Origin of the sequence: Neochlamydia sp. AcF95, from assembly GCF_018342455.1 — a bacterium.
Classification (GTDB): Bacteria; Chlamydiota; Chlamydiia; order Chlamydiales; family Parachlamydiaceae; genus Neochlamydia.
The window spans coordinates 1-57,671 of the sequence record NZ_JAEMUC010000048.1; the positions used below are offsets into that span (position 1 = coordinate 1).

Here is a 57,671-nt window from a genome sequence, read left to right on the forward strand (position 1 = left end):
AGCAGCTATCACAGCTACAAGAGCTTGGCTTAAGCAACAACCAGCTTAACACTCTTCCTGCAGAGATAGGGCATTTATCCCAGCTCAATAAAATTTACTTAGACAGCAACCAGCTTACCTCTCTTCCGGTAGAGATATGGCAGCTATTGCAACTACAAGAGCTTTACTTATGTAACAACCGGCTCGCCACTCTTCCTACCGAGATAGGGCAGCTATTGCAACTACAAGAGCTTTACTTAAGTAACAACCAGCTCACCACTCTTCCTACCGAGATAGGGCAGCTATTTCAGTTGAAAGAGCTTAACTTAAACAACAACAAACTTATCTTACTTCCGGCTGAGATAGGACAGCTATATCAGCTACAATTGTTTGGCTTAAGCAACAACCAACTTACCTTCCTTCCTGTGGAGATATGGCTGCTATCGCAGCTGCAATTGCTTGAATTAGACCGCAACCAGCTCACCGCCCTTCCGGCAGAGATAGGGCAGCTATTGCATTTGCAAAAGCTTGGCTTAAACAACAACCAGCTTACCGCCCTTCCTGCAGAGATAGGGCAATTATCAAAACTACAAGATCTTGACTTGAATAACAACCAAATCACCTCTCTTCCTATAGAAATGAAGGAGCTAACTGCTTTAAAGAAGCTTCAGGTGAATGAGAATCCGCTGCAAAGCATTCCAGATGAAATAAGGGAGCGTTTTTGCCTTTAGCTGAAAAAGTCTGTTCCCTTATCACCTAATGTACTAAAGTCATAAATCGATATGCTGAGTTGATATTGAGAATATAGATAATTTTCCACTAGCATCCGAAGCAGAGAGGGCTTATTCTGCTAAAAGTTTTGATTCTCCATAAAAAAGAAAAAAGTTGACATAAAGCACAACTAGGGAACTCAGGTTAGCAAGCTAAAAGCTTAGAAAGAAAGAGCTTTATCTGTAAGCAACGAATAAGCTTTTAAAACATAGACGGTCCCTCTAGGCCCAAAAGGATAAATATAGGAAACCGTCAACAAATTAACATCCTTAGGAAAATTTTGTGCGTATACTCGACGTGCATAGTCAATGCTCAACAAGCCATTGTAAGCAAATTCATAACAATAGCGTATACCTAGATCAATGGAACGATGATCGATATGGCCATACCCACCAAAGCTCTCGACTGCTAATTTCTGCTTGCCTAAACCCCACAAGCTATTAATATACACGCATACTCGATGAAGATAGGATCGATTCCATTCGTAGGCGGCATTGGCTACCACCCAAGGCGTCCAGCCATCGGCAGTTCCTATTCCTAAAGTCCCCCACCATCTAGAATACCAAGCAAAACCTTCAATATTTTGCTTACCTATAGCAGCATGTAAAAAAGCCTCATTTCTTCCATGGTAAAAGAGACTCATATCATTTACTGCTTTTTTCCAAGCTCTCCTAACGCTCAATCCCATGGATAGGCTAACAGGATCACCAAGGTTATCATCCAGGAAAAGATAACGGGCAGTTAATGCGATATGAGTGCAGTTAAAAGAACGTTTTTTTGTATCAGCAAACGCAGTTTCTAGCTGAAGGCAATAAGGATCATAGGCCACTAGTAGGCTAGCGTTAATCAATTGATCCTTGGAAGAATAATGTCCGCTTCCTTTAAGAGCATCCACAGAAGCGTAGGATTGAAAATGATAGGCAAACTCTCCATGGACTTGTAAAGGATTAGGATACCAGGGCTTAAACTCAACTCCTGGCAGGAGGCTAGGCAAGACAAGCAATAAATAAGCGAGGCAATTTTTCATTAAGCGCCCAAGCCCCTCGCAGAAAGTTCCCGCTCAGCTTCGATAGCTGCCATGCAGCCGGTCCCGGCAGCTGTAATGGCTTGCCTGTAAACATGATCTTGCGCATCGCCTGCCGCAAAAACAAGCTCATGACTTGTTTGGGTAGTTCCAGGCTTAACTGCAATATATCCATTATCATGCAATTCAATTTGTCCTTGCAAAAATTTTGTATTAGGTGTGTGACCTACAGCAAAAAAAACTCCGCCTGCTTCCTGAGTCGTAAACTCAAGAGTTTTTAGATTTTTAAGCCTGACGTTTTGCACTACATTTTCTCCAGTGACTTCTACAATTTCACTATCCCATAGAATTTCAATTTTTGAATGATTTAAAGCCCGTTCTTGCATGATTTTGGAGGCTCTAAGTTTATCACGTCGGTGAACGAGATAAACTTTACTTGCAAACTTTGTTAAGAAGGTAGCTTCTTCGACAGCGGAGTCCCCCCCTCCAATCACATAAAGTTTTTTATCTCGAAAGATGGGCATAGCTCCATCACAGACAGCGCAGGCTGTCACCCCTTTTTGCCAAAATTCTCCATCTCTTGTCCCTGGAATGTCTAAACGATTAGCTGTTGCTCCTGTAGCTAAGATAACCGCATCTGCATAGTAAGCATGCTCCTTTCCATTAATAATTAAAGGTGCCTTACTAAAATCCACAGATTCCACGTCGTCCCTTAAAATATGTGTACCGAAACGCAAGGCTTGCTTACGAAAGGCCTCCATCAGTGCAGGTCCGGTTATTCCCTCTGGAAAACCAGGAAAATTTTCTACCTCTGTGGTGGTCATTAGCTGACCCCCAGAAGGCCCAGAAAAAAAACCCTCATAAAGTACAGGTTCTAAATTAGCACGTGCTGCATAGATAGCTGCTGTATAACCCGCTGGTCCTGATCCAATGATCACTAATTTCGCTTTTTTCATAGGGATAATCCTGGGAATAATTGATGAATAGACAAAAATCATACTGGATAAAAAATAAAGGATAAAGAAAAAATCTACCTTCTAAGTTTTATTCCTAGTCGCTTACTTTTTGTTTGAAGATCAAGAAAAAAAAGTATTAGAGACAAAAGAAAAATAGTAATGCCTGATTGCCAAATAATCAGCGATTAATTTAGGATATAAATATTATAAAGTTAATTTATTTGTTTCTTGTAAAGCATACCTAAGAAAGGAGCCCTTATGGGTTTTATTAGCCAGATTCAAGAATTTGATATACCGGAAAGAGAGCAAGCCTCTCAGATACAATACTCAAAATTTTCTTTAATTAATTTAAATCCAGAAAGTAAAAGCACCGCACTGAAAGTGGCTAAATTTGTTGGCGCTGCAGGTGCCTTGGTTATTGTTGCTTATTTGGCTCTTAGTCCTTCTTTAGAGTTTGAAGGTAAATCCCTTGATTTTCCTTCTACCCTTTCTTTTTTAAATGATATCAAAGGATTATTGGAATAATTTTTTTATTCTTTAAGGATAATTAACGATGGGAGCAGGCATCTATGAAAGTAATTTCTTCATAAAACAAGGCATTCCTTTTTATTTATCCATTTTATTATCCAAAAGTATTAGTCTCTTTTAGCCATCAATCCTACTTGTTGACATACAGAATAAACAATCGATGTAGCTACACTCATCAATGAAGCTTTTTTAATTAGCTCGTAAGTAGGATCCTGATCTTCTACCCATTCACAAGAAGCGGCAATTGCATATAAGCTGCCTACCAAGCTAATACACGATAAAGAAATCTTTAAAGTTTTATCCGCGGTATCTTTCCATGTTGAAATTGAAGGATTACGACGTAATATAGGTTTTTCAATATTTGCTTCACTATAGATAGAAAGCACATGTGTTCCTGCGTCCATAGCGCTTTGAGCACTATTCTTTATTAAAGGGTGAGAGATTAAAAGAGTGCTGGCTTTTAAGATTCTAAGAGAAAGCACCCCCGCTTTCAAGTAGGCCTTCAACAGTTGGTCGTCGATATCATCTTTCAATTCTTGGCTAGCTGCATTAGCGGGTGCCAAACTAACCAGTTGCTTATTTTCAAAATAGTTGTTTTTTTTAATTTCCATTAAAAGCTTGATAAGTTGATAGGCATTCCATGCTGAGCTCCCTCCGGTAACTACTCCTATATCTTTTGCTTGCTTACCATAGCTAAGTATTTCTTTACTTAAAATCGTAACCATAGCTTTTAAATTTAGAGGAGCAGATTGACTAGTTTTAGCCGCCTGTTCAAATAATTTAAGAGCAGATTCAATTTCGGTTCCGCCGCGCGGTAGAGAAATAGATTCTAAGCTAGCTAGCTCATTAATTTTATCTGAAAGCTCTATTTTACTACCTTCATTAATAGATGACATTTTACTCTCCTTTTGAGGTCATGGATAAACTTAGATCTCAAGGTTTTCATATCGTGTGAAAACCTGTTCCATTGTAAGACGATCTTGAGTGCTAGTAAGGGTCATACTTTTCAGAAGATCTCCAAGAGCAGTAAGCTTTTTCTCATCCGCCAGCTCTTTTTCTTTCATCTTTGCAAGCAGAGCATCGATATAGCCATGAACCTCATGTTGGGCTGCAGCAGATACACTCTTTGAAGGCTTTACAAGCAGGCGCCCTAAAAGCTTTACTTTGGCTTTTAAACCTACCGCTTTGACTTGAGGACAGGCAGCATTTTCAACAAGAAATTTTTCAATACCTCGCAAATTTAAAGAGGAATTATCGGAAGGTTTTCTTGTAGTGGGTGGATAGATCATTAAATCACTTTGCAAAAGCCCTTCTTCAAGCATGCGTATTAAAACTAAGGCAGAGCTATAGACCTCAGCTTTTTTGCTTATTTTTCCTTCTACCGCAGCAAAACGCTGATTACCCGTATGAATTTTTTCTTCGTTATCTTTTATCTTTTGGGTTTTACCAAAATCGGAGAGTTTTACTTTTTTAACTACCCCCTCCTCGTAGGACTGAGTATAGACTAAAATATTCTCCGGCTTTAGATCGCCATGCACGTAACCTGCCGCATGTAGGTCTTTTACTCCTCTCAAAAATCCTTTAGCTAGTAGAGCTCTGTTTTTAAAGTCATTCTGAAACTGCTCAGGGGTAGGCGTTTCTATTATCTGATCCAAAGAATCTCTAGCTCTGCTAATTTCCTTTTCTACATCCCGCGTAGCTTTAAGGGTTTTTACCGTATAAGCGCCGTTAATACGTTTAGAATTCCCTACTTCTTCCATTTCAACCGCAAGATTAGCTCCTACATTACCCCATTGCTCAATTGATAATTTGTCTAGCAAGATAGTTGCTTGCTCCTGCGACATTTTCATCTGTTCTATAAAGAATTTTTTTACCTCCGGTGGATTGGATAAAGCCTCGGCAAATGCCGCCAAATTAGTATATTTTTTTAGTACGCCTTCCACAATTTTAGCAGCGTCCCCCGAAGCAAAGCTTTGAACCACTAGTGGGCGTAGAGTAGCCTTAAAAAGGCTATTACTTATATTCTTGGCAATTTTAATTTCTTCAGCTATCTCAGCTTTCTTAAAATAGCCTTTAAGCGAAAAACCTCTTTCACTTCCCACAGGCGTGAAAAAAGCGTGGGGAGATGGATCTAAAGAATTGGCGATCCATACACGTTTGGCTTTACCTAGCCCTACCTCTTTATATTCATTAATTTCTCCATCAAAATATTTTATGGCCCAAGTGGAGATTTTTAAAGGTTTCATTAAGAAGATAAGCTCATTACGTTGTCGAAAAATTTTTAAATAAATCTCCTCTAGCTTTTTGTTTGCTTTGCTGTTCTTAGCCTCAATTTCTTGCGACTCAAATTGCTTACATTGGGCATACGAAAGCTTTAACTTATCAATCTTTTTAGAAGCCTCTCCTACCAATTTAAGATTTTGCCCACCAAGATTTAAGCTTAAGAGTTCTTTTTTAAGGTTATCCAATTGCTCAAGCTCTTCCCTAATAGCTGTTAAAGGGCTTTTAGCAGAAGCTATAGGCTTTAATTTTGGCGCTGGCAAAGTGGCGGAGGGCGAGTAAAAAAACCTTGCGATGTTTTTCTGTTTTATCTTTGTAGATTGAGTAATCTTATTTTTAACCCTTTCTAGGTGAGTTTTAATAGATTGAATAAAGTTTTCACTTGGAGCTTGGTGAGGGGTAGATACTTTTTTTATAAGCGCGATTCTTACCCCCCAACTAGGATGTTTAACAGCTTTAACCCATTCAGAATGAACAAGTATGTTGTTTTTTCTGCGGTTGCCAATTTGCCGTGAGGCCTTCTCCAATTTTTGCTCGGCAAAAGATATTCTTCGAACTTCTGCGAAATAGCTCGATGATGGACTAATCATGCTCATATAAATTCTTCTTATTCCCTTGAGTAAAAACCAAGCTCTTCTCTCTATAATTAAATTATAACCCCCAATTATTAATAAATTATTAATTAAACTATCATTTAACTAACAAAATAATAACAGAAAAACTCAACACCTTTAATTAAAGAGGAATTACAAAGGCTTTTCTAGTGAAAAAAAGAAAAATTTAAATAAATTAATAAATATCAAATTGACATAAAATCAACATTACTATTTAATCAGAGAGTCTGAGCCGACCTGTAATCTCAAAAACCTATTAAAAGTCCAGCGATCGCTGCCTTAGATAGTGATAATCAAATTTACATTTATTTAAGAATCCACCACTAAAATGGAACAATAATGACTTTCTTATCTACTGTTCGCGATACTCTATTCTCCCGAGAAAAGGTTGAAGAAAAAGAAAAAGGCTTTGGTACTTTTATTGGAGTGTTCGTTCCTAGTATACTCATGCTTTTTGGGGTCATTATTTTCTTAAGGCTCGGTTGGATTGTAGGTCAAGTAGGGCTGTCTACCACTCTAATGATTGTAACGTCAGCAGCCTTTATCGCTCTTGTAACCACCCTTTCTATGACCTCGATAGCCACTAATATTGAAATAGGAAAAGGTGGTGTTTATTATATACTCTCTCGTTCGCTAGGAATAGAGATAGGAGCTGCCATTGGACTTCCTCTCTATGTAAAGCAATCGCTATCGATTGCTTTTTGTGTGATTGGATTTGCAGAGTCGTTACATGATTTAATCCCTCAATGGTCGATAGTCTCTATTAGCATAGCAACGCTTATCGTCCTTACCGCTTTAGCCTATTTTTCATTAAGTGGAGCACTCAAAATCCAAGTCTTCATTTTTGTGAGCCTGATAGCTTCTTTAATCTCTCTCTTCATGGGAGGTGGTGAATTTATTTCTCCCAGTCCCGAAAGTTTTACTCCTGAGCCTGCCACATCCCTAGGCTTTTGGACTATTTTTGCTATCTTTTTTCCAGCTATGACAGGCGTAGAAGCCACAGTTTCTTTATCGGGAGATCTACGCAAGCCTGAACGTTCTCTGCCCTTAGGTACTTTAAGTGCTTTGCTTGTGGCTTACGTTATCTATATGCTTATTCCTGTCTTTTTAGTTAAAAATGTATCCCTCGAGCTATTATCTGCTGATCCCTTGATCATGCAGAATATAGCAAGGATTCCTTCTCTAATTATTTTAGGCATATGGGGAGCGACTATATCAAGTGCTCTAGGAGGCCTTTTAGGGGCTCCAAGAATGCTACAAGCACTAGCAGAAGATGGAGTAGTTCCTCAAATATTTGCACGCACTTTTGGAAAAGATAAGCAACCTCGTATAGCCACCTTAACCACTTTTTGTATTTCCTTTTGTGGCGTCTATTTTGGAAGTGTTAACGTACTCGCTCCGCTTCTTGCCATGATCTGCCTGATCTGCTATGGCGTTTTAAACTTTTCCGCAGGCTTTGAAACTTTAATGGCCAATCCAAGCTGGCGCCCTCGCTTTCGCATCCACTGGAGTATATCTATGCTGGGAGCGCTCCTGTGTGTCTTAACGATGCTAATGATTGATGCCGGAGCTGCTATTATGGCAGTAGCGCTCATCATCTTATTTTATTTAATCGCCAAGCGCCGCGCTTTAAGTGGGGCCTGGGATGATATGCGCTATGGCATCCTTGTATTCTTTTCACGCTTTGCCATTTATCGATTAGCCTACAGCAAAAGCGTAGCTAAATCTTGGCGGCCTCATTTTCTTGTTTTTTCAAAGAATACAGAAGGCTATTCTAACAACTTACTTGAGTTCACCCAAGCCATTAGCCAGAGTAAAGGCTTTTTGACAATGGCCTCTTTTGTTCCTCAAGAGCTTGATAATGAAAAAGAAAAACAAGAATTAAAAAGAACGATTGCAGAAGATCTTCAAAAGCAAAACATTCAAGCCCTTGTTCATATCATGCATACGCCTAAAATAACGGCAGGTATGACACAAATGATCAAAAGCTATGGCCTAGGCCCCCTTCAACCTAATACGCTTGTCTTTGGAGGAGTTGCCGACAACGAGGCGCAAGAATTTGCTCAAGTCATGAAGGAAGCTTATCTAAAGTATTTCAATGTGGTAATCTTGAATGAAAATAGATCGAAAGATTTACTCCCTTTACAAGATAGAAAATTAGCGGGAGATATTCACATCTGGTGGGATGAAAAGAATATAGAAAATTCTGAGCTCATGTTGATTCTCTCCTATATGTTGCAAACAAGCCCTCTATGGAAAAAAACAAGGATTTGCTTAAAAGGAATTGTGGATAATGAAACTCTTCGTAAGCAAGAAGTGGAAAAGTTTAAGCAAATTGGTGTAAGCAAAAGACTTCCTTTAGATGTGGAAATTTTAGTTTCCGATGAAAGTAGAGCTTGCTTTTATCCCTTAGTAGAAGAATTTTCTAAAAACGCAGGTATCGTTTTTATAAGCATGCGTGCACCGAAAATTGATGAGTCGATGGAAGATTACACGGCTTATTTAAATGAAATAACCCTATTTTCTACCAATCTTCCCCCCACCGCCTTAGTGCTAGGCTCAAAAAGCACGCCCCTTGATAACATTTTGAAATAAAGATGAAATACCAGAAAATAAGCCTCTAACAACTTAACAGTTTTTTTCAAACATTTTAAGAAGTGCTTCTTAAAAGCTAGATCTCTTATTGACTAATGCTACTTCTTTTTTTATAATGCCTTCCTTTCAAATAGGCAAAAAGAAAAATTACCTTCAAAGACCTCCTTTTTTCTTCTCTTATCTTAAAGAAGCCCTCTTTATGATAAAGGCTTAACGTTTGCTTTTTTGCCTATATTAAAAGCTGAATCGATTATTTTAAAACCTACAGTAGAACGCATGCATTATTTTCTAGTGATATCCTTTTTCGCCTACTTTTTTATGCTACTTTGCATGGGGCTATATTTCCATAAAAAGCAGACATCCGCCGCCGATTTTATTATAGGCAATCGCTCACTCAACTTTTGGCTAACAGCTCTTTCTGCCCACGCCAGCGATATGAGCGCCTGGCTTTTTATGGCATTTCCGGCTGCCATCTTTAGTAGTGGCTTACCTAAGATCTGGATTGCATGGGGATTAATTGGGGGAATGTTTGTTAATTGGCAATTTATTGCTGCACGTTTAAGAAGAGCTACCGAAAAATATAATGCTCATACTCTCTCTACCTTTTTCGAACGCCGTTTTAATGATACTTCAGGCATGATAAGACTTTTAACAGCTGCCATCGCTCTTTTTTTCCTCGCTTCCTATATAGCAGCGGGATTAATAGCCATGGGACTTCTCTTTGAATCTGTTTTTGGCATTAACTACTATGTAGGGTTATCTGTTGCCATGCTTGTCGTCGTCATTTATACCTTGATAGGCGGATTTGTTACCGTAGCTTGGACAGATCTGTTCCAATCTCTTTTTCTTATGGCCATGATTATCTTTGTTCCGGCTTATGCTTTCATGCACTTAACGCATGGATGGCAATCTATTATAGAAGCGGCTAAAAACCAAAACGCCTCCCTATTTTTCTTTAAAGATCTCTCCTCCTCTTCCATTCTCGAGGCTATATTTATGGCCACCTGGGGATTAGGTTATTTTGGGCAACCTCATATTGTGACTAAATTCATGGGGATTAAAAATGTGGAAGAGATGCATAAATCCAAATATGTAGGGATGTCTTGGTTAATTCTTACCTTGCTAGGAGCAACAGCCGTAGGACTTATAGGTCTGCCTTTTTTTGATGGTCAGCTCCGTGATCCTCAACTGGTCTTTATTGATATGGTCCCCCTCCTCTTTCATCCCCTTGTCACCGGCTTTATCTTATGTGCTATCCTTGCTGCCAACATGTCCACCATGGATTCCCAACTTTTAGTCTGTGCTTCCATCATCAGCGAGGATTTTTACAAAGGTATTTTTAGAAAAGAAGCCTCTCCCCAAAAACTACTTTTAATTTCACGCCTAGGTTTAGTCTTTACCGCTCTATCCTCATTAATTTTAGCCTATAACAAAAGTACAACCGTTTTAGAAGCGGTAAGGTATGCTTGGGCGGGCTTAGGATGCTCCTTTGGTCCTTTAATGCTCATGTCTCTTTACTCTCAATCAGTAAATAAATATGGTGCGGTAGCAGGCATACTTACTGGAGGAATGATTGCAGGCACCTGGGAGGCTTATGGCAAGCAATTATTAGGACATAGCGTTCCTGCAGAAATTCCTGCCTTTGCGGTCAGCTTAATCAGCATCTATCTGGTATCTAAATGGACAGCGAAAATTACTATTGAGTGTGGCAGCAAGGATTTGTAAGCAGAAAGGTTTGTCAAAAGTTTCTTAACGATTCGATCAGCCAGGCAAGGGTAAGTTAGCTATCAATGGGTGCCTTTTCGGACGAGTAGCTGCTTTGGCATTTGGACAATCCTTGCTGTGCTAGCTGCTACTCTAGTCGTACTTCTCTTCAATTGGGCGGCTAAAGTTGAAGCCTTCGCCGCTCTCTTATTCATTTCCTTTTATATCTACCAGTGTAAATGTTAGACAGAGCTTTAGTTTTTATAATAAACATTTTCCTTATGATGAATTCGCTAGCTTTTTATCTCTTAAGACGTGCCCATGCTTTCCTGCTTTAGATTTCCGTATTTTCATTAGAGGTATTTAAATTGCAATCATCTAGTGTCTCAGTAGAAGAACTTTCACTAGAAAGCTTACGGTTAATAGCTCGAGCTTTATCAGTACATTCAGCTGCCTTCTTCGGATTGCCTTGTGCTTGGTAAATTAATCCCAGGTTATTGTAACAATTTGCTACGGCGGGATGATTTTCATCAAAGAAGTTGACGCCAATGGCAAGAGCTTTATCAATACATTCAGCTGCGTTCTTTAGATTACCTTGTTTTTGGTAAATTAATCCCAGAGTATTGTAGCAAGCTGCCAAGGCTGGATGATTTTCACCAAAAAATTTAAGATCAATGGCAAGCTTTTTGCTGACGTGCTGAGCTGCATGTAGTAGATTCCCTTGTTTCTGGCAAATCATTCCTAACATATAGTGATATCCGGCCACATTGATATGATCCTCACCAAAAATCTTAAGATCAATGGCAAGAGCTTTTTTGAAACATTTTGCTGCCTGGTTCAAATTTCCTTGGTTATAGTAGATTGTTCCCCTTTTGATATAATCTATTGCTACGATACGATGTTTTTCGTTCAAAACTGTAGGATCGATAGACAGGGTTATTTTATAATACTTAGCCGCTTTTTCTAAATTTCCTTGCTCATGGTAAATTTGTCCTAGGTTGTTATAATCAGTTGCCACTTGGGGATGATTTTCACCAAAAACTTTAAGATTAATGGCAAGAGCTTTCTTAAAGCATTCAGCCGCCCCTTCTAATTTGCCTTGTTTCAGGTAGATGCCTCCTAAGCTGCTGTAGCATATTGCTACTTCTGAATGATTTTCACCAAAAAACTTAAGGTCAATAGAGAGGGCTTTTTCAATATACTCAATAGCTTGTTTCAAAGAGCCTTGTTGTTGATAAATTTTTCCTCGGTTGTAATAGTCACTAGCCACATTGGGATGATTTTCCCCAAAAACTTTGCGGTCAATACTAAGGGCTTTGGTGTGCAACTGCGCTGCCTCCTCTAATTTGCCTTGTTTCAGGTAGATGTCTCCTAAGCTGCTGTAGCATATTGCTACTTCTGAATGATTTTCACCAAAATGCTCACGGCCAATGTCAATCGCTTTCATACTATACTCAACAGCTTTATCTGAGTCTCCTTTAGTTTCGTGGATGCTCCCTAACGTTTGGTAAAAACGTACCATATATAAATTATTTTTACCTAAAATCTCTTCTGAAATTTTGAGTGCTTTATCAACACACTCTATCGCCATTTCTAAATTATTAACTTTTTTGTAAATAACACCCAGATTGTAATACGTTATTATCATCGTTTGATGGCTTTTTCCTGTAATTCCACAACAAATTTCAAGCGCTTTATTGGCATATTCTTTGGCCTCCTCTAAATTACCCTTTTCAACGCAAACACTTCCCAAGCTATTGTAGCCCCTGCACACATATGGATGGTTTTTTCCAAAAAATCGAATATCGATATTAAGGGCTTTTTTCATATGTTGAATGGCTTTTTCTAAATCTTTTTTTCGTAGGTATATATATCCTAAATCGTTACAAAATGTGGCTACCTTTGGATGATTTTCACCATAAATTCCTTGGGCCATCTCGAGGGCTTTCTTGGCATATTTAACAGCTTCTTTTAAGTCTATTTTTTTGTAAATTTTTGCCAGATCATTGTAACACTCTGCTATCTGAGGATGACTTTCGCCAAAATACTTAAGGTTAATTTCAAGCGCTTTATTGATATACTTAACGGCTTTATTTAAATTTTTATTTTTTCTAGAAATCTCTCCTAAATAGCTATAAGATTGTGCAACTGCAGGATGATGTTCACCAAAAAGCTGAACATTAATGTCTCGCGCGCGTCTGGTATTCTTATCTGCCTGTTCCAAGTTTCCTTTTGTTTGATAAATCATTGCCAGATTGTTATAACGGGTAGGAACGTCTAGATAATTTTCAGACCCACGAGTGCGGTCTATCTCTAGTACATTATTGATAACTTTAATAGCCCCCTCAAAATTTCCTTGAGCGGAATAGATTAACCCTAAATTGTTGTAAAGAGATTTTACAATTGGATGTGTTTCATCATAAAACTTGAGATCAATTTTGATAGCTTTCTTAGTATTATTAACCGCTTCCTCTAAATTCATTTTTTTCTGATAAATTTGGCCTAACGAGTTGTAACGAGAAGCCACCATAGGATGAGCTTTTCCATAGAATTTGTAATCAATTTTGATAGCTTTCTTAATATACTTCACTGCTTTATCTAATTCTATTTCCTCGTAAATCATTCCTAGGAGAGTATAATCTATTGCAACTTGAGGATTATTTTTACCAAAAAGCTTACGGTCTAATTTAAGAGCTCGCATAGCACAGTTGATCGCCTGCTTCAATTTTCCTAACCTTAGATAGATACCTCCAAGAGCAATTAGTGGTCCTGAATCTTCTGAATTATTTATTAAAGCTTTAATGTACCATTCTTTTGCTTCTTCATATTGAAAAAGTCTCATAGCTATATGGCCTTGAGTCTTAGGAGATTCATCATATAAAATTGAAGAGTTAAGGCTATCTTCATCGCCTGCAAAAAAGCCTTGCATAGCTTTATAAAAGGGAATAAAGATATGATAAATGTGCTTTATATTTTCTAAAGATCTTTGATCTAAAGCAAATTGCTTTTGAATAATGCCGGGTTCATCAAACCCAAAAGATTTAAGCAGAGGATTCATCATCTCTCGTTGTGCTTGATAATGGAAGTAGGTTTTAAGGCGCATAAATAACGCTATACTCATCCACTCTTTTAATTTTATAGCAGCTCTATTCGTTATAATCCTTAGCTCATTTAGTTGATCAATCCTAGTGAATGTATCCGATGCATTTAAACCTTTAAGAAGAGCTAGCCTATCTAAGGCTAGATGAGGAAAGCGATAAAGATCATTTTTAACTTTAAAAAGCATGCCCTCATTTCCTAAATAACCTATGCCCGGTTCAAAAGTTGCCATATCTGATTGAACCAGGTGTTCCTTGGCCAAATGCTGGCGAAGATTAAGACCTTTTTGATAAGGAGTATTAAGCTTTTCTTGAATGTTTTCAGTATATTGTCTAGTTAGCTCCTCATTGCCTAGCAAATGTGTAAAAGTCAAAAGTTCCATAGGAAGATGAGGCTCTTTCTGATGCCACCATTTACCATTTTCATCTTGAGCGATATATTGAGCCATCTTTTCAGGAGTTTGGATAAGCTCAAAAGTCTGATGATTACCAAAGGGGGTTTTACACCCTTTTCCTTCTGCACCTTCCCCATCAAATGCAAAACCCCTTGGCGTAACACTATCGAAAAAATCAACCTCTTTTATGCAGGCTTTTATGGAGGAAATATTTAAAGCAGGTAGGATTGTCTCGCCTAGGTTAATCACTTTTAAGTGAAGAAGAGTTGTTAGACGTCTGAAATAATCTCTGTTCACAAAAGTGTCTTCTTGGATAAGAATGCCAAACTCTAAATCTGAGTAAGGTGTCATCTCTTCCCTAGCTAGAGAGCCAAAGCCTATCATAGAGTATTCACAAGGGGGAAGCTCTAAAATCTTTTGGGCTTGATTTACTAAAGTCTTAAAAAAAGCTTTTATCCAGTGTGCAATTTCTGTGTAAAGCTTTCTTAATTCCTCAGATGAGGGATTCGGTCCTAGAACTTTGATTTTCTCCTCTATTTCCTTTCTAAATTCTTTTAATGTCTTACGGTTACTTTCAAATTGGTTTTCTATTGTAACTAAGCCTGCATTTCTGCCTTTACACTCTTTAACAAGCAGATCTTGAACTTTTGATAGCTTTTTTTTAAGAGCTTTCTGTTCCCCTTCTAAGGAGTGAGATAGGAAATGCCTTCGCAAAGCATAATTATAAAGTCCTGCCGCTTGTAAGAGTGCCTCAGAAGTTCCTTTGCCCACATAAACATCGCCCAGTTTTTCTATGAAAAAGCTTTCTTGGTTAACATCTTTCTTTTGCAGAGCAGTTTGTAAAGCTAATGTATAGGCTTGCTCTAATTCTTTTATCCCTTCGTCTGATAAAAGCTCCTGGCTCTCCCCTATCTCTAGAGTGTTTTTCAATGCATTCATCGATAGAGAATTAGAAAAAAGAATATCAGAAGAGGTTTTCGACTTTGAAAGAAAAGATTTATCTTGCTTTAAAGGCTTTTGAGCATAGATAAAATGTCCGCCTAAATCTGCGATAAGGATGTATTCTTGAGGTCTTTCCTCTTGAGGAATAGTTTCCCATTCCTGGGATCTATCACCTCCAGCTAAACCTGCTTGTGAAAAAATTAACCTATCATGAATACCGCAAAGAAATCCTTCTTCATTAACCGTTACTAGCCTTACAGGAATAGATAAAGCCGATGCTAATAACTCTCCTTCACCCAAGCCGCTTACCCAAGCTCCTTTTCCTATTATTTCTTCCGCTCTTTTACTGTCCGTGCGTTTAACGGTGCTTGCGAGTACTTGCCTTAAATAAGAAATCTTATCTTTTTGGTCGTCTAGCAAAGGTATCTTTCTAGAAAGTCCTTTATAGCTTCCTAAAAAAGAACTAAAAAAGCAGTCGCCGTCACCAGGGACACCTTTTAGTTCATAGCCTTCTTTATGTAGATACGCAGCTACAACATTTACTTTTGCCAGCAGTGAATCACTAATAACGGTGGTAGAGTCTTGCCACAATAACCTAGCTATGCAAGATTGAGTCCATGGGCAAGAAGAAAGGCCTAAAGAATTTTTCTTATTATTATCGAGCTGTTTTTCTTCTTGAGAGTCAAATCTAACACTTCCAGAATGGCACTTTTTCCATAAGCTGGTTTGTTTAACCAATAGCTTCCATTCTTTGCAGACTAAGCTTGCTTGGTATAAGTCTTGGCATCCTAGTTTTTCAAAGATCTCTAAGCTAATCTCTGCATAAGAGCCTAGTTTTAGATAAGCCAGCTTTCTTTTTTCTATTTCTTTAAATTCAGTAAATACATAAGAGTTAACAAATGCACTCTCTAGATTCATGGGTTTACCAGCCTTTTAGGATTATATACATTTTAACACGTATAAAGAGTTACTTATAATTCTACTAATCTCCCGCTTGCATCTTTACTCGCAAAAGATAAAAAGCAAACTTGAAAACATGCTCTTTTTAGTTTCTTAGGTGTAGCTTTCATGATGATTTGTTATCATAAATTTTTCTTACTCCTAATAAATTCTTCTTACATTGCTGCCTTCGCAAATTGATTTTTATCTACAAGCTTAAGATTGATGGCACGAGCTTTATGAGTACACTCAGCTGCTTGCTCTACATTTCCTTGATCGTGATAAATTTGGCTTAAATTATCATAAAACCGTGCCATATGACGACAATTTTCACCGCCAATCTTTGAGCCAAGAGTCACTGCTCTTTTAACGTCTTCAACTGCCTTTTCTAAAAGATCTTGTCTTTTATAAATCATCCCCCTGGTATTATAATAAATTGCTAGATGGGGATGATGTTCACCCCAAAGCTTCAAAGCAATGTTCAGTGCTTTCTCAGCATACTCAGCTGCCTGCTTTAAATTGCCTTGTTTTTGGTAGATTTGCCCTAGATTATTATAATTTATTGCCACAATAGAATGATCTTCCCCCAAAAGCTTAAGGTTTATGGCAAGTGCTTTCTCAGTATACTCAGCTGCCTGCTTTAAATTGCCTTGTTTTTGGTAGATTTGTCCTAGATTATTATAATTTATTGCCATCGTGGGATGAATTTCACTGAAAAGGCCGAAGTTAATGGTGCAAGCTTTGCTAATGTGTTTAAATGCTTCATCTAAATTGCCGTCATTAAGGTAAATTATTCCTAAGCTATTGTAATCTCTTACAACCGTAGGATGATTTTCACCAAAAAGCTTAAGATCAATCGCTAGAGCTTTTTTGCCATACTCTAATGCCTGTTGTAACTGGCTCGGTTCTTCATAGCTTTGGGACAAATTGTTGTAATCTATAGCTATGCTAGGATGATTTTCACCAAAAAGTTTATGGTCAATTGCGAGTGCTTTTTTAAAGCAATCAACAGCCTTTTCTAAGTTTCCTTGTTCTTGATAGATTACTCCTAAATTAGTGTAACAGTCTGCTACACTAGCATGATTTTCACCAAAAAGCTTAAGATTGATGTCGAGCGCTGTGTTGATTTGCTCAGCGGCCTTGTCTAATTTTCCCTGCCCTTGATAGACTCCTGCTAAGTTATTATAATCTCTTGCTATAGTAGGATGACTTTCACCAAAAACCTTAAGGTCAATTGCAAACGCCTTCTGGATAAACTCAGCAGCCTTGTCTAAATTTCCCTGTTCTTGATAGACTCCTGCTAAGTTATTCCAACCGGTTGCAATTCTGGGATGATATTCACCGAAAATTTCCTGGTTAATGTTGAGCGCTTTGTTGATATGTTCAGCAGCTTTTTTCAAATTTCCTTGCTCTTGGTAGATTTGCCCTAGATTGTTGTAATCCCTTGCTATAGTAGGATGATTTCCACCAAAAAGCTTAGTATTAATGGTAAGGGCTTTTTCAACATATTCAGCCGCCTGGCCTAACCTTCCTCGCTCTTGATAAATTGTTCCCAAATTATTGTAAGTTCTTGCTACATGGGGATGATTTTTACCCCAAAATTGAAGGTCAGCCTTGAGCGCTTTCTCGCCAATTGCAGCCGCCTTGCCTAATTTTCCATGAGCTTGATAAATTGTTGCTAAGTTATTGTAATAAGTAGCTATGTTAGAGTAATTTTCCAAAAAAATCTTAGATTTAATAAAGCGAGCTTTCCTGCTAGGTTCGGCTGCATTTCCTAGCTTTGCTTGTTCTTGATAAAGTGCTGCAAAGTTCTTATTATAAACTTTCTCTAGGGAATAATTTTTGCAAAGAAACTTGGAACGGATTTTAAGCGCTTCTTCAACTTTCTTAGCTGCTTTATCTAATTTTCCCTGATCTTTATAAATATATCCAAGAACAGCTAATATGTCAGCGTCTTCTGGATTTTTTGCCAGTGCTAATTTGTAAAACTTTTTTGGCTTTTTCTGCTGAAAAAGCCTCAAGGCTATGTCCCCTTGAGTCTTTGTAGAAATATTTTTCACATCCAATGATTTAAGGGCATCTTCATTTCCTGCTAAAAATTCCTTAACAGCTTGATAAAAAGGAATAAAGACGCAGTAAATTTTCTTTATCTTTTTCAAAGCTACCGAATCTAAAGCAAACTGCTTTTCAACAAGTTTTGGATCCTCAAATCCAAAGGGCTTAAGCAGAGGATTCATCATTTCCTTTTGAGCTTTGTAATGAGAATAAGTTTTAAGGCGCATGAATAAAGCTATGCTCATCCATTCACTTAACTTTTCAGCTGCATTATCTGTTAAAATACCTCTATCTTTTAATTGAGTGATCCTAGTAAACGTATCGGAAGCGGCTACTTCTTTAAGAAGAGCTAAGCGGTCCAAAGCTAGGTGAGGAAAACGATATAAATCATTTTTAACTTTAAAAAGCAGTCCTTGCTTGTCTGGATCCTGCAGGCTTGGATTGAAAGTTATCCTATCTTCTCGAACCAAATGATATTTGGCTAAATATTGGCGAAGAGCAAAGCCTGCTTGATAGGGAATTTCAAGGGCTTGCTGGATACATTGTCTATATTGCTCAGTTAGCTCCTCATTACCTAACAAATGGGTAAAGGTTAAAAGCTCCATAGGAAGATGAGACTCTTTCTGATGCCACCATTTACCATTTTCATCTTGAGCGACATATTGAGCCATCTTTTCAGGAGTTTGTATAAGCTCAAAAGTATGGCGATTGCCGAAGGGAGTTTTACATCCTTTTCCTTCTACTCCTTCGCCATCGAAGGCAAGGCCACGTGGCGTTATGTCATCAAAAAAATTTATGGCTTTTAAGCAAGGAATATTTAAAGCAGGGAGAAGGGTTTCTCCTAAATTGATTACTTTCAAATGAATCAAAGTCGTAAGGCGCTTAAAGTACTTTTTATTATCTTTACTATCTTCCTGGATAAGAATGCCAAATTCTAGATCGGAATAAGGAGTCATTTCCTCTCTAGCTAGGGAACCAAAGCCTATCATCGCATATTCACAAGGTGCCGGGCCTAAAGCATCAATCGCCTGATTTACTAGAGTCTTAAAGAAATCTTTCATACCCAGTGAAATTTCCTTGTAAAGCATTCTTACTTCCTCAGATGAAGGATCTGAACCGAGATCTTCAATTTTCTCTTTTATTCCCTCCCTAAGTTTTTTTAACTCTTCGCGATTGGCCTCAAATTGCTTTTTGGCTATAGAAATATTTACAGGTTTTCCTTTGCAAAGCTTATTGAGCAGAATTTCGGCTTTTAATAGCTTTTCTTTAATAATTTCTTGCTCGCCTACAGTGGAATTATGTAAAGCATAATTGTAAAGTCCTACCGCTTGAAGAAGAATCTTAGGTATTTCTTTACTCGAATAGACGTCGCCTAGCTTTTCAATATATAACCTTTCTTGGATAAATTCTTTAGCATGTACAGCAATTTGCAAAGATAGTTTATAGGCATCTTTTACATCCTTTATCTCTTCCTCTAATAAAATTTTCTCGTGTTCTAAGCTCTCTAAAAGGGCCTTTAATTCATCTTTAGGGATTAGAGAATCTACTTTCTGATCATCAACTTGCGTCTCTTCCTGAAATTTAATATTAAGCTTTTCTACATTAAACATTTTCCATAAACTAGTTTGTTCAGTTAGCTGCTTCCATTCTTTACAGACTAGGCTTGCTTGGTATAAGTCTTGGCATCCTAGTTTTTCGAAGATCTCTAAGCTAATTTCTACATAAAGATGTGGCTTCACACTAGGCTGTTTTCTTTTTTCTATTTCCTTAAATTCAGGAAATCCATAAGAGCTAATAGGTGAACTCTCTACATTCATTCGCTTATCCTTTTTTTAGCTGTCGTTGCACTTCAGTGGGTTTGTAACGCTGTGGGCGATTTTTTATCTTTTTAGAGCCATCCTCTTAAAAGCAAGATAAAAAAAATAATGTTTTACTTTTCATACTAAAAACCTTGCTTAAAAGCTACTTCTTTATTTTTTTAGCTCTCCAAGCAAGCAGTGACACTTGCCTCTTTTCCTATCTATTTTGTCAATTTTTCAATCTGAAGCTCAGACTTTTAAGCTTGAAAGAAGCAAATCATTTTTCAAGCCTCAAAAAAAAAGTGGCTATATCTTTCGTAACGAAGCTTGTATAAAAAGTGATATAATGGATACAGCATTTTCGGAAGACAATCAGAGAAGGAGTTTTAGTCTAATTAATAAAAAATAAGATTATACGCTTTTGAGCTGCTTCTTATGCAATCCCATACTTTATAAAACCCCTCTCGTTAAGTAGAGAGAAGGCTCTCAGTGTGCTGGGTATGTAGACTTAGTTTATTTGAAGCCTACTATATATTTTTTAAATAGGTTAAGATTGCTCGACATAAAGAAAAACATCGAACGATTTCTATATAGAGCCTATTAAAATTCTCGATAGGCCCTTTTAAGCTAGAGGACATGAAGAAACTAAGCATATAAAAAATTCAAATTTTATGAATACCAAACTACCTAGACATATAGCGGACACGAAATAACAGTAGAATATGCTTTTAAGCAGTTTTCTAGTTATCCTATGCTTAAAAAACATCCATTGGAATAAAAGAGAGGGGTTAATGAAGGCTTAAATTACATTTTTAAAATGCAGGCAGGGCTTTTTATAGGGTAGCAGTATCTGTTAACGACTCTAAATTAAGTTATTCCAGATTTCCTACTTGTACCGCTAAAATCGTTAGCCATTGCCAGCCATTTAAATTTTTTCTTTTACAAGATACTGTTCCACAAAAATGACACCAAGCAAAAGAATGACTTGCTGTTTCTTTTTATAGCACAGCTTAACGTGTAAAATTGAATAAAAATTAGATAAGGAAACGAAGCCACTTCCTGCATAAAAATGCCAAAAGGTTTACCGTTGGAGGTGGCTTTTTAACTTATATTTCAGCAAGATAAAGGAAGGGAAAAAATTTTAAACTAAAGCAAAACATTTTAGGCTTTAGATGCATTTATCTATTAGATAAAAGCTTGCCCTAACATTTTGAAATTTAGGGCTCTAGCTTGCCTAGAGCCCTATATAAATTTTCTATTCTTTAGTGATACGATCGAAATATTGGATAATATCACCTACGGTTTTAAACTTTTCAGCTTCCTCTTGAGGGATTTCTCTTCCTAAACGCTCTTCAAAAGTCATATTGAGCTCTGTTAAATCCAGAGAATCTGCATTCAGATCTTCGACAAGCTTTTTAGAAGGAGTTACATCATCTCTATCTACACCCAGCTGTTCCACAATGATGTCGATGACTTCCTGTTCTGTTGATGACATACACATTCCTTTTAATTAATAGATTTCTTAAAAAAAAATAAGATATCATTTTTACTAATTACATTCAATGATGTAATTAGGATTACATCACCATTCCTCCGTCCACTATCAAGACTTGCCCAGTTATATATTGGGCCATCGAGCTGGCTAAGAAAACAGCTGCATTGGCAATATCTTCAGGAGCGCCCATCCTTTCCATAGGAATGGAAGAGAGTATAGCTTGCTGCTGCTGTTCTGTCATATCTTTCGTCATCTGCGTGTCAATAAAGCCAGGAGCAATGCAATTGATGCGAATATTACGGGAGGCAAATTCTTTAGCAAGAGCTTTTGTAAAGCCTATGATAGCAGCTTTTGAAGCCGCATAATTCGCTTGCCCACTGTTACCAATTAGGCCGATCACTGAGCTAATATTTATAATCACCCCTTGGCGGGCTTTAAGCATGTGACGGGTAAGAGCCTTGCAAGTATTGTAGCAGGATTTTAAGTTAACTTCCATGACTGTATCCCAATCTTCTTCAGTCATTTTTAACATCAACTGATCGCGCGTGATTCCCGCATTATTGACCAAAATATCCACTTTGCCATAATTTTGCTGCACCAGTTTTATAGCCGCCTCTACCTCTAGGGTTTTAGCTACATTGACGGGATAAAAAGAGGCCTTTTCTGCTCCTATTTCCTGTACGACTTCTTGGCCTCTTTTCTCATTTGTTCCGAAGATTGCCACAGTTGCTCCTTGACGAGCAAATTCACGAGCAATTGCTTTGCCAATGCCAGCAGTTCCCCCTGTAACGATAGCTACCTGATTGTTTAAAAGATGATGCATCTAAAGTTTTTTCCTATATTTTAGCAAGCTGATCAAGTTCCGTTATTTTTTCTACAGAAATGGTATTTATATGGGGAAGAATACGTTTATTAAAACCTGCTAGTGTTTTTCCACAACCTATTTCAATAAATAGCTCGATTCCCTCTTCCCCCAGGTGGCGAATGCTTTGCTCCCAGCGAACAGGAGAGGTCACCTGCCTAATTAAATGATTTTTAATATCGAGAATATTTTCTACCTTTTTACCAGGCACATTCATGATTAAACCTATCGAGCTATCTTGGATAGAGGCATGATGGATATGTTCAGCAAGACGTGCTTCAGCTGTTTTCATAAGGCCGCTATGAAAAGCTCCATATACATTTAAAGGCAAAACACGCTTGGCACCTTTATCTTTAAGCGCTGATGTGGCGCTATCAATTCCTTTGCGCGTTCCCGAAATGACTATCTGGCCGGGACAATTAAAATTAGCAATCCATAAATCATGGGGCAAATTCACTTCCTGCACAGCTTCCTCTACTTCGCGAGCTGTAAGACCTAAAACAACTGCCATACCCCCTGGATGAGCCTCGCAGGCTTCATTCATATAATGGCCTCTATATTGAATAATAGAGAGGCAGGAGGCAAAATCTAGTTTCTTAGCAGCTGCTAATGCTGAATATTCGCCTAAGCTTAAGCCGGCACACACATCTGGCTGTATGTTAGGATATAAATCTTTAATAATTCTTAAGAGTGCCATGGAGACAACATAAATGCCTACTTGGCTATTTTTTGTCTCAAGGAGTTCTTCCTCAGGGCCTTCTAATATTATTTTAGATAAATGGCGATGTAAGACCTTATCGGCCTCTTGAAAAGTTTGCCTAGCTATGGAGAAATTTTCATAAATATCTTTCCCCATCCCAAGATATTGAACTCCTTGACCAGGAAATAAAAAAGCAATTTTTTTAGAATGCGACATGTCTTTACGTCCTTATAGCTTATCAGTCGAATGAAGAGGATAGATCATCTATTTGGGTCACAACAGCAGCTGCCCAAGTCAGCCCGGCTCCAAAACCTACCAATAGTAGCTTTTCGCCGTTTGAAAATTGGTTTTCGCTCTGGAGCTCTTCCAAGGCTATGGCCACGCTAGAGGCCGATGTATTTCCATATTTATGCAAGGTTTTATAAACGCGTTCACTCGGTAGATTAAAACTTTTAGCTAATGCTTCTATAATCCGTATATTAGCTTGATGGGGTACTAACCAATCAATCTCTTCTTCCGTTATGCCCGCTTTAACTAAACATTCTTTTGCTGCAGCCCCCATTCTTCGTACGGCATGCTTAAAAACTTCCTTTCCTTCCATTTTCAGAAAGTGCAACCCTTGAGTCACAGTTTCAACGCTTGAAGGCTGGCGCGCGCCGCCGGCAGGAATCATCAAAAGTTCGGCAACTTCTCCATCTGAACCTAAGCAAAATGCGTCCAGAGAAAATCCTTTTCCTCGATTGGAGATCACAGCGGCTGCAGCTCCATCACCAAACAGAACGCATGTATTTCTATCTTTGTAATTGATGATAGTAGAAAGCTTTTCTGAAGCAATTAAAAGAATATTGCGATAGATGCCTGCTTCAATGTAAGCTTTAGCTATCGACAATCCATACAAAAAACCTGTGCAAGCGGCTTGTATATCTAAGGCCGCAGCAGATGACGCTCCTAGCTTGGCTTGAATAATAGCGGCTGTACTAGGTGTGATATAATCGGGTGTCATTGTGGCCACTAACACCATGTCTATATCTGCAGCTGGCACGCTACTTTCCTGTAAGGCTTTTTGGGCCGCATAAAACCCCATTAAAGAAGGAGTTTCATGATTGCCGGCAATGCGACGTTCTTTTATTCCTGTACGCGAAACAATCCAGTCGTCTGTCGTTTCAACCATCTCTTCCAAATCTTGATTAGTTAAAATACGTTCAGGTAAAAAAGAGCCCATTCCTACAATACGCGCTTTAGGCTGAATTGGCATTTGTCTGTTCCCCTTATTTATTAAAAAGCAAGACTGTATCAAAAATGCTTATTAAAAAGAAGCTCTCCCTTTAGAGCCTTAAGCTATTCATAGAAACCATGCAGTTAAAACAAAGCTCTAAAATTCTAGATATGTTTACGAGCTAAGCCTACCAACAATTAAATTTAAGCAAGGCAAAGCGGCTGAAGAACCTGCTTTTTTTAAAGAAAATACAAGGGCTCAAAAAAACATAATTTAAAAACAACAACTAAAAAAGCGGCAACATTCGCGATTACATGATGAAGCTTTTCTCCCTCTCTTTGAGTTTTAAATAAAATAAGCTTTTATGTTATGCTTTTTCTTAAAATCATGGCAAATCTATGCATTATCCTCCTCATCTATTAAAAGTTATAAACGTCTTGAAAAGGCTACCAGGAGTAGGTTCCAAAAGTGCCGAGCGTTACGCTTTCCATATGTTAGGATGGCCACAAGAGTATTTAGATGAAATGGCCAGCACCCTAAAAGATATTCATGAAAAATTGCCGCAGTGTGAAGAATGTGGCTGCTTAAAAGGCGAATATGCTTGTCCTTTTTGTACAGAGCAACGTCAGCAATCTAAGGTTATTTGCATTATTTCATGTGCAAGAGAAGCTTTTTCCATTGAAACAACAGGCGAATATAAAGGTCTTTATCACGTATTAGGAGGCTTATTGTCTCCTTTAGAAGGCATAGGTCCCGATAAACTGACTATTGCCGGCTTAAAAACACGTATTGCTTTGCTAAAAATAGAAGAGATTGTCATCGCATTAGATTCTACGCTCGAAGGAGATGCTACTTCTCTTTACTTAAAGCAGGAATTAGCTCCCTTGGGGGTTTCTATCTCTCGTTTAGCTTTTGGACTTCCTATGGGAAGCCCCCTCGATTATGTAGATGGGGGTACATTAGCACGAGCTTTCTCTGGAAGAAGCAAATTTTAATACTAAAATCCCTCTTCTTTTCTTCTTCTTTACAATATTACAAACCTTACCCTATGATTACTCTTTTTTCGATTATCATCTATAATTTTCAGAGGAATCTGTGATAAATAAATTAATACTTTTCCTTAATATAGGATTTTTGCTTTTAGTAAGCGGCTACTCATCAAATCTTTTCGGCCAGCCTACCCCATATGAAAATCAAAAAATTGAAAAAATTGAAATTCTTCTTCAAGGACCCTGCGACCATTTTGAAGAAGATGCTCTCCTTAACCGAATCAAAACACGGCAAGGAGATTTTTTTTCGCAAACTCACTTTGATAACGATCTTAAAATTCTTTCTCAAGATTATGACCGTGTTGAACCCCTTGTTGAAAGCTTAGCAGATAAGCTATATATTACCTTAAAAATATGGCCCAAGCCTATCATTCGCTCTATCAACTGGCAAGGTAACGAGCATATAAAAACTAAAAGGTTAAAACAAGAGCTAAAGGTACCTTGCTTTTCTGTTTTTGATCGTAAGAGCTTTAATCAAGCTTTCCACAAGCTAAAAGCTTACTATATTAAAAAAGGTTTTTTTGAAGCAGAGCTTACCTACGATATACAGCTGGATGCTACTACCAACGAAGTAGATATCAACATTTCCATCAATGAAGGGCGCTCGGGCTATATCAAAGAAATTGTATTTGTTAATTTTACCAACCATGAACAAGAAGAGATAAGTGAACAGCTTGTGACTAAAAAATATAATATATTTTTAAGTTGGCTAAGCAATGAAGGAACTTATAATGAAGAGGCGATGCAGCATGATCAAGCCACCATTCTTAACTATCTTCATAATCAAGGATATGCTGATGCGTCTGTCGATGTCAAAGTGGTAGAAGCTGCTCAAGAAAACCGTGTCGTTATCACAATTACTGCAAGTAAAGGACCTATTTATAAAGTAGGTCATATTACCATCGAGGGAAATCGTTTATTTAATACAGAAGAGATCTATCAGCGGTTAACTTTTTGTGAAGGAGGGATATTTTCTCCTGAGAAAATTCGTCAGAGTATAGAAAATATTACAAATCTCTATGGTCGTAAAGGTTATATTGACGCCATCATTGATCACGAACCTACTCTTTCCGAGAGTCAGGAACAAACCTATAACATTAAACTCACTATTGAAGAGGGCCAGCAGTTTCACGTCGGTTTGATTAAGGTATTTGGAAATTGCCAGACTCAAACTAAAGTTATTCTCCATGAAACCTTGATCATTCCTGGGGAAGTCTTTAATCTTGAAAAACTGAAGAAAACGGAAGAGCGTTTAGCCAACATCGGCTATTTTTCCCATGTAAACGTCTATGCTGTTAAATCAGAAGATTTTTATAGCTTAGGAGAAAATTATCGTGATGTTCATATTGAAGTTGAAGAAACAAGCACGGGGCACTTTGGTGCTTTCTTTGGATTTAGCACGGCGGAAAGCATTTTTGGAGGTTTTAATATCACCGAAAAAAACTTTAACTATAAAGGCTTAGGTCGTTTCTTTCAAGATGGCTATAAAGCCTTAAGAGGCGGCGGTGAATATGCCCATGCTACCGCTACCGTGGGCTCCAAAAGCCGTAGCTATGTTTTTTCTTGGACCAAACCATTTTTTAATGATACTCAATGGATTGTAGGATTTGAGCTAGAAAATTCTATCAATCGCTATATAGCCAAAGACTATGATATAAAAACTTATGGGGGAATGGTCAATGCTACCTATCAGTTAAATCAATTTATGAAATTGGGATGGCATTACCGCTTAAAACATACAGATATTCAAACATCGCATGGCTTGCTTTATGAAGAACAGTATAAATATGATGCCAAGCATGAAGGTGGGGCTTCGTTAGTTGAAGAATCACATAATGATGGGATGGTTTCAGCCACCGGATTAACATGGTCTTATGATTCTACTGATCACCCAGCCAAGCCCACCCAAGGATTTAAATCCCGATTAGAATTGGAGATAGCTGGATTGGGCGGTAACTATCGTTTCTTTGGCGCTGCCTACACTAATAGCTGGTTTCACAAATTAGATAGGCGTAGTGTTTTAAAAATACGCATGGATTTCCGCTTCCTTTATCCATTTGGAGGGACGACTGCTAAAAAAATGCCTCTTGACGAGCGGTTGTTTTTAGGTGGCGATAATATGATAAGAGGCTATCGTCCTTATAAACTGGGCCCACGTTTCATTGAAGGAGATCCACGGGGTGGGATGTCCATGGAAATTTATTCGATAGAAGCTTCTCGGCGGTTCATGAAAAACCTGGAAGGTTTTATTTTCTGTGATGCCGGTCATCTTTCCTTTGCCACTTTTGATTTTGGATTAAAAAAAGCACGTATTAGTACATCGGTTGGCTTAGGCATACGTTTTAAAATAGTCGAAAGCATTCCCCCTCTTACGATGGGTTATGGAATTCCTATCAATCCTAAAACACGCGGAGAGGTTAAAAGCTTCTTCATCAGCGTGGGCGGGCGTCTTTAAGATTTATTAAAACAAGGAGAAAATTTAATGAAAAAATTATCTAAAACAATCTTGCAAGCAGCCAGCGTAAGTTTCGCTTTAGTGGCCCTATGTCCAGCGGCAGTAGAAGCCTCTACAGTTAAAGCTGATCAAGGAATTAAAATGCGCCTGGTGAACTTTAAGACTTGCGTAGAGAAATCTAAACTAGGCAAACAAGAACAAGCCAACTTCGAAGCGCTCAAAAAGCAAATGGAAACCATGCTAGGCGAAAAAGAAAAAACATTGAATGAGATGGCCGATAAGCTTAATGATCCTGACTATCTTGACAGCCTCTCCCCTGAAGCAGAAACCGAACTTAAGCGTAAATTTAGAACCTTAAGCCAAGAAGCAAGCCAACAGCAGTCGCAATATTATCAAGCAATACAACAAGCTAATTATAAAATATTGGATAAGCTCGCTGATGTGATTACTCAAGCATCCGAAACCGTTGCTAAAAAGTATGGCTACCATATGGTGATGAACGAAGAGGGAGCTTACTATTATGATAAGGAATTAGATATTTCTGATGATATTGTGAGTGTGATGGATGAGCTTTTTGATAAAGAAGCTAAAGAGCCAAAGACACCCGCAGGATCCAATCAATAAAGTCATAAGAGAAATCGATGAATTCCTTAAAAACCTTCAAGCTGGCCCATATAGCAGCGATGACGCAATCAAAACTGATAGGCAATCCCGATTATGAAATTGAAGGGGTTGCCGATCTAGAAAGAGCAAGTGCCAAAGAGGCCTCTTTTCTAGAAAATCCCCGCTATGAGCAAGCGATGCAAACCTCGCATGCAGGCGTGATATTTGTTAATTCACATACTCCTTTGGCGGGTGATCGTAACTTTTTGATTAATGAAAATCCTTCTTTAGCATTTCAACAATTAATCGATGCTTTTTTTAAAGATAAAGGAGAGCTTACAGGTTTTACAGGAATTCATCCGACAGCGGTCATTCACGAAACGTGCCAAATTGGCGCTAATGTAAAAATTGGTCCCCATGCTGTTATAGATAAAGAAGCTAGAATAGATGACAACACCTTTATTGGGGCAGGAGCATACATAGGCCCCTATGTTACTATAGGAAAGGATTGCCTTATCCATCCTAAAGTTGTAATCCGTGAACGCTGTTCCCTAGGAGACAAAGTTATTCTACAACCAGGTGCTGTGATAGGAGCTTGTGGTTTCGGCTACATTACCAACAAAACTGGTGAACACATTAAATTGCAACAATTAGGTAAAGTAGAAATAGAAGATGAGGTAGAAATTGGGGCCAATACTACCATCGATCGATCACGCTTTGAAACCACTTACATTAAAAAAGGCTCTAAAATAGATAATCTTGTGCAAATTGGCCACAATGTCACGATAGGGGCTCATAATATTATTGTTGCGCAGACAGGAATTGCCGGCTCCACTAAAACTGGCCGTCATGTCGTGATGGGAGGTCAAGTAGCGGTAGCAGGACATCTTAAAATTGCCGATGAAGTGATGCTAGCCGGGCGTACAGGGGTGACCAAATCCCTTCCTACTTCTGGTAAGTATGGAGGGCTACCAGCCCAGCCTATCGAGATTCATAACCGTAATAGCGTTTTTCTCAACCATATAGAAAAATACATAAAAATAATTAAAGCTCTACAAGAAGAGATAAAAATTCTAAAAAACAACCTTTATAAGTAAATTTTAAGGGGAACCATTTACTTAAACAAAATTTAATTCCTATTCAATAAGAAGTGTGGCAAGGATCTCACACTTGACTCTTAGTTAATGCGAGCGATTTAGCATATACTCACTTACTTTTTTCATATGCAAACGGTAGGATGTTATAAACGCTATTTTGTTTAACTACTTTAAGTATTAGTTATACGCTTTCAAGCTACTTCTTATGTAATCCCGTACTTTATACAATTCCTCTCATTAAGTAGAGAGACAAATTTCAGAGGGTTAGGTATGCGGTCTTAGTTTTTTTAAAGCGTATTAAACCTTTAAACACGTCACACACACCATGGAAGAGCCAAATTATTGTAGCACTAGATGGGAAATTAGCTTAAACATTACTCTTTAAAATAAATGCTTGAAAATCTAGAAACCTTAACCTACTCCTCTTTTTTCCTTTTTTTCTGAGGAGAAGGCCAAAGATGCTCCCCTGCCGCTGAAACGTGGCTCCTGTCTTCTTGGCTTTTAGCACTTCTGGCTTTTCTTTTTTTAGATTCTTCTGTTACCAATTCTTCAGTTAGATTACTTGCTCCCTCTTCATTGTCTAGATTTATTGGAGATTCGGTGGGTTGAAAACTATCGCTTTTAGCAGGGAAAAAATTGAAAACTTTCATTCCAATCAATAATAGTCCCCCATTAGGAGAAAAGGATGCTGGCTCATATCCTCCGTGTCCTAAGTGTTTTCCCAAAGTGCGCAAGTATTCGCCTGTTTGAGCATCCAACAGTTGAACATCACATGGGTCAGAAATAACCAACCATTGGCTGTTTGGAGAAAAAAATGCTTGTTTGAAATCTCCAGGCTCTTCCAAATTTTTTAGACATTTCCCTGTGTGTGCATCCCAAAGGTGGATGGAGTCGATGAGATAAATAACTACCTTTTCACTATTTGAAGAAAAAAATATTTCTGTATCCCAATCTTCTTTTTCCCGTTTATCTAAAGTTTGTAGACATTCTCCTGTATTGGCATCCCACAGGCGAATGAGATCTATGGTATCGGCAATGATCCGCTGGTTATCGGGAGAAAAGAGGATTATTTCTGCGCATGCCCCTAGCTGATCATCTAAAGTTTTTAGCTTTTTTCCAGCTTTAGCATCCCAAAGGCAAAGAGACTGGCCATTCTCAACAATTAGGCGCTGACTATCTGAAGAGAAAGATATGCTGGAGGCATCCTCGCATTCATCCAAAGTGCAGACCCATTCTCTAGTTTTAACATCCCAAAGGCGAATGAATTCATAGTCGTCGATAACTATTTGCTGGCTATCTGGTGAAAAAGTTACTGAGTTTACCCTCCTGATTTCATCCCAAATATGTAAGCATGCCCCAGTGTTAGCATTCCAAAGGCTAATAGATTCATTACTATCGATAACTAGCGACTCGCTATCCGGAGAAAAAGATATTGTGGTGGACAGATTTTCTTTACCCGGTTTTTCCAAAGTGTGTAGACATTTCCCAGTTTTAGCATCCCAAAGGCTAACGGACTTAGAGCTATCGATAGCCAGCCACTTGCCATCCGGAGAAAAAGGTGTTCGTGACCCCCAATTTTTTGTTTCCCCTCTTTCTAAAGCCTGCAGACATTCTCCCGTTTTAGCATCCCAAAGGCGAATAAAGCTACCCCTGGTAACTAGCCGTTCTTTATTTGGAGAAAAGAATACTTCTGTGCCCAAGGGGTCTTCTTCTAAGGCTTTTAGACATTCTCCTGTGTTGGCATCCCACAGACTAGTGGACTTAGATCTATTAATAATTAGCCAATGGCTACCTGAAGAAAGAAATAGATCTCTACTCCAAGTAATTCCTTCCCAAACCTGTAGACATTTTCCTGTATTAGCATCCCAAAGGCTAACAATGTGACGAGCAATGTCCCCAGGAAAGGTAGGTAGGTCATTATTAAAAATAATTACATGCTTACCATTAGAAGAAAACATTGCTTGCGCGCCCTCTTTATGTCCTTTTTCCAATGCCATAGGGAGTAAATCGATAATTTGTGCACGATTAGCTTCTATATTGTATTGAGCCACAATTAGATCTTTGGGAGAGATTTTCATCTTGTCGGATATAGCAGATAAAGCAGGGTAAGTTTTTCCAAGTAAACATTTCCAAAGTGCAGTGTCTGCGCTTAATTCATACCAGCTCTTGCATACCTGCTGGCTAAAGCCAAGTTCTTTAACAGGCAAAAAGGAAAAAATTTTTAACAACATTTCGGAAGGGAGCGTATCTAGAGGGGATTCTTTTTCTGACGAGGAAACTTTGCTAGCTTTTTGGAAATAGAGCCTTTTCCATAAGTTACTTGCTTGAATCAGCTGCTTCCATTCTTGACAAACTCCCTCTGCTTGACATAGATCGGAAGCTCCCAAGTTTGAGAAAATCTTGATTGCAATCTCCGCATAGGTATTTGTTTCTTCTTTAAACCAAGAAAGAGTCTTAAATACAGGAAATAATACAGAGGGATTGGGAGGTAAAGGGTTCATTTGTTTAACCTCTCTTTATCTAAATTTTCATTTCGCTACCTTTTTATAAGCAAGGACTTGTAAATTTTTTCTCTATGTTCATTAACAATCATATTAAGGAAGGCTTAAAATAAATGCTATAAAAAATAATATCTCAACATTCAAGCATGATGAATGCTATGTGAAAAATAAAATGAATAAGCTTTAAATCGATCAAAGGCTATAGTCTTATTAGAGAATTTTATCTTATGTCTATCAGGAGGCTTTACCTCAAACTAAAAAAACAGCTATTGAGTATAAATGGATAAGCGTTAGCTCTCGTCATTTTTAATCCTACTTCCCAAGGAAAAAACAAAGCCTTTCATCAAAAGCTAGGTTTTCAAGTTACAATAGCTTAGCAGAACTTCCTTTGCGCCGTCGTGCTTCTCATTCCTCGAGCTAAATAAAAGGCAGCTGACCTCTACAGCGAGGCCGGCGTAGAAATAGCAGCCCACAACTCCCCACAAACCAATGGCTACACGCCGGCCAAAACGACCAGGCCTCATAGGCATTACTCTTTTCTTGGCAGAGTGTGTAGGTCAAAGGATTATTAGAAAATAGATACTTCTTAAAGCGAATGATGTGCATAAAAATAGAAAGGCAGCATCTGATGCATGAGGAACTTCATATTCCATTCACGTTTTCTAGACGTATCTAGCAATGATGGCTTGTGGGTCATATAATTCTTATTTTAGTTCCCCTCGACGATATCCGTTGCCATTAGCACCTAATGAGATTAGGCGGTTAGATTGATGGCCATAGGCATTGATAATCTCATTAATGCGAGTTATCGGATAAGAAAACAACCTAAGGCTGCTTTAAATCATGCTTCAAACTATTCTTATTCGATAACTCGCGCTAATTATTCTCTTAAGGTATCGTCATGAGAAATTTTATTTTTAATGGAGATTGAAAAAGGTCGATGTCAATCATTATAGTCTAACTTAATCTCAAGTTCAATCCCATTGCTACACATAATGAGACAAGCGTGTGCCATTTAGGATTACCGGCTTCTGAAAGGGTTTTGTAGAGGCTTTCACGACCTACATGAGCTTTTTTAGCCAATGCGCCAACGCCGCCTTGAGCTTCTACGACGTTCCGTAAAGCCATTAAGAAAAGATGTTGGGATTCCTCATCACCTTTAAGACTTTCTGCTAGTGCAGCATTTAGGTATGCAACAGCTTCATCGTGATCTTTTAAGTGCTGGAGCAGAAATTCTTGATATTTTTTACTTCTTGCCATGATCTAACTCTCTTGATTGATAATCTTTCAAATCCTCTTTTGCTTTAGCTATATCCCTTTCTTGGGAGTTTTTATCACCACCACAAAGAAGCAAAATGACTTTATTCCCAATCTTTCCGTAATAAATTCTAATCCCGGGTCCATAATGAACCTTAAAGCTCGCAAACCCCCTCTGGTAAGGTTTTGCAATCACCGAAGTTTCCAAGCCTTAAGTGATCAAACCATGCCAGGATTTTGGCCCGTGTATGGATTTCTTTGATACCCTTGATCCAGATCTCAAAGGGTCGCTTACCATTTGCTGTTTCGTATAATTCGATTTCTATTCCTTCATCCTTATTGTATCTTATGGGATACATTTTTCAAGTATTTTTTAAGCAACTAATGCAGATTAGGACCTTTTTATGCAAGTTTTTGATCAAATTGTTCTTACCTCACCTTGCCAATACTTTTTAGCGATCTGCCTGCATAAAATCCTTTTTTGCATAATATCTCTATCGTATCTTACGGGATACATTTTTCAAGAATTTTTTAAGCAACTAATGCGGATTAGTACCTTTTTACGCAAGTTTTTGATCAAATTCTTCTTACCTCACCTTTCTAGTACTTTTTGGCAATCTGCCTGCATAAAATCCTTTTTTGCCTATCCACACTCACCCTTTTCTATTGTCTCTTTAAAATAAAACGCAGCACAATCAATAAATTAATAAATAAAAATATCAAAGCAACAATACTGCTTTGAGAGAGGCAGCTCTATACACTCGGTCATAAGATTTAGGATGGATAAGTTAAGCTCTCTCCCAGCACCTTGGTTCGGATATGAATGATTAATTTATTTTCCTAAGGATAGCCAGCCTTAATTTAAGACTCGCTATAAAAAAATTTTTAAATGGAAAAACAAACTATCATTGCTTACAATCTTTTTAGCTTCCTGCCTTAGATAAAAATTTATAAATTGAGGAATGTATGATTTTAACGACTCTCTTAGCTAGCCTTGCTTTGCTCACAAGTAACAATTGCTCCGAAACAAAAGAAGATGATAATTTATTAATAAGAGCCTTGCAAAAACAGCAAATAGATGCTCGCTCAGTGATTTGGGATGATCCTCAAAACAATTGGAAAGACTATCAAGCGGCGCTAGTTTTTTCTACTTGGGACTATCATACCGCTAAGTTTAATTTTTTCTTGCAAACCTTAAGTGATATTGAAAAACAAGGAATCCCTCTTTTTAACCCCCTTAACACTATTCGCTGGAATGCTTCAAAAGTTTATTTAGAAAAGCTAGCAGAGAAAGGAGTTAAGGTCATTGATAGTATTTACTTATCTTCTAAAGATCTAAAAAGCTTACCCGATCTTTTAAAAAAATATGGATGGGAAGAATGCGTGATAAAACCTAGTATTTCTGCTAGTGGAGATCACACTTTTAGATTTAATTCTTCTACTGTTCAAAAAATGCAAGATCACTTTAAAGATTATCCTTATGACTTAATTATCCAACCTTTCATGCAAGAGATCATGACAGAAGGTGAATGGTCTTTTATTTTCTTTGAAAAAGAATTTATTCATTGTGTGTTAAAAAAACCGGCAGATGGGCAATTTTTGGTGCAAAGTGCACATGGAGGCTCCGTTCAACCAGTTACCCCACCTACTTGGATGATCAACGAAGTCAAAAAGGTTCTCCTCGCTACTGAACAACCTTATTTACATGCTAGAGTAGACGTGATCAAGAAAGGTTCTGCGCTAGTCGTGGTGGAAGTAGAAATGATCGAGCCCTCACTTTTCCTTAGCTATTTTCCTGGCTCTGCCGATAAGTTGGCTCAAAAAATTAAAGAGAGGCTTTCAGCTAGCTTAACACCCCTTGAACCTCGGGCCAAAGGAAAGGCTTCTTTGTAACCCTGCATTAAGAAACAAGCGGAGTGACTGGACTCAATCTAAAGGAGAGATGGCAGCTATCCGCTTGCTTGCAACTATTAATATTTGTAAGATAAATCCTCTTTTAAAAAAGTCCCCCACGCTATCGAGGCTTTAAGCAATCAATTTCCTAAGCCCAAGATCGAAATATGGTTTGAGGATAAAGCAAAGCTAGGGGCTCCCGCCCAACTGTCGTCAGGTAGCAGCGAAAAAAGGAAAGCGACCAAAAGTGCTTAAGCCAATAACCTATCCTACCCTCTATATAGCAACAGCTATATGCCCAGCTTTAGGAAAAGCAGAAGGACTCATTCTTCTTTTTTTAAATAGCAAAGCCATTGAGAATCTTCTCGAACAGATTAATCAATCCCTGCCAGCTTCTTCGCATGCCTTGCTGATTTTGGATCAAGCCCGCTATCACGTTTGTGAAAAGCTTAGGATTCCTCCTAAGGTTCACCTTTTCTTCTTATCTCCTCCTTGCCCTAAAGCTCCCTCCTCTTAAAAAAAACTAGGACCTTATAGGCGTAGTCTTTTTCGGTCTAATCACGTCTATCAGGCTTACAAAGAACTAAAAAAAGGAGGAGTACTTCTTGGAAGAATGTTTGCCTAGCAAGAAGAAAAAATTAAAAAAACTGATGCGCCTTTCCTTTTATCTAAAGATTGAGCTAAAAGCTTTAAGGAAGGCTCTAAGAACTGCCAAGTTTCCTAGAGCTACGTGTAATACGCTTTTAAGCTACTCCTTATGTAATCCTATAATTCATAAAATCCCTTTCGTTAAGCAGAGAGGCATCTTTTAGAGGGTTGGGCACACAGACTAAGTTTTTTAAAAGCGTATAACTTTGATTTAAACACTTAGAGGAGATTCATTAGCGCTAGGAGAAGCGGCAGTATGGGGAGAAACTTCACTGTCAACGATGGTGGCCACACATGAGTCCGACCAAACATTCAGAGCTGTTTCCACCATATCAATGAGAGTGTAAAAAGGTAAAATCACTCCTAATACGTTAAGAGGAACATTTAAAGTAGCTAGAAAAGCGCTCGAAAGAAAATAGCAGCCCATGGGGACCCCTGCATTTCCTACAGCAGCGATAGTAGCCAGGAAAACCCATAGAATCATTTCTAAAGGTGTATAACTCATCCCATTGCTCATAGAGACAAAAAGAACGGTAGTAAGGATGAAAGCAGCACAACCGTTCATGTTGATAGTCGTACAAAGGGGAAAAGCAAAGCTAGCTACACGACGAGAAACTCCCACTCTTTCTTCGGCGCATTTCATAGCCATCGGTAAGGCGGCATTGGAAGATTTGGTGAAGAAGGCAATAGATAGAGCTGGCCACATGCCTTTCACAGTCCCTAAAGGAGAAATTTTTTTAAACTTTAAAAGGAGGGGCAATACAATGATCCCTTGTACCAGGTTAGCTAAAATGACTACGGCTAAATAGAGAGCCAAACTTTCGATTTCTAAGCCTTCATGTAAATCACGCATGAAAAGGGTAATGAAAGCCCAGATGGCCAAAGGCATGAGCTTGATGATCCAAGTGGTCATCTTCATCATTGCAGCATAGAGACTCGAGAAAAAAGCATGTAAAATATGGCGATTTTCCGCCGGCAGAGCAATGATGGAAAGGCTGAATAAAAGAGCAATAAATAGTACGCCTATAACATTGTTGTCATTAAAAGGCTTGATAACATTGGAGGGAATAATTTGTTGGAGGTAATGTACATAACTTCCCTGTTTTTCAATCGTGGCTACCGATTCAAGATTTATTTCCTGAAGATGAGGGCGCACAGGATCTATAGCTACAAATAAAATCAAAGCAATAGAAGCCGCAATAACCGTGGTTAATAATGTATATTTTAAGACTTTTTGACCCAAAATTTTTAGCTCACGCGCACTTTCCATTCCTGAAGAAGTGGAGACAATGGAAAGAAAAATGATAGGTAAACTGACCAATTTAAGGAGATTAATGAATACAGCTGAGAAGCTTTCGGCCACGCTATATATCCTCTCATTATGCAGGTACCCAGCTATTAGGCCACAGCAAACAGCTACCAAAAGTAAAAAAGTGTTATTCACACGCATAAATTTATTCAGCAGAGCATTCATAAAAACCCTATCTATAGGCATAAAAAAGTAGAGAGAAGAATAAATTATTGGGACATATATAGCACGACTATTTTTAAGCAAAAATGCTAGCTTTTCTTCCTATCTAATCAAGAGGGAGGATAGAATATCCGAGCTGGATAAATCTAGAAAAGTTGATGATCGAGGGCTGCTGCTCCAGCTCAAGTTTATCTAAAGCTGGCAAATAATTGAAAAAAAGAGGAAAAGAATTCAATGCCAAATCTTTGAGCCTATACGTAGTAGAGTGGCTCCCTCGCGAATGGCTAACTTAAAATCTTGAGACATTCCCATGGATAAATGGGGTAATTGATTAAAAGGTTTATAATTTTTTAACAAAGATTCTTTTAACCCACGCAGTCTTTCAAAACTTTTAGCTATAATTTTTTCATTATCGGTCAAAGGAGCCATCGTCATTAACCCTTGCACCTCCAGGTGGGGCAAAGAAAGAAAATCATTAAAATTTTGATAGCACTCCTCGTAACTCATCCCCTGCTTAGATTGTTCTTGAGAAGTGTTTACTTGAAGTAAAATAGCTGTAGTTAAATTTAATTGCTTGGATACCTCTGCTATTTTACTAGCTAATTCTAAAGAATCTACCGAATGAATTAAAACAAAAGGGCCCACCGCTTTGCGCACTTTATTTTTTTGCAAAGGTCCAATAAAGTGCCACTGGCACTCCTGAGGAGCTTGTTTAATCTTAGAGAGAGCTTCTTGGATTCTATTCTCTCCAAAATTTTGGCACCCTTCTTTATAAAGGGAAGAAATAGATTCCCAAGGTTGCTTTTTAGTGACAGCAATCAGTTTAATCTCTTCTATCTTTCTATTACAGGCGTTGGCTGTTTCCGCAATTTCTTGTTGTAAGGCTCGGTAATTATCGAGGATTGACATAGTTAAAATCTAAAACCCTTAGGAGGATTTAAAACCTCGTGAATGAGGATAAGATCTTTTTTAGTAGGAAGATGATGAATTAAACTTTTAACACGAGAAGAGCGCTTATAAATCAAAGGAGGAGCAGACTTATTTTCCCGGAAGCCTTGGCTTAAGAGATGGTCGCCATAATCCCCTTCATATTTATTTTTACTATTCATATTAAATTGGCGTTCTTCAATCTGATTGCGCACCTGAAAGCCATCTAAATTGGATTTAAATTTATTTTCCTCTCTAAAAGCTTTCTTTTTGTGAGCAGGTTGATGATAGATGGTTTTTTTCTTATACTCGGGGGGTAGGCTCATGGGCTTTAAGTTTTTGGGAGGGTGGTGAGTAAAATTTTTGCTTTTCTCCATATCAGCATTTAAGGAATGAAGAAAATCGTGCAATCTTTCAGCTTGTAAGGGGTCATCATCTTGGATGCTTGCAAGTTTTTTAGATCTTTTATTAGGCTGAACAAGCTTAATGAGCATATAAAGCATGGCTGCTACGCTTACTAAAAAACCTATCGTATCGATAATATGCATTTTAATTTTCCCTATACAAAGTTGTTAATAGGATGGCTGAGAGCAAAGCTTTCTTAAAATTTTTATTATTTCCTCTACAAGCTTACTTTTACACCTGAAAGCAGCTTGAAGGCCTTATTTTTTATTAGCTTAGCTAAGGCCTATCAAGCTTCTGGCCTATTTTTTTCGATCGTCACTTTCTTCGGCGATAGATTTACGCATTTTGGTATCGGCAAGAATATTTTCATAACGGGTAAAATCCATAATGCCTATGTGCCCTGAGCGAAAAGATTCGGCAATTGCCATAGGAATAGAAGACTGAGCCTCAATTAACTTAGCCTCCATGTCTTTAACCTTAGCCATATTTTCTTGTTCCATCGCAGCGGCCATTGCTCGCCTTTTTTCTGCTTCAGCTTGGAAGATACGTTTATCGGATTCCGCTTTATCAGCACGCAGCTTGGCACCGATATTTTCGCCTAAGTTCATTTCCACAATATCAATAGAAAGAATAACAAAAGCAGTAGAAGAATCAAGTCCTTTTTCCAAAACAACCTGCGAAATTTTATGAGGAGATTCAAGCACATGTAAATGTGTTTCAGAACTACCAATAGCGGTCACAATCCCTTCACCCACGCGAGCGATAATCGTCTCTTCAGTAGCGCCGCCTACTAATTGCGCAATATTTGTTCTTACAGTTACACGAGCGCGGACATTGATTTGAATGCCATCTTTAGCTACTCCTGTGATGTAGCCACCATGGCTAGGGCAGTCAATTACTTTGGGATTTACCGAGGTCTGTACCGCATCACGAAGGTCTCTTCCTGCCAAATCAATCGCTGTAGCACGGCGCCAATCGAGCTGAATATTGGCTTTATCTGCAGCTATAAGAGCTGTAGCCACCTCAGAGACATGGCCGCCAGCTAGGTAGTGTGTTTCCAAGTCTGAGACAGTCACTTGCTTTAGCCCAGCTTTAAACAGATTAATGCGCGCGTTGACGATGACTCGTAGAGGAATTTTACGCAAACTCATACCGATTAAGTTAAATAAAGGGATCGGAGTACCCGACACAAAAGCTTGGAACCAAAAACTAAGAAACTTTCCTAGCATGCTTAAAATAATAAGGGAAGCCAATGCAAGAACAATCAGTAAAAAATATAATTCTGAGCTTAAATGCAAGGCCAATAGTTGATGAGTCATGTTTTATTCCTTTCTAACAATTAAATTAGATTCATTGCCGCTAATCACAAGAACTTTAGTCCCTTTAGCTAGATAACCTTCCTGAGAAATAGCTGGTTGCTGTTTTCCTTCTACGATAATAAATCCCCCAGGTTTTAAATCTGTCAACACTACTGCTGACTTGCCTATAGTGGAAGCATCATAATCGACAGCACGATAACCATCTTGGGTATCTGCAGAGTAAATGCTATGCTGAGGCTTTTCGGTACGAATGCGCCAGAGAACAAATTTAATTAAAAAAGCAAGAGCCACGCCACTCCCCATCACATATAAGATAAACAAGAGGAAAGATTCTGTTTGCCTAGCAAACATGCTAAAGCTGGCTAATATGCAAATACCTCCGATAATTCCCATTAGGGCACCTGGCAGATAAAACTCTATAAATATTAATATAAAACCTAGCACTAAAAAAATTAAAGGACTCATTAAGTTAGTTCCTTATTTGAAGAGTTAACCGTAGGGTTCATACTAGGAGTGCTCTTCGCTTTCACAATAACCATTCTTGCCACCTTTTTCAATAAAATTGCTCTTGATTGCCCTCTCATAGGATTCATTCTCTATACATACTTTTGCATGGGTATGACAACTATTTTACCAAAAATTTTCTGACTTGGAAGCAGATCCATATTTATCTTCATAGTCTTGAAGAGCGAGTTTAATCACATGATGGGCTTCTTTAACATCATAGATATGAGTAATTTGGACAGTGCTATACGTCCTTTCGGGTGAATCTTTATAGGTTAGAAAATAATGGCGTAGCCTTTCAATCAAGCTTGGCGAGCATTCATGAATATTTTGCAGGCTGCCATAAACCAAATCGTCTGCCATCACAGCAATAATTTTATCATCTGCCTCATTTCCATCAATTAATCGAAATCCACCAATAGGAATGGCTTTTAAAATAATGTCTCCCCTAGGAATAACTTTTTCGGTGAACACGCAGATATCCAAAGGATCTCCATCGCCTTCAATATTTTTAAGGCCAGTCTTTTGCATACAATAACTAGCTAAATGAGGGCCGCAATAGGTCTTAGGTAGCAATCCATATAAGCTGGGACACACACTTGAATACTTTTGAGGCCTATCGACTTTTAGGATCCCGGTTTCTTTATCAAGTTCGTATTTTATCGTATCCGTAGGCACGATTTCAATATAACAATTAACAATTTGAGGCATCAGAGGCCCTAAAGAAAGGCCATGCCAGGGATGAGAACGATAAATCATGTTTGCCATGCCAACTCCATACTTTTATACTTGATTTTACTCTATACCATGATAGATATTTAACCTGCTCCTTAAAAAATTGCTAGAGCAAAGCGTAAGGAGATTTCTTTGTGGCTGCTTTATAGTTTTAGAGCCGATTAATCATACATTTAGCTAAATCAAAGCCCCTCATGATTTGCTTCTTCAAAAAAACAAAAATTTCTTTTATATTGTTTGGAAACTAGTCATTGCACTATAAGACTTCTTTTAAATTATTTGAGGGATAAACATATGGATAATCAACGTAATTGGTGGCAATTATCAAGTATTCAAATAGGTGGCGTTATCTGCTTGCCTGTCATCGTTATTGGGCAAACACTTTACCAAACTTACGGTTTTGCCTCTTCTGTTGCTGCTATCATCTTGGGAAATGCCATTCTGCTTCTTTTAGGTCTAGCTACGACGAAGATGAGCTGCGAGAAAAGAAAGACTACACCTTTGAATGCTACCGAATATTTTGGGGAAACAGGAGTAACTTTTTTTGCCTTAACGATGTGTGTATCGTTAGTCGGATGGTTTGCTATCCAGCTCAATATGATGAGCTTAAGTGTATTTGACTTATTAGCCCTGGATAAAAACCAGGCTTTATCCGGTGTGCTATCCAATCTTATGCTCGGCAGTTTAATTACCATGGCTGCCCTTTATGGAATTAAGTCCATTAATTTTCTATCCAATCTTAGTCTACCCCTTTTAATCCTTACCTTAGGCTATGCTTTCTTCACTGTCGATGATGCCCCTCCATCGGTTCCTTCTGTGCCTTTCTCCTTTGCCGGCATCTCGATGGTTATCGCTTTAGCTATTGCCTTTGTGATCGATTTACCTACCTATTATCGCCATGCTAAAACAAGTAAAGATGGGTTTATCAGCATTTCCATCATTTTCGTGCTAGCCCTCCCTATTCTAGAAATTGTAGGCGTCTACTTAGCTGCCGGAAGCTCGGGAGGAACGATTTTAGATGTTTTAAAACGATCCAATGGAAATTTTTGGAATTTATGGGTAGCTTTATTTCTTATCCTGGCCGGATGGACCACAAATAACATTAATCTATACTCAGGTGCCGTCTGCTTAGAACCGCTTTTAAAGATCAAATCAGAAAAGCTAAGGACTCTACTTTTTGGAAGCGTAGGCACTTTCTTGTCTTGTTTCAATTTTCTCAATCATCTTATCATCGTTTTGGATGTGATGGGAATTTTTGTCGCCAGCATGGGCAGTGTGATTATTACCCGTTATCTTATTGAGCAAGTGAAAAAGCTTACCGTGACCTCTAACGATTATCTTTGCCACTTTCTTGCTTGGATGTTGGGATTAGCCATGGGCTTTTCTAGTCTAAATGGGGTTTCTTTAACCTCTATTCCTGTTTTAGATGCCACGATTGGCTCATCCTTAGGTACATTTTTTGTTTTAATTCAAAGGAAATATAGTGAAAAAGCTAACATTGCAAAACTTAGATGACTTAGCCATTGGAAGCGCGATTTTAGGATCAGGAGGAGGAGGTGATTCTACTTATGCTTACATGATGGCCCGCTATGAGATGGAAAAAAAAGCTTCCCTTTCAATTCTTAATTACTCCGATTTAAAGCCTGAGGCTCTTGTTATTCCCATAGGTTTTATGGGAGCCCCCACTGTTGAAATGGAAAAAATTGTTACCGGACGTGATTATGTTGAGCTATTTAAGATTGTAGAAAAAAACTTAAATAAAAAGATTACCGCTATCATGCCTTTTGAGATTGGGGGCCACAACGCATTTACTCCTATAATCACGGGCCTTCAGATGGGATTACCGGTACTGGATGCTGATATGATGGGACGGGCCTTCCCGGAAGCTCAGATGAGTTCCGGTCACCTTTATGGGGTTTCTCCTAACCCTGGCTTTATTAGTGATAGCTTAGACAACGCCGTAGTTATCCATGCTAAAAACACCTTTGCTTTAGAAAAAATAGGACGTAGCGCTACCATTGCGATGGGATCAATAGCCGCCTTTGCGTTTTATCCCATTACTGGCGCTAGGGCCCGTGAATGCACGGTACCTAATAGCATCTCGCGCGCTATTAACTTAGGAAAAGCTCACCGCTCGGCAAAAGAAAAAGGAGAAGATCCTTTAGAAGCTATTTTAAACCATTGCAAAGGTATTTTCATTGGCTCGGGAAAAATTACGGATATAGATCGCGAAATCTCCAAAGGTTTTCTTCAAGGCTCCATTACCATTCAGAATGCCAAAGATAAAATAGAGCTTATTTTTCAAAATGAATATCTATTAGCAAAAATTAATAGTAAAATCATTGCTACCACTCCTGATATCTTAATGCTGCTAGAGCAAGAAACAGGAGCTCCTATTACCAGTGAATTACTCCAATATGGCCTACGAGTTAATTTGATAGCCCTTCCAGCTCCAGATATTTGGACCACCCCTCAAGGGCTTGCCTTGGTAGGTCCTAGAAAATTTGGCTATGAGACCGATTATAAACCCATTCATAAAGCACGCCCAAAAAGCAGCGTGTTAAGTATTACTACATGAAAATAAATCAAAAGTATAAAATCGGCATCGACATTGGTGGAACTAACACAGATGTGGTGCTTGTAGACTCTGATAACGAGGTGATTGCCTGTGCAAAAACTGCTACCACTCCCGACTTAAATACAGGCATCAAAACAGCTTTAAAGCAAATCCTGGATGAAGCCTCTATTATTCGTGAAGATATTACAGGGATATTTTTAGGAACTACTCAGGTAGCCAATGCCATTCATCAACAGGATAATCTTTACCGCGTAGGAGTGATTCGCATTGCTGGGCATCACCCTCAATCTCTACCTAGTTGTTTACTATGGCCTCCTGCTCTTAAAAAAAGCATGTATGTGGATACCATTACTATCAATGGAGGCTTTGAATGCCATGGCGATCCTATCACACCCATTAATCCTGCGGAGATTAGAGCGGCTTTAAAAGAATTGTTGAAAAAAAACATTGAAAGCTTAGCGGTTATTGGCGTCTATGCCTCATTAAATTCTCATCACGAGCTATTGGTAAAAGAAATTGCGCAAGAGATGACGCAGGGCGAGTTGCCTATCTCTCTTTCCCATCAAATTGGTGGAGCAGGCTTTATTGAACGCGAAAACTCCACCATTTTAAATGCTGCTTTAAAGCAGGTCATGCCTACCGCGTTTAAAAATTTAGTGGCTATTTGTGGGGATCTTGGCATAGCTTGTCCTCTTTGGATTACGCAAAACGATGGAAGTGTAGCGGATTTGGCAAACGCTAATGAATATCCTATCTTTACCATCTCAGCCGGCCCTACCAATTCATTTATTGGAGGATCACGGCTAGCCCAAAAAGAAGATGCTATTGTTATTGATATCGGTGGCACCTCCACGGATATTGGAATCGTTCGTAAAGGCATTCCGCGACGCTGCTTTAATAATTCATGCATAGGAGGAGTTACTTTAAATTTTCCTATGCCTGATGTATATTCTATAGCTTTAGGAGGAGGCAGCCAGATCGAAATTACCCAAGAGAAAATTCATATTGGCCCTAAAAGCTGCGGCAATAAAACTTTCTCGCAATCGCTCAGCTTTGGAGGAAAGCAATTGACGCTGACAGATATCGCTCTAGCTTTAGGCTATGTAGATATTGCGGGTGCCCGCCCCCAAAACGTATCATTGCCTAGGAAAGGTTGTAAAGCAGTTATCGATGAAGTGGTCAAACAGATTTATGAGCTTATCTCAAAAATTGGGCCTGAAGAACGTTCCCTGCCTGTGATTATGATTGGAGGAGGCTCTGCTTTATTGCCGCAACATCTTTTTGACGGACGCTTTATTATTCCTCCCTATGCTCATTATGCCAATGCCTTTGGTGCTGCCCTTGCTACCATTTCGGCTACTATTGATACTGTCGTTTCTTTAGAACATCGCCAGGAGACCTTAGAAGAGTTACAGCAACAAGCTATTCAAGCTGCTATTCAAAAAGGTGCTGATTTCAAGACGGTTAGCATTGTAGATATAGAGATTTTACCCTATCACTATATTCCTAATCGCATGGCTAGAGTCATTGTAAAGGCCTCAGGCAATCAACCTCGGACCATTTAGAGTAAAAAAGCAGAAAATTTCCTTGCTTCTTAACTATTTTTAAGATCAAGGCATCTCCTTTTTTAAGAATCTTAAGATAAGATTACGCGTTTTGATTAAATTTTCTTCCCTGTGCGCTTGAGACACAAACCATGCCTCAATGTGCAAGGGGGGAATATAGACGCCATTTGCAAATAAATAGCGGAAGAAACGAGCAAACATGTCGTTATCCAACAGCTTGGTATCACCAAAATGGGTAACTTTTTTAGAACCGAAAAACAGCGTAAACATGGAGCCTACCTGCTGAATGCAAGCCTGCTTGCCTGTGCTTAAAAGATATTCCTGAATAGGCTTAGTTATAAGATTGGCTTTACGTAGCAGCTCTTCATAGAAACCTTCTTGATTTAAGAGCTTTAGAGCTTGTAAACCAGCTTCCATAGCTACAGGATTTCCAGATAATGTTCCCGCTTGATAAACAGACCCTAAGGGAGCCAAGCAATCCATAATATCGCGACGCCCTCCAAAAGCAGCCGCAGGAAAACCCCCTCCAATAATTTTCCCAAAAGTAGTCAGATCAGGACAAACGCCATACAAGCCCTGCGCTCCCTTTAACCCCACCCGAAAACCTGTCATGACTTCATCAAAAATCAATAAAGCACCTGCCGCAGAAGTTTCTTGGCGTAACATCTGGATAAATTCCTGCGTAGCAGGAACCACGCCCATATTGCCTGCAATCGGTTCTAAGATCACAGCAGCAATGCGTTCTCGGGTTCTAGAGTCGCGCATCACTTGGCGACACCCTTCTATGTCATTATATGGCAAGCAAATTGTATGGCGAACTATCTCAGGAGGAATGCCTTGCGATGAAGCTTGAGGTAGGAAGCCTGCCACCCCTGAGCCAGCTTGTACGAGAAAGAAATCCGCATGACCATGATAATTTCCTACAAACTTAATAATTAATTCGCGTTGAGTGTAGCCCCTTGCTAGGCGAATAGCACTCATTGTCGCTTCTGTGCCTGAAGAGACAAAGCGAATTTTGTCTATCGATTCTATGAGCGTAATGACATAGCGAGCAAGCTCTTCTTCGATTGAAGTCGTAATACCAAAAGTAGAGCCTAAAGCCATGCGTCTTTGTGCCGCTTCTATAATTGGAGGATGCGCATGGCCGTGAATGAGAGCTCCCCAGGAGCCGCAATAGTCGATATAGGCATGCCCATCCGCGTCATAGAGAAGATCTTGCCAAGCACGTTCCACCACTAAAGGAGGCTGATGCATATTTTGACAAGAACGCACAGGAGAATTGACTCCCCCTGGGATCACTTCACAAAGACGTCTATAAATTTCTAGGCTTTTTGGGCGAGCAAGCATTTCTTACACCTTAAGATGAGTAAGAAAAAAGCATAAGTGATCGTAAATTTGTTGAGAAGTTTTAAAACCTACCGATACGCTTATGATCCTTTGGGGAAATAAGCTTATGATCTGCCACTAGGAGGATAGGACACTGAATCGCCTGGCTAGAAGCTAGGCAGGCTAATTCGGTTGAGTTGAATACGGCTTAAACCAAATCTTTTTTATCATGCGCTAGGGATTATTCCTTTATTTCTTTTTTAGGAATTTTATTAGCCTCATGAGCCTCTTCAAGGGTTGCATAAAACTTTGTACAGGCAATCGTAGCCTGCAAGTTAGGAGCAAGCTCTTTAACTTTTTCTTGCTCTTTCCCTTCCGAACTCTCTAGATCTAAGCGAGTTAAATTTTTTAATTCTTCAAGAGGCAGGCTAATTCTTGTTTCCATTCCGCAATAAGCCATGATAGTCTCGGGATCCTCTTCTCTCATAATTTGATAAGTGAGCTTATAAGAAAAGTGAGCGATCCCCTTATGCACATTAATATTAAACTCTCCTCCAGGTGCTTGCCCATATGCATACCTATTATTCTTTTCATTTGTATTATTAAACTTTTCCATTTTCTGAATGAATTTGTGCAAGAGCCCCACGGTGCAAGATTGATGAAAAAAACGTCCCACTACCAAGGTTTCTTCTCTTCCTAAGACCTCATATATTTTTTCTCCACAATTTTTTACCTCCTCTGCGGTTTTTTCTGTACGGGGGTACATATTTCTGCCGTTAATAACAAAATTATCAGCACGCGGTAAGTCTAAAGAAAATTGAGTAGGTAATTGGACTCCAACAGACAGATCATCGAATTTTAAATCGCTAAGTTGATGATCTACTTCTTTGCCTCCAATCATTTCACTAATATCTTTTAATGTTCTCTCGTCATTTTTAATACTAAAAGAATTAAACTTTGCTAAGTCAGTGGGCAAGCCTTCACCTTCTAATGTTCTCTCGTCGTTTTTAATTTTAAAGGAATGAGACTTAGTTAAGTCACTGGGCAAGTCTTGTCTATGGAAGAAATTTAAGACAGCGGCCTTGATCGATTTAATAAAGGAGAAAAGAGGCGAGCTTGCCATAATAAGAGCCGCCCTGAATGCTAAGCCGATCTTTTGCAAACCTGCCCATACTCGCTTAAAAGAGAAAGAGCTAAATTGGCTCTTAGCAATGTTATTAATGTTTTTATCTTCTTGTGAGCCTAAAGAGGAGATCCTCTTACCTTTATATAAGCCAGGCTCTTTGGAAGACATAAAGTTTGGTTTAGGAGGGGTTTTTTGCTTTGCAGTAAAAGAGGGAGTAGATTTAATGGTCCGCTTATATACTCTTTTTACCAAAGGATTAGCGGTTGGAAGGGAAGAGCGTTGAAAAGGCTTATGCTTTTCAGCTGCCACTACACTTAATTTATTTGCCCTTGCCAACTGGTGCACAGCTTGATCTACCTTCCCTCTTTCCCCTATAAAAATAGTTCCTCGAGATGAAGAAGTATTTTTAACCTCTGTATTTCCCTCTCGTGAAGGATAGGTAGATTGCCAATGAGGTAATCCATTAGAAATTGACATACATCTTCCCCCTCATTAATATTATTATATTATAATAATAATTAGTTAAAAAATCTACTTAATAAAAGTAATAAAACATACATCACTTTTTATTTAATAGCAAAAAACATGCCATTCTATACTTTTGTTCTTTTTTTCTTTATGGGCTACAAAAATCTTTGAAAAGAAGGATCAACAACTAGTTGATAGTCAATCTATTTTGCAAAAATAAATGACTCTTTTCTTGTTGAAAATTTAGAATCAGGCAATAATACTTACCTTATTGCTGGATAATAGAAAATTAGGACTTTAAAAGCATGATCGCCTCTTTCTTCAAAATACTATGCCTGATCATGTTTATAGTGATTTTGAACCTTTCTTTATATGCCATCGAAGCTTATCAGGTAGTTTTTCAGGGGGTTTCTAGTCAGCAAACTCTCTCTTTACTGCAAACGATCTCTAAAACTGTAGAGCTGCAAAACTCTCCTCCTTCTACTAATCGCGGCTTAAGGAGGCGTGCTGAAGCAGATCTGCCTTTTCTCATTAAGGCTCTTCATAGCCAAGCCTATTACCAAGCTAAAGTAAATGTGGAAGTTAACTTTAACAAGCAGACAGCCCAAGTAGTTTTTAAGATTGATACCGGGCCCATCTATCCTTTGGCCAGCTTTGAAATTCTCCCTTCAGACCTTAAAAGTGATCTAACCTCTCTCTATACTGATGGGGATAAAGCAGAGCTAGGCCTCACCTTGGGGCGTCCCGCCTTTCCTAAAAGTATTCTTGATGCCGAAGAGCTTTTAATATTAAAGTTAGAAAGAGAGGGCTATCCACTAGCAAAAATTGTAGATCGCGAAGTGATTGCCGATCAATCCACCCACTCTATTTATGTGGTCCTTCGTGTCAATACAGGGCCTAAATGCTATTTTGGAGAAGTAAAGTTTTTGGGCCTCCAGCGCGTTTCTTCCGAATTTGTTAGTAAAAAGATTGCCTGGCACCTAGGAGACATCTATCATCCTACGCCGATTGAAAGAACTCACGGTGCCTTAGAAGCTACCGGCCTATTTAGCTCTATTTCCCTTACTCACCTCGATAGTGCTTCACAAGAAGGCTTACTTCCCATAGAAATAGAAGTATTAGAAGGAAAACATCGTAGCATTGCGGCAGGTATAGGATATTCTACCGACGATGGCATAGGGATCTTAGGTGAATGGGAACATCGAAACATTCGAGGCCGCGGTGAAAAGCTTAGCTTTAAAGCATTAATGGCTCAACGCCTCCAAGAAGGAACTTTAGCTTACGTTATTCCTGACTTTCAACGCTCAAAACAGGATCTTATCTGGCTGGCAGAATTTCAACGCCAAACGACTAAGGGTTTTCATGCTTCCTCATTTAGTGTCTCAGGTATTCTTGAAAGGCAGCTTAATGATTACACACGCCTTTCGTATGGAGGGATGTTTAAACGTTTACGTGATACGCATTCTGATAACAATGGAAATTTTAATTTGTTTAAAATCCCTTTCCAGCTGCGTTGGAAAAAAACTAATAATATTTTAGATCCCACGCAAGGCCTGGCCCTCCATGTTAAAATCATCCCTTCTTTACAGATTCTGCATCCCAAATTTGCCTATTGCATTAATACTTTTACAGGTTTTATTTATCTTCCTCTTACCGCGGATAAACGCTTTGTTTTCGCCGCTAAAGGAACTTTTGGCTCGATATTTGGAAAAAAACGCCATACCATACCTCCTTCTGAACGCTTTTATGCAGGAAATGAAAATCTTTTGCGGGGCTATCATTTCATGACAGTTAGCCCTTTACATGATAATGAACCGATAGGCGGGCGTTCTATGATGATCTATTCTTTAGAAGGACGCTGGCGAGCCACAGAAACATGGGGAGGGGTAATTTTTTATGATTTTGGAAATGTCTTTAAAAATTATTTACCACAATTCAACAAACAGATCTTACAATCTGCCGGTATTGGTTTAAGGTATAACACTCCTGTAGGTCCTTTAAGGATAGATCTTGCCGTTCCTTTACACCGTAGATATCATATTGACGAGAAGTTTCAAGTCTATTTAAGCATTGGGCAGGCATTTTAATATGAAAAAAGTTTTATGTGTTTTTCTAGTGGGGCTGATGTGTATATTTGTAGCTGGATGGGGTTATCTACAAACTTCTCACGCCCAAAAGGCCATCCTTTCCTTTTTAACGGAAATCATTCATGAAAAAACAGGCCATGAAGTAGAGATTGAGGAGCTGGCTTTCCCCCTGCCTTTTAACTGGGTTGCTTATAAGGTTAAAATTAAGCACAACCAATCGATTTGGCTGACAATAGATGAAATTAAGCTTTCCATTCCCTATTGGCGCTTACTCAGCAAAACTTTTGCTTTACGGGCAGTCTCTTTAAACCATGTGCATCTCTTAGATTACCCGCCTCCCTCATTAAACTCTCCTGCTGACAAGCCTAAGCTCTCTTGGAAAATCTTTCCTTACAATGTTCATTTTGCAGACCTTTCTATTGAAAATCTTACGATTGATACTCATCTTTTGCCGCCTGAATTTCCTACCCAGCTTTTTCCTTTGGATCTTTCTGGCTCTTTAACTTTTCGTCCTCAAAATCATATCGCTCATGTCAATCTATCCTTAAAAAAAGAAGCTTTAAATCAAGAAGGAATGCGCCTCAATCTTTCTTGTCAAGGCTCCTCCCATTTTACCTATCATTTAGATCTGCTCGCCCCTAAACAAAGCCTTCTTTTTCAATGGCTAGGCTTAGAGCTGGCTCATGATGCCGCTCTAGAATTAGGAGGAACCCTTACTGCTGATCAATCTTACCAGGGGCAATTTAAATGCAGCGCGATAGAAGATATTAAAATAATTGAATCAACCTCTGAGGATATATTCGGAAAATATGTCTACCATCCAGATGGCTGGCTAAATGTTCATTCAGTAGCGGGCCATATAGGACCTCTGCAAGTTGAAGGTGAGCTTTTACTTAATACCTCGACTTTTCAAATAGAGGCAGGCAAGCTAAAGGGAGTGGTAGCCCACCTTTCACGCTGGAAAAATCCTTTAGATTTTCCTATAGAAGGCTCTATGCAATTCATCAGCTCTTTTGCGGGTACGGTCATCAATCCTATTATCGAGCTCAAAGTTTCGACAGACCATCTAAAAGTTGGCAATGAAAGTTTAGAAGATGTAGAAGGACAATTTACTTTTATTAAAACAAATAAACAGGCTTTAAAAGGGCAACTTTTTTTAAGTTTTATCTACAACCAGTTGAAATTTAAAATAGATAATCCATGGCAATGGAACGAGCAACAGATCCACTTAAAAGATATTTATGCCGAATATGGGAATGAAAAGTTAACCGGAAATCTTCATTATAAGTTAGAGACTAAAACGCTTATTGGTCATCTAGAAGCCTCCATAAAAAACAGCTATTTGCTGCAAAAATATTTAAATATCGATCTCTTAACTTCTAGCAATTTGTCCTTAAAGTTTTACGATACAAGCCCATCCGAAGATAAGAAAGAATTACAAAATATGGATTTTGCCTGGCAGGTAGGCAAAGCACGTTATGACAATTTTTATTTAGAAGAAGCTATTTTCTCCGGGAATATAACGAATGCTTTCAGCCTTCCTCAAGCAGATCTGCATTTAAAAGCCACGAAAGCTTATAGCAGTAGTGGAGCCCTTATAGGATTAAATGCTGAGACAAAAGTGGAGATGACGAAAGATTATTGGCCTTTTAGGATATCCATTCAAGAAGATGAGGAGAGTATTTTAGCGGCCCAAGCCCACGGTTTCTGGAAATTAAATAGTGAGGAGCTTGCCGTAAAAATAGAACTTTTTCAAGGACAACTGAAAAAAAAGCCTTTTCATCTGCAAAAAGCTTTTACTTTTACTAGATATAACAATTTCTTTGAACTTTCTCCTTTATCGTTGCGGATAGGCACCGGTCATTTATTTTTTACTCTCGAGCACCAAAAAGAAAATGCCTATGCAGCCGCCCGTTTTCAATTTCAAGATTTGCCAGCAGAGCTGTTTTATCCTCTTCATTTACAAGCTCCTTTAGTGGGTTATCTACAAGGTGAGATTGATCTATTAGGCAATCCAGAAAATTTAAAAGGTCATCTACGTGCCCATCTATCGCAAATAAGGTTAGCCGATGATCCTTTAGACTCTCCCACCTCTTTAGAAGCCCGTATAGTAGGAACTATTTTAGAAAACCACATGGCAGCTTCTGCTCAAATCATAGGCCTTACCCAAAAACCTATTGAAATAGATGCTAGATTACCTATTCACCTTTCTATTAATCCTTTAGACATTCAAATAAACGAGTATGACTCTTTGTTGGTTCATCTTGCTGCTGAAGGAGAAATTAGTCCTTTTTTGCCTTTATTTGAGATAGAGTCTTCTTCTATATCAGGTCATACTTCTATCGCTTTAGATGTTACAGGTTCAATTAATGACCTTCATACGCGCGGAGACATTATTATTAAGGATGGTTCTTTTGAAAGTCCGACTACCGGGGCGGCTTTTCATCATCTCAATGCTAAAATTGAAGCAAATAATAAAATACTGACTCTTCAGGAATTCGAAGCTTTCGATATGAATGAGGGTGCGATCCGTGGGAGCGGTAGGCTAGAATTAAAAAAAGAGTTAGCTTTTCCCTTCACACTCAATCTCCAACTAGCACATATTAAACTGTTAAACCTTGACTTTGCTAAAGCCCTAGCTAGTGGCGAAGCGATTATTAAAGGTAATGCCCGTCAAGCCAAGGTAACGGGTCATCTTACTACTGATTCCCTGCAAATTACTATTCCTGAACAAGCTCCCGCACTCGCCTACTCTGTCGACGTTAGATATATTAATGTTCCTGAAGGAGAGACATCCCCCCTCCTTAACTCTTCTCAACCTGCCTGGCCTGTAGAATTGGATATGCAAATTGATATAGCTCCTAATACCGCCATTAAAAGCAAAGCACTTGCTAGCCTATGGCAAGGAGGAATTAAAGTGAAAGGTACCCCTCAGGCCCCTCAGCTTTTTGGAGATGTTAAAATCATTGAAGGAGACTACAACTTTAATGGAAAAACTTTTGATATTAAAGAGGGCACTATTTCTTTTGCAGGAGAGCCGGATAAAAAAACCAATCTTTATGTGATTGCTAGTAAAGATTTAGGTAAAATGGTGGCGGAAGTTATCCTTAAGGGCTCTGTAAAAAACCCCTCCATAGCCTTTCGTTCTAATCCTCCTATGTCTCAACGAGAGATATTATCCTGGATACTTTTTGGAAGAGGCGTCACCGACATTACTCCTTTCCAAGGAGCTGAACTTTCTCAATCGATAAGTAATTTAAGCAAAGAAGGCAACAAAGGCCCTGATGTACTCACTAGAATTCGGGATAGTATCGGCTTAGACCGCATAGATATTAACAAATCAGAGGGCGAAGAATCTAATGAAGTTTCCATACAAGTGGGCAAGTATATCTCTCGTGGGGTTTTTGTCTCCCTTAATAAAAGCATTACCTCTGAAGTTAACGAGATTAGCGTAGAAGCAAATCTATGGCGTAACATCAAGGCACGCGCACAAGTTGGAGATGACTCAAGCGCTCAGCTACAGCTTAAATGGAAGCGCGACTATTAGCCTCTAACCTTTTAAACCTATCAATGCGATAGCAAAAAAGCTGCTTTTCTAATAGCTGATTTTTTTTTCGCCAACTCTAGCGAGTATCAACCCTTAAGTTAAGGAAAAAAATTGTTATGAAAAGGCAAGACTTTTAAAAATTAAAATTTTCAGAAGGTCAAATAAATAAATTTAAGAAGTTAAGGCTACTGCAATAAAAGCTAAATTTTATAGCCTTTTTGATATAAGCTAGAAAGTTTTTTCAAAAAGATGCCTTAAGTTAATTTTTTTCCTATGTGCCAGGGCTTTGCGTTCTTTAAAGGTTATGCTTTTCATTAAAGATTGTTTTCTAATAGAATGCTTTTTTTATGATGAGTTGTATGGCATGTCAAAACATTGGCTTTTGGGCTCGCCCATTGGACGCAGTTTAGCCTCTTTAGGAGACTATATTGTATTTATTACCTCAGTGATTGCAGTAAGCTTGCGCAAGCCTCCTCAATGGTTTTTAATTCGCGACCAACTGTATGAAATCGGAGTTTTATCTTTACCGGTCGTGGGCATCACCGGCTTTTCTACTGGCATGGTGCTTGCCGCACAAGCTTATTTTCAGCTTTCCGATAAAGGGCTTGCTAGTGCAACAGGCTTAATGGTCACCAAATCTATGCTGGTAGAATTAGGTCCCGTGCTTACAGCTTTCATGATCACAGGCCGAGTAGGTGCCTCGATGTGTGCAACATTAGGTACTATGCGGGTAACAGAGCAAATTGATGCTTTAAAATCCATGTCTGTGAATCCTTTACGTTATTTAGTGGCCCCTCGTTTTATCGCTGGATTAGTCATGATGCCCCTGCTTACCATCTTTAGCTGCTTATGCGGAATTTTAGGAGGCTACTTTATTGCAGTCTATTACTATGGAATGGCTTCCACATCTTTTATTGATCCCTTGCCAGTCAACATTGAGCTTTTCGATTTTTTTAGCGGATTGGCAAAAGCTTTTATTTTCGGCGTGATCATCATCACCATTTCCTGTTATCGCGGCATGACCACGCGTGGAGGAGCTGCGGGAGTAGGACGAGCAACGACCAACAGCGTGGTCATCTGCTATTCTGTGATTCTAGTCGCCAACTTTTTAATCACCGTAGCCTTAAATAGCTCCTATGCTTACATCGAATACTTTGCAAGCTAAAGGAATTTAAATGGCGATCATCGAAGTTCAAAATTTACACAAATCCTATGGCGCATTAAAAGTCCTTAAAGGTCTCACTTTAGAGGTCTATGAAGGCGAAACGCTAGTTATTCTGGGAAGATCGGGAGTAGGCAAAAGCGTGCTTTTGCGCCAGATTATGGGCATTGAATTTCCTGATCAAGGCACAATTAACATCAATGGTAAAGCTCTTCATTCTCTTAGCCAACATGAGCAGCTAAAGGTAACCAAAGAAGTAGGCATGCTATTTCAAGGCGCTGCTCTTTTTGATTCCATGAATGTCGGAGAAAATACCGCTTTTTATCTGCGGCAGCATGAAAAAGAAGTGGATGAGAGAGAAATACAGCAACGCGTAGCAGAAGCTCTTGAAATAGTGGGATTAAGTGGCAAGCAAAAAGCAATGCCCTCTGATTTATCGGGAGGAATGCGTAAACGAGCGGCTTTAGCTCGCTTAGTAATCTATCGGCCTAAAATAATTCTTTATGATGAACCTACTACAGGGTTAGACCCTATTACAGCCCAGCAAATCAATCAATTAATCAATACTACTAAACATGAACTAAAAGCTACTAGTATTGTGGTCACCCATGACATTCATTCTGCTATGGAAGTAGGTGATCGATTGGCTTTCCATCATGATGGAAAACTCATCCATATAGCTTCTAAAGAGAACTTTGTTAAAATTGATGATCCCCTAATCAATGCCTTTTTTGAAAACGCTATCGTCACTCGCGATTACTCGCCTTCCTCTAATTATAAAAATCTGGAGCAAATAAAATCATTATGACCGATCCATTGAAAAATATTATGATAGGAATTTTTGTTGTCACCGCTATGGCAGTCATTGTGTTTGCTCTAATGTTTTTACACCCTTCCTTAGGAGATGAAAAGCGGGTGCTGCGTGTACGTTTCCCTAATATTGATAAAATTTCAGTAGGCACCCGAGTCTCATTTGCTGGTAAACCTGTCGGTGAAGTAGCCGCTATTCACGAGATAAAAGATGCGATAGAATCTCGTCAACCGTATCAGGGAATTATTTATGTTTATGAGCTTGTACTGCATGTAGATTCCAATGTTAATGTCTTTAGCACCGATGAGATTTCTGTGCGTACCTCCGGCCTTCTAGGAGAAAGATCCGTTGTCATTATTCCCCTTCCTTCCAAGGCAGGAGAACCTTTACGCCTTGTGAATGAGGAGATTTTGTATGCCTCTGAAGCGGGTAGTGTGGAAGATACCCTTAAAGAATTTAAGGAGCTTGCAGGGAAATTTGATACCTCTCTTAATTCTATCTCTACCGTATTCAATGAAATATCGGAAGAAAAAATTATAGAGAAATTAGGAATCGCTATCCAAAATGTTAATTCTATCACTCATGCTCTAAACCAACCGTTACAACTTTCTCAAATGGTAGGAAATACGCACGCGCTTACTGAAAAAGTCCTTACATCATGGGAAAGAGTGGAGAGCATGTTAAGTAACTTATCTGCAGCTTCCCACAACTTTCGCCTACTTACAGATAAAGGGAGTAATATTTTAAGCTATGTCGAAAAGGGGCAAGGAACCTTAGGAAAATTGTTGATGACTGATCAGCTATATTTGCAAGTTAACTCCTTCTTAAGCAAAGGAGAAACGATGATGAATGATATTAACCACTATGGCTTACTATTCAATATGGATAAAGGCTGGCAACGTCTCCGCGCCCGCCGCCTTAACCTTTTATACACCCTCTCTACCCCTCAAGGATTTCGTAATTATTTCAACCAAGAAATCGATCAAATTAATACTTCGCTCTCACGGGTCTATGCTTTGGCTGAACAAACCCATGGAAGTGCATCAGAATGTAAGCTTTTTGAAGATCAAGCGTTCCAAAAAGCTTATCGAGAACTACTTAGACGAGTAGCTGAGACTGAAGAGGCATTAAAGATGTATAATCAACAACTTATAGACAGGAATGCTAAAAAACCAGAGTGAACAGACTTAGAGATTTACAAACAATTCTGTGCAAGTTATGAATGGTGTAAAAGATTAAGTTAGGTGAGTGATGGAAGCTATCCCCTATACACAAATACAAAAAGGCCATTTTCTGATCGCCTCTCCCGATATCGATAAAGGCATATTCTTTCGCGCCGTCGTTCTTATCTGCGAGCATAACCCGAGTGGATCTTTTGGCCTGGTTATCAATAAACCTTTGGATCTTGAATTGCCTGAAGAAATTATTAGCGTCCAACATTTAGCTAATCCACGTGTAGGAATACGTGGAGGAGGGCCTGTCCAAACTAACCAAATGATGCTTCTTCATACGGGCAAAGATATTTCTCATCAAGCTTTACAAATCACTAAAGATATTTATCTGGGTGGAGATTTACAATTCTTACAAGAGTCTTTAAATGATGAGAATGGGCCTTATATCCATCTTTGCTTTGGATATGCCGGCTGGGGGGCAGGCCAATTGGAAAGAGAATTGCTAGATGAAACATGGTTCGTCTATCCTGCCAACGCTAAGCATATTTTTCATACTCCTCCCGATAAACTTTGGCAAAGTCTTTTACGAGAGATGGGAGGGAAATATGCCTCGCTTTCTATGATTCCTGAAGATCTATCGGTTAATTAATTAGAAATTAGGAAGAAAGGTGATGATGTTTAAAGTTTTAACTCTATTACTTTGCTTGTTCTTAGGCGAATTTGCAACGGCAGCAGAGGCTCCTACATTGAGCCTGAAAGGTCAAGCTGTTTTACATAAGCAAGCAGACCAAATTAGTTTAACCATTGGTGTCACTAACTTGGGAGCAGAAGCCGCTAGTGTATTAGCGGAAAATTCTAAAAAAATGCAAAATATCATTCGAGAGCTAAACAAAAAAGGTTTTGATAAGTCTGAATACCAAACAGGCCAATTTAGCATCCAACCTACCTATACTCTTCCCCCTCAAAATCCGCCTGCTGGCTGGCGCCCTACCATCAATGGCTATGAAGTCTCT

43 protein-coding genes (1 of these 43 running past the window's edge) are annotated in these 57,671 nt (G+C 38.7%); 20 read left to right on the top strand and 23 right to left on the bottom strand.

What is annotated here, in order from left to right; translation table 11 throughout:
- Nucleotides 1–710: leucine-rich repeat domain-containing protein (locus NEOC95_RS05880; protein ID WP_213152135.1), on the top strand; the 710-nt coding region annotated here is incomplete at its 5' end.
- A gap of 200 nt (nucleotides 711–910) precedes the next feature.
- Here the strand turns inward: NEOC95_RS05880 and NEOC95_RS05885 are convergent.
- The gene (locus tag NEOC95_RS05885; RefSeq protein WP_213152136.1) at nucleotides 911–1,777 is read right to left on the bottom strand and encodes a hypothetical protein; all 867 of its coding nucleotides are present in this window, start codon (nucleotides 1,775–1,777) and stop codon (nucleotides 911–913) included.
- The gene (trxB, locus tag NEOC95_RS05890; protein WP_213152137.1) at nucleotides 1,777–2,730 is read right to left on the bottom strand and encodes a thioredoxin-disulfide reductase; all 954 of its coding nucleotides are present in this window, start codon (nucleotides 2,728–2,730) and stop codon (nucleotides 1,777–1,779) included. The genes NEOC95_RS05885 and trxB overlap by 1 nt, the downstream gene beginning before the upstream one ends.
- A 258-nt stretch (nucleotides 2,731–2,988) precedes the next feature.
- On the opposite strand from trxB, the gene NEOC95_RS05895 reads away from it, so the two are divergent.
- The gene (locus NEOC95_RS05895) at nucleotides 2,989–3,255 is read left to right on the top strand and encodes a hypothetical protein (RefSeq protein ID WP_213152138.1); all 267 of its coding nucleotides are present in this window, start codon (nucleotides 2,989–2,991) and stop codon (nucleotides 3,253–3,255) included.
- Between the two features lie 110 nt (nucleotides 3,256–3,365).
- Here the strand turns inward: NEOC95_RS05895 and NEOC95_RS05900 are convergent, their stop codons facing one another.
- Nucleotides 3,366–4,154, bottom strand: coding sequence for a hypothetical protein (locus tag NEOC95_RS05900; RefSeq protein ID WP_213152139.1), 789 nt, complete (start codon nucleotides 4,152–4,154; stop codon nucleotides 3,366–3,368).
- 30 nt (nucleotides 4,155–4,184) lie between these two features.
- The gene (locus tag NEOC95_RS05905) at nucleotides 4,185–6,134 is read right to left on the bottom strand and encodes a protein kinase domain-containing protein (protein ID WP_213152140.1); all 1,950 of its coding nucleotides are present in this window, start codon (nucleotides 6,132–6,134) and stop codon (nucleotides 4,185–4,187) included.
- 357 nt (nucleotides 6,135–6,491) lie between these two features.
- Here NEOC95_RS05905 and NEOC95_RS05910 point away from each other — a divergent pair, with 357 nt between their 5' ends.
- Entirely contained in the window at nucleotides 6,492–8,747 is a 2,256-nt protein-coding gene (locus tag NEOC95_RS05910; RefSeq protein WP_213152141.1) for an amino acid permease, read from the top strand.
- Nucleotides 8,748–8,972: 225 nt separating this feature from the next.
- The gene (locus tag NEOC95_RS05915) at nucleotides 8,973–10,472 is read left to right on the top strand and encodes a sodium/proline symporter (protein ID WP_249270188.1); all 1,500 of its coding nucleotides are present in this window, start codon (nucleotides 8,973–8,975) and stop codon (nucleotides 10,470–10,472) included.
- 62 nt (nucleotides 10,473–10,534) lie between these two features.
- Here the strand turns inward: NEOC95_RS05915 and NEOC95_RS09530 are convergent, their stop codons facing one another.
- The 7 genes from NEOC95_RS09530 to NEOC95_RS05945 form a co-directional block, all read right to left on the bottom strand.
- The gene (locus NEOC95_RS09530; RefSeq protein ID WP_283248252.1) at nucleotides 10,535–10,666 is read right to left on the bottom strand and encodes a hypothetical protein; all 132 of its coding nucleotides are present in this window, start codon (nucleotides 10,664–10,666) and stop codon (nucleotides 10,535–10,537) included.
- A gap of 119 nt (nucleotides 10,667–10,785) precedes the next feature.
- Nucleotides 10,786–15,804, bottom strand: a complete 5,019-nt coding sequence (locus NEOC95_RS05920) for a tetratricopeptide repeat protein (RefSeq protein ID WP_213152142.1) — start codon at nucleotides 15,802–15,804, stop codon at nucleotides 10,786–10,788.
- A gap of 197 nt (nucleotides 15,805–16,001) precedes the next feature.
- Nucleotides 16,002–19,697, bottom strand: a complete 3,696-nt coding sequence (locus NEOC95_RS05925; protein ID WP_213152143.1) for a tetratricopeptide repeat protein — start codon at nucleotides 19,695–19,697, stop codon at nucleotides 16,002–16,004.
- A 1,237-nt stretch (nucleotides 19,698–20,934) separates the two neighbouring features.
- On the bottom strand, nucleotides 20,935–21,180 hold the full coding sequence (gene acpP, locus NEOC95_RS05930; RefSeq protein WP_039385299.1) for an acyl carrier protein: 246 nt from the start codon (nucleotides 21,178–21,180) through the stop codon (nucleotides 20,935–20,937).
- Nucleotides 21,181–21,256: 76 nt separating this feature from the next.
- The gene (fabG, locus tag NEOC95_RS05935) at nucleotides 21,257–21,997 is read right to left on the bottom strand and encodes a 3-oxoacyl-ACP reductase FabG (protein WP_213152144.1); all 741 of its coding nucleotides are present in this window, start codon (nucleotides 21,995–21,997) and stop codon (nucleotides 21,257–21,259) included.
- 13 nt (nucleotides 21,998–22,010) lie between these two features.
- Nucleotides 22,011–22,952 (bottom strand): ACP S-malonyltransferase, encoded by a 942-nt coding sequence (fabD, locus tag NEOC95_RS05940; RefSeq protein ID WP_213152145.1) that lies wholly within the window; start codon nucleotides 22,950–22,952, stop codon nucleotides 22,011–22,013.
- Between the two features lie 22 nt (nucleotides 22,953–22,974).
- The gene (locus tag NEOC95_RS05945; protein WP_213152146.1) at nucleotides 22,975–23,991 is read right to left on the bottom strand and encodes a beta-ketoacyl-ACP synthase III; all 1,017 of its coding nucleotides are present in this window, start codon (nucleotides 23,989–23,991) and stop codon (nucleotides 22,975–22,977) included.
- Nucleotides 23,992–24,350: 359 nt separating this feature from the next.
- Here NEOC95_RS05945 and recR point away from each other — a divergent pair, with 359 nt between their 5' ends.
- The 4 genes from recR to lpxD all read left to right on the top strand — a co-directional run bounded on the left by recR (nucleotide 24,351) and on the right by lpxD (nucleotide 29,156).
- Nucleotides 24,351–24,947, top strand: a complete 597-nt coding sequence (gene recR / locus NEOC95_RS05950; protein WP_213152147.1) for a recombination mediator RecR — start codon at nucleotides 24,351–24,353, stop codon at nucleotides 24,945–24,947.
- 100 nt (nucleotides 24,948–25,047) lie between these two features.
- Entirely contained in the window at nucleotides 25,048–27,456 is a 2,409-nt protein-coding gene (bamA, locus tag NEOC95_RS05955; protein WP_213152148.1) for an outer membrane protein assembly factor BamA, read from the top strand.
- A gap of 27 nt (nucleotides 27,457–27,483) precedes the next feature.
- Nucleotides 27,484–28,080, top strand: a complete 597-nt coding sequence (locus NEOC95_RS05960) for an OmpH/Skp family outer membrane protein (RefSeq protein ID WP_166155313.1) — start codon at nucleotides 27,484–27,486, stop codon at nucleotides 28,078–28,080.
- Nucleotides 28,081–28,097: 17 nt separating this feature from the next.
- Nucleotides 28,098–29,156, top strand: a complete 1,059-nt coding sequence (gene lpxD / locus NEOC95_RS05965; RefSeq protein WP_213152149.1) for a UDP-3-O-(3-hydroxymyristoyl)glucosamine N-acyltransferase — start codon at nucleotides 28,098–28,100, stop codon at nucleotides 29,154–29,156.
- A gap of 416 nt (nucleotides 29,157–29,572) precedes the next feature.
- Here lpxD and NEOC95_RS05970 read toward each other — a convergent pair whose 3' ends face one another.
- The 4 genes from NEOC95_RS05970 to NEOC95_RS09440 form a co-directional block, all read right to left on the bottom strand.
- Nucleotides 29,573–31,657, bottom strand: a complete 2,085-nt coding sequence (locus NEOC95_RS05970) for an F-box/WD repeat-containing protein (RefSeq protein WP_166156485.1) — start codon at nucleotides 31,655–31,657, stop codon at nucleotides 29,573–29,575.
- A gap of 957 nt (nucleotides 31,658–32,614) precedes the next feature.
- On the bottom strand, nucleotides 32,615–32,917 hold the full coding sequence (locus NEOC95_RS05975; protein WP_213152150.1) for a helix-turn-helix domain-containing transcriptional regulator: 303 nt from the start codon (nucleotides 32,915–32,917) through the stop codon (nucleotides 32,615–32,617).
- Nucleotides 32,904–33,110 (bottom strand): type II toxin-antitoxin system RelE/ParE family toxin, encoded by a 207-nt coding sequence (locus tag NEOC95_RS09435; RefSeq protein WP_349305255.1) that lies wholly within the window; start codon nucleotides 33,108–33,110, stop codon nucleotides 32,904–32,906. Before NEOC95_RS09435 ends, NEOC95_RS05975 begins: the two co-directional genes overlap by 14 nt.
- Nucleotides 33,070–33,273: a type II toxin-antitoxin system RelE/ParE family toxin gene (locus NEOC95_RS09440; protein WP_249270191.1), complete on the bottom strand. Its 204-nt coding sequence runs from the start codon at nucleotides 33,271–33,273 to the stop codon at nucleotides 33,070–33,072. The genes NEOC95_RS09435 and NEOC95_RS09440 overlap by 41 nt, the downstream gene beginning before the upstream one ends.
- 607 nt (nucleotides 33,274–33,880) lie before the next feature.
- Between NEOC95_RS09440 and NEOC95_RS05985 the strand changes: the two genes are divergently transcribed.
- Both NEOC95_RS05985 and NEOC95_RS05990 read left to right on the top strand, forming a co-directional pair.
- Nucleotides 33,881–34,807, top strand: coding sequence for an ATP-grasp domain-containing protein (locus tag NEOC95_RS05985; protein ID WP_213152151.1), 927 nt, complete (start codon nucleotides 33,881–33,883; stop codon nucleotides 34,805–34,807).
- Nucleotides 34,808–35,054: 247 nt separating this feature from the next.
- A complete protein-coding gene (locus tag NEOC95_RS05990; protein WP_213152152.1) occupies nucleotides 35,055–35,324 on the top strand; it encodes a hypothetical protein in 270 nt (89 codons plus the stop codon).
- 342 nt (nucleotides 35,325–35,666) lie between these two features.
- On the opposite strand, the gene NEOC95_RS05995 is transcribed toward NEOC95_RS05990, so the two are convergent.
- From NEOC95_RS05995 to NEOC95_RS06020, 6 genes are all read right to left on the bottom strand, one after another.
- On the bottom strand, nucleotides 35,667–36,950 hold the full coding sequence (locus NEOC95_RS05995; protein WP_502710275.1) for a dicarboxylate/amino acid:cation symporter: 1,284 nt from the start codon (nucleotides 36,948–36,950) through the stop codon (nucleotides 35,667–35,669).
- 207 nt (nucleotides 36,951–37,157) lie between these two features.
- Nucleotides 37,158–37,835 carry a YggS family pyridoxal phosphate-dependent enzyme gene (locus NEOC95_RS06000; RefSeq protein ID WP_213152153.1) on the bottom strand — a complete coding sequence of 226 codons (678 nt, stop codon included), beginning with the start codon at nucleotides 37,833–37,835 and terminating at the stop codon, nucleotides 37,158–37,160.
- Nucleotides 37,836–37,837: 2 nt separating this feature from the next.
- Nucleotides 37,838–38,401, bottom strand: a complete 564-nt coding sequence (locus NEOC95_RS06005) for a hypothetical protein (protein WP_213152154.1) — start codon at nucleotides 38,399–38,401, stop codon at nucleotides 37,838–37,840.
- 156 nt (nucleotides 38,402–38,557) lie between these two features.
- The gene (gene floA / locus NEOC95_RS06010) at nucleotides 38,558–39,577 is read right to left on the bottom strand and encodes a flotillin-like protein FloA (RefSeq protein ID WP_166156470.1); all 1,020 of its coding nucleotides are present in this window, start codon (nucleotides 39,575–39,577) and stop codon (nucleotides 38,558–38,560) included.
- 3 nt (nucleotides 39,578–39,580) lie between these two features.
- A complete protein-coding gene (locus NEOC95_RS06015; protein ID WP_213152155.1) occupies nucleotides 39,581–40,042 on the bottom strand; it encodes an NfeD family protein in 462 nt (153 codons plus the stop codon).
- Between the two features lie 165 nt (nucleotides 40,043–40,207).
- Nucleotides 40,208–40,849: an inorganic pyrophosphatase gene (locus tag NEOC95_RS06020; protein ID WP_213152156.1), complete on the bottom strand. Its 642-nt coding sequence runs from the start codon at nucleotides 40,847–40,849 to the stop codon at nucleotides 40,208–40,210.
- 261 nt (nucleotides 40,850–41,110) lie between these two features.
- On the opposite strand from NEOC95_RS06020, the gene NEOC95_RS06025 reads away from it, so the two are divergent.
- From NEOC95_RS06025 to NEOC95_RS06035, 3 genes are read left to right on the top strand one after another with little or no spacing between them, the layout of a single operon-like run.
- Nucleotides 41,111–42,331 (top strand): purine-cytosine permease family protein, encoded by a 1,221-nt coding sequence (locus NEOC95_RS06025; protein WP_213152157.1) that lies wholly within the window; start codon nucleotides 41,111–41,113, stop codon nucleotides 42,329–42,331.
- The gene (locus NEOC95_RS06030; RefSeq protein ID WP_166156458.1) at nucleotides 42,300–43,394 is read left to right on the top strand and encodes an S-methyl thiohydantoin desulfurase domain-containing protein; all 1,095 of its coding nucleotides are present in this window, start codon (nucleotides 42,300–42,302) and stop codon (nucleotides 43,392–43,394) included. The genes NEOC95_RS06025 and NEOC95_RS06030 overlap by 32 nt, the downstream gene beginning before the upstream one ends.
- A complete protein-coding gene (locus NEOC95_RS06035; protein ID WP_166156455.1) occupies nucleotides 43,391–44,959 on the top strand; it encodes a hydantoinase/oxoprolinase family protein in 1,569 nt (522 codons plus the stop codon). Before NEOC95_RS06030 ends, NEOC95_RS06035 begins: the two co-directional genes overlap by 4 nt.
- Nucleotides 44,960–45,004: 45 nt before the next feature.
- On the opposite strand, the gene hemL is transcribed toward NEOC95_RS06035, so the two are convergent.
- Together hemL and NEOC95_RS06045 are read right to left on the bottom strand one after the other, a co-directional pair.
- Entirely contained in the window at nucleotides 45,005–46,306 is a 1,302-nt protein-coding gene (hemL, locus tag NEOC95_RS06040) for a glutamate-1-semialdehyde 2,1-aminomutase (RefSeq protein WP_213152158.1), read from the bottom strand.
- A gap of 220 nt (nucleotides 46,307–46,526) precedes the next feature.
- Entirely contained in the window at nucleotides 46,527–47,888 is a 1,362-nt protein-coding gene (locus NEOC95_RS06045) for a hypothetical protein (RefSeq protein ID WP_213152159.1), read from the bottom strand.
- A 332-nt stretch (nucleotides 47,889–48,220) separates the two neighbouring features.
- On the opposite strand from NEOC95_RS06045, the gene NEOC95_RS06050 reads away from it, so the two are divergent.
- The 7 genes from NEOC95_RS06050 to NEOC95_RS06080 all read left to right on the top strand — a co-directional run.
- Nucleotides 48,221–49,966, top strand: a complete 1,746-nt coding sequence (locus NEOC95_RS06050) for an autotransporter assembly complex protein TamA (protein ID WP_213152160.1) — start codon at nucleotides 48,221–48,223, stop codon at nucleotides 49,964–49,966.
- Nucleotide 49,967: 1 nt separating this feature from the next.
- A complete protein-coding gene (locus tag NEOC95_RS06055) occupies nucleotides 49,968–53,513 on the top strand; it encodes a translocation/assembly module TamB domain-containing protein (RefSeq protein ID WP_166156443.1) in 3,546 nt (1,181 codons plus the stop codon).
- A 364-nt stretch (nucleotides 53,514–53,877) separates the two neighbouring features.
- Nucleotides 53,878–54,678 carry an MlaE family ABC transporter permease gene (locus tag NEOC95_RS06060; protein ID WP_166156440.1) on the top strand — a complete coding sequence of 267 codons (801 nt, stop codon included), beginning with the start codon at nucleotides 53,878–53,880 and terminating at the stop codon, nucleotides 54,676–54,678.
- A 10-nt stretch (nucleotides 54,679–54,688) separates the two neighbouring features.
- Nucleotides 54,689–55,483, top strand: a complete 795-nt coding sequence (locus NEOC95_RS06065; RefSeq protein ID WP_213152161.1) for an ABC transporter ATP-binding protein — start codon at nucleotides 54,689–54,691, stop codon at nucleotides 55,481–55,483.
- Nucleotides 55,480–56,667 (top strand): MlaD family protein, encoded by a 1,188-nt coding sequence (locus tag NEOC95_RS06070; protein WP_213152162.1) that lies wholly within the window; start codon nucleotides 55,480–55,482, stop codon nucleotides 56,665–56,667. The genes NEOC95_RS06065 and NEOC95_RS06070 overlap by 4 nt, the downstream gene beginning before the upstream one ends.
- Nucleotides 56,668–56,737: 70 nt before the next feature.
- Nucleotides 56,738–57,307, top strand: coding sequence for a YqgE/AlgH family protein (locus tag NEOC95_RS06075; protein ID WP_166156431.1), 570 nt, complete (start codon nucleotides 56,738–56,740; stop codon nucleotides 57,305–57,307).
- A 22-nt stretch (nucleotides 57,308–57,329) separates the two neighbouring features.
- On the top strand, nucleotides 57,330–57,671 hold the start of the coding sequence (locus tag NEOC95_RS06080) for an SIMPL domain-containing protein (RefSeq protein WP_213152163.1). 372 nt of this gene lie beyond the right edge of the window; the window shows 342 of its 714 coding nt (coding positions 1–342); the start codon lies at nucleotides 57,330–57,332; the stop codon falls past the right edge of the window.

Excerpts from the sequence above, each read along its gene's own strand:
- NEOC95_RS06000 (WP_213152153.1), bottom strand. The coding sequence starts at position 37,835 with ATGTCAATCCTCGATAATTACCGAGCCTTACAACAAGAAATTGCGGAA.
- NEOC95_RS06035 (WP_166156455.1), top strand. The coding sequence starts at position 43,391 with ATGAAAATAAATCAAAAGTATAAAATCGGCATCGACATTGGTGGAACT.
- acpP (WP_039385299.1), bottom strand. The coding sequence starts at position 21,180 with ATGTGTATGTCATCAACAGAACAGGAAGTCATCGACATCATTGTGGAA.
- NEOC95_RS05900 (WP_213152139.1), bottom strand. The coding sequence starts at position 4,154 with ATGTCATCTATTAATGAAGGTAGTAAAATAGAGCTTTCAGATAAAATT.
- NEOC95_RS05995 (WP_502710275.1), bottom strand. The coding sequence starts at position 36,950 with ATGCCTATAGATAGGGTTTTTATGAATGCTCTGCTGAATAAATTTATG.
- NEOC95_RS05945 (WP_213152146.1), bottom strand. The coding sequence starts at position 23,991 with ATGCCAATTCAGCCTAAAGCGCGTATTGTAGGAATGGGCTCTTTTTTA.
- NEOC95_RS06070 (WP_213152162.1), top strand. The coding sequence starts at position 55,480 with ATGACCGATCCATTGAAAAATATTATGATAGGAATTTTTGTTGTCACC.
- NEOC95_RS06050 (WP_213152160.1), top strand. The coding sequence starts at position 48,221 with ATGTTTATAGTGATTTTGAACCTTTCTTTATATGCCATCGAAGCTTAT.
- NEOC95_RS05960 (WP_166155313.1), top strand. The coding sequence starts at position 27,484 with ATGAAAAAATTATCTAAAACAATCTTGCAAGCAGCCAGCGTAAGTTTC.
- NEOC95_RS06045 (WP_213152159.1), bottom strand. The coding sequence starts at position 47,888 with ATGTCAATTTCTAATGGATTACCTCATTGGCAATCTACCTATCCTTCA.
- hemL (WP_213152158.1), bottom strand. The coding sequence starts at position 46,306 with ATGCTTGCTCGCCCAAAAAGCCTAGAAATTTATAGACGTCTTTGTGAA.
- NEOC95_RS05925 (WP_213152143.1), bottom strand. The coding sequence starts at position 19,697 with ATGAATGTAGAGAGTTCACCTATTAGCTCTTATGGATTTCCTGAATTT.
- fabG (WP_213152144.1), bottom strand. The coding sequence starts at position 21,997 with ATGCATCATCTTTTAAACAATCAGGTAGCTATCGTTACAGGGGGAACT.
- NEOC95_RS05970 (WP_166156485.1), bottom strand. The coding sequence starts at position 31,657 with ATGAACCCTTTACCTCCCAATCCCTCTGTATTATTTCCTGTATTTAAG.
- floA (WP_166156470.1), bottom strand. The coding sequence starts at position 39,577 with ATGACTCATCAACTATTGGCCTTGCATTTAAGCTCAGAATTATATTTT.
- lpxD (WP_213152149.1), top strand. The coding sequence starts at position 28,098 with ATGAATTCCTTAAAAACCTTCAAGCTGGCCCATATAGCAGCGATGACG.
- NEOC95_RS06005 (WP_213152154.1), bottom strand. The coding sequence starts at position 38,401 with ATGCATATTATCGATACGATAGGTTTTTTAGTAAGCGTAGCAGCCATG.
- NEOC95_RS06075 (WP_166156431.1), top strand. The coding sequence starts at position 56,738 with ATGGAAGCTATCCCCTATACACAAATACAAAAAGGCCATTTTCTGATC.
- NEOC95_RS06060 (WP_166156440.1), top strand. The coding sequence starts at position 53,878 with ATGTCAAAACATTGGCTTTTGGGCTCGCCCATTGGACGCAGTTTAGCC.
- fabD (WP_213152145.1), bottom strand. The coding sequence starts at position 22,952 with ATGTCGCATTCTAAAAAAATTGCTTTTTTATTTCCTGGTCAAGGAGTT.
- NEOC95_RS05895 (WP_213152138.1), top strand. The coding sequence starts at position 2,989 with ATGGGTTTTATTAGCCAGATTCAAGAATTTGATATACCGGAAAGAGAG.
- NEOC95_RS06055 (WP_166156443.1), top strand. The coding sequence starts at position 49,968 with ATGAAAAAAGTTTTATGTGTTTTTCTAGTGGGGCTGATGTGTATATTT.
- NEOC95_RS09530 (WP_283248252.1), bottom strand. The coding sequence starts at position 10,666 with ATGAATAAGAGAGCGGCGAAGGCTTCAACTTTAGCCGCCCAATTGAAG.
- NEOC95_RS06065 (WP_213152161.1), top strand. The coding sequence starts at position 54,689 with ATGGCGATCATCGAAGTTCAAAATTTACACAAATCCTATGGCGCATTA.
- NEOC95_RS05975 (WP_213152150.1), bottom strand. The coding sequence starts at position 32,917 with ATGGCAAGAAGTAAAAAATATCAAGAATTTCTGCTCCAGCACTTAAAA.
- NEOC95_RS06015 (WP_213152155.1), bottom strand. The coding sequence starts at position 40,042 with ATGAGTCCTTTAATTTTTTTAGTGCTAGGTTTTATATTAATATTTATA.
- NEOC95_RS05910 (WP_213152141.1), top strand. The coding sequence starts at position 6,492 with ATGACTTTCTTATCTACTGTTCGCGATACTCTATTCTCCCGAGAAAAG.
- NEOC95_RS05885 (WP_213152136.1), bottom strand. The coding sequence starts at position 1,777 with ATGAAAAATTGCCTCGCTTATTTATTGCTTGTCTTGCCTAGCCTCCTG.
- recR (WP_213152147.1), top strand. The coding sequence starts at position 24,351 with ATGCATTATCCTCCTCATCTATTAAAAGTTATAAACGTCTTGAAAAGG.
- NEOC95_RS06020 (WP_213152156.1), bottom strand. The coding sequence starts at position 40,849 with ATGGCAAACATGATTTATCGTTCTCATCCCTGGCATGGCCTTTCTTTA.
- NEOC95_RS05920 (WP_213152142.1), bottom strand. The coding sequence starts at position 15,804 with ATGAATCTAGAGAGTGCATTTGTTAACTCTTATGTATTTACTGAATTT.
- trxB (WP_213152137.1), bottom strand. The coding sequence starts at position 2,730 with ATGAAAAAAGCGAAATTAGTGATCATTGGATCAGGACCAGCGGGTTAT.
- NEOC95_RS05985 (WP_213152151.1), top strand. The coding sequence starts at position 33,881 with ATGATTTTAACGACTCTCTTAGCTAGCCTTGCTTTGCTCACAAGTAAC.
- NEOC95_RS09440 (WP_249270191.1), bottom strand. The coding sequence starts at position 33,273 with ATGTATCCCATAAGATACAATAAGGATGAAGGAATAGAAATCGAATTA.
- NEOC95_RS05905 (WP_213152140.1), bottom strand. The coding sequence starts at position 6,134 with ATGAGCATGATTAGTCCATCATCGAGCTATTTCGCAGAAGTTCGAAGA.
- NEOC95_RS06025 (WP_213152157.1), top strand. The coding sequence starts at position 41,111 with ATGGATAATCAACGTAATTGGTGGCAATTATCAAGTATTCAAATAGGT.